Raw genomic sequence first — 56618 nt, 5'->3', positions numbered from 1 at the left:
TGAACACCCGCTTCAAGGGGGCGGAGGCGGCGGACGTACTGCGCCGCAGCGGGGCCCGGTTGCTGTTCGTGACGGGAACCTTCCTGGGCACGTCGTACGTGGCCTCCCTGCGCCGGGCGGCCGGCGAGGGCGTACCGGACGGCCGGGCCCCGCTGCCGGGCCTGCCGGAACTGGAGCAGGTGGTGGTCCTGTCGGAGGACGCGCCCACGGACTTCCGCACATGGAAGGACTTCCTGGCGGGCGGGGAGAGGCTGTCGGAGGCCGACGTACGCGGCCGCACACGGAAGCTGAACGGCACATCCCTCTCGGACATCACCTACACCTCGGGTACGACGGGCCGCCCCAAGGGGGCGATGATCACGCACGGCCAGACCCTGCGCGCCTACGAGATCTGGGCGGATCTGGCGGGCCTGGACCACACGGACCGCTACCTGATCGTCAACCCCTTCTTCCACACCTTCGGCTACAAGGCCGGGGTGATCGCCTGCCTGATGCGCGGGGCGACGATGATCCCGCAGCCGGTGTTCAACGTGGACACCGTCCTGGCGAACATGGCGGCGGAACGGATCTCGGTCCTGCCGGGGCCACCGACCCTGCACCAGCAGCTGCTGGACCATCCGGCGCGCGACGCCCACGACCTCTCGGCGTTGCGGCTGGTGGTGACGGGCGCGGCCGTGGTCCCGCTCCGCCTGGTGGAGCGCCTGCGCGGCGAACTGGGCGTGGCCACGGTTCTCACGGCCTACGGTCTCTCGGAGGCGTCCGGCATCGTCACGATGTGCCGACGCGGCGACGACCCCTCGGTGATCTCCTCCACCTCCGGCCGGCCGATCCCCGGCACGCAGGTGCGCGTGACGGACCCCTGCGGGGCACCGCTGCCCCCCGGCGCGCCGGGGGAGGTACGGGTGCGGGGCTTCAACGTCATGCGGGGCTACTACGAGGACCCCGGGGCGACCGCCGAGACGATCTCCCGCGACGGCTGGCTGAGCACGGGCGACGTGGGCGTACTGGACGAGGCGGGCAACCTCCGCATCACGGACCGCCTCAAGGACATGTTCATCGTCGGCGGCTTCAACGCCTACCCGGCGGAGATAGAGCAGCTCCTCCTCACCCACCCCGACGTCACGGACGCGGCGGTCATCGGCGTACCGGACCCCCGCCTGGGCGAGGTCGGCAAGGCGTTCGTGGTACGCAGGCCGGGCTCGGTCCTCACGGGAGACGACCTGATCGCCTGGTCCCGCCGGGAGATGGCGAACTACAAGGTGCCCAGAACGGTGAACTTCACGGACGAGCTACCCCGCAACGCGAGCGGCAAGGTGGTGAAGGGCGTTCTGCGGGAGACGGGGCAGGGACGAGGGTGAGGGACGGGGCGGTGGGTGCGTAGGAACGCATCGGCCGCGGCGGCTTCCCCTCCGCGCCGCCGCGGCCGATCCCCCGTCGTGGCTCTGGCTACTTGCCGTGCAGATCCAGGGCGGGCGGAGCGGGCGCGTGGTTCTCGAGCGTGATGATCTGCTCATCGCCCGAAAGCGCGGACGTCTGGGTGTCCTGCTTCGTGATCTCGCTCAGAGCCGGCGGCACGGGAGCGTGGTTCTCCATGGTGGTGACGTCAGTCGGCTGCTTCTCGCTGCTGCTCATGATGCTTCCCCTGGGAGTGGTGTTCAGGTGAGTCAGGTGCCTCTGTCCGGCGACTCCCCCGAGTATCGCCGGACAGAGGCGCATGCCAGGAGCCCACCCCCCGTGGGCTCGGTGCGGGGCTGACATTCCCCGATGCGTCAGCCCCTGGCATTGACTGTGCCAGGCGGTCATAAACGTTCGATGAACGCCGCCGACGGCCGGATCAGGGCGCCTTCCTCGGCGTCAACAGGCAACGTACCTCGGATGCTTCCGGAGCACCCGATTGTTCCAGCAGCAGGAGAGCCTCCTGCCAGCACGCCCGTGCTCGGTCGGACTGGCCGAGAGCGTCGAGGCTCTTGCCCAGCGTGTTCAGCACGCTGCCTCGGATCAGATCGCCACCGATGAATCCGATGGCCAGGGCCTGTTCGGCGTGCTGCGCCGCCTGAGCCTCGCGCCGGGCGGTCAGGTGCAGCTGGGCGATGCGGAAGTGGGTCGTCCCCTCCCACAGCCGTTGCCTGTTGCCCCGGAACATCTCCAGGGCGTCGGTCAGCTGGACCAGGCCCTCGGAGTGGCGTCCGGCGCGGATCAACGCGACACCCAGCGCGTAGCGGCCGTTCGCCAGGCGCAGCGTCATACCGAGCTGCTGGAAGATGGTGACACCCTGCTGGGCCAGACTGACCGCTTCCGAGGGGCGGTTCATACGTTCGTAGAGTCGCGACAGATTGCACAGCGAGTTGGCCTCACCGGGCATGTTGCCGTCCGCTCGGTATCCGTCCTTCGCCGTGGTGAGGAACTTCTCCGCCTCCTCGTAGCGGCCTTGGCTGAGGGCGATGATGCCCCGGTCGGTGGAGGCCCAGCTGATCGGGGCGGCGTCTCCCGCCGCGGAGGCGAGTGCGACGGCGCAGCGAGCTTCCTCGTCCGCCTCCGAGTAGCGTCCGGCGGCGAGGTGGACGTTGGAAAGCGCCGTCCGGGCACGGCTCTCCGCTCGGACGTCGCCGTCCGCCCGCGCGGCATCCCGCAGGGCCCTCGCCGCCGTCTCGTACTGCTTGGCGTTCGCTCCTGACTCCGCCAGGTCCTTCGCGGCCCACAGGAGATCGACGGCCCGGCCGAGCCCGCTGCCGGCGGTCTGCTGCCTGGCACAGGCCAGGAGACACTGCGCCTCCGCGAAGAGCCAGTCGAGGGCTTCCGTCCGCCCCGGGAAGGACAGGCCCTTGTACGACGTCGGCGCCAAGTGGACGACCGTGCGGTCTCCGGGCCGCTCGATGGCGTAGACGGCCGCCGCCGTAGCCAGATAGAAGTCCAGCAACCGGGACATCGCCGCGCCCCGCTCACCGGGCGGCTGCTCGTCCCGTTCCGCGCAGGCGCGGGCGTAGAGCCGTACCAGATCGTGGAACCGGTACCGGCCGGGCGCCGCCGACTCCAGCAGCGACGTGTCCACCAGGGACTCCAGCAGGTCCTCCGTCTCCTCCGCGGGGAGGTCCAGGACCGCGGCTGCCGCGGCCAGGGACATGTCGGGGCCGTCGGCCAGGCCCAGCAGGCGGAAGGCCCGGGCCTGGGACGGCTCCAGTTGGCCGTAGCCCAGTTCGAAGGTCGCCTTCACCGCCAGGTCCCCGGCCTGGAGTTCGTCCAGCCGGCGCCGCTCGTCGGCGAGCTTCACCGCCAGCACCGACACCGTCCAGGTGCGCCGGGCCGCCAGGCGGGACGCGGCGATGCGGATCGCCAGGGGGAGGAAGCCGCAGGCCGCGACGACGTCCAGGGCCGCCTCCCGTTCCGACGCCACCCGCTCCTCGCCCACGATCTTCGTGAACAGGGCGAGGGCCTCCTCCGGGGACATGACGTCCAGGTCGACCAGATGCGCCCCGGCCAGGTCGAGCATGCGCACCCGGGAGGTGACCAGGGCCGCGCAGCCCTCCGTGCCGGGCAGCAGCGGGCGTACCTGGGCCGCGTCCTTCGCGTTGTCCAGCAGGACCAGGACCCGGCGGCCGTCCAGGACCGAGCGGTACAGGGCCGCCCGCTCCTCCAGGGAGTCGGGGATCGCCGAGTCCGCCGTGCCCAGAGCGCGCAGGAACGAGCCCAGCACCGTCTCCGGTTCCGCCGGGCGCGGGCCCGTGCCCTGGAGGTCCACGTACAGCTGGCCGTCGGGGAACGCGGGGCGGGCCCGGTGGGCCACGTGGACCGCCAGGGTCGTCTTGCCCACGCCGCCGATCCCGGCCAGTGCCGACACCGCCATCACCCGGCCCTCCGCCTCGGACGCGGAGGACAGCACGTCGCTCAGCTCGGCCACGAAGGAGGAGCGGCCGGTGAAGTCCGGTACGGAGGCGGGGAGCTGCGCCGGGCGGACGGGGGCGATCGCCGGCTCCGCCACCGGTGCCGAGGGTTCCGCCAGGGCCGGGTCCGCCTGGAGGATGCGCTGCTGGAGTTCGCGGAGGCCCGGCCGGGGATCGACCCCCAGCTCCTCGGCCAGCAGACGGCGGGTGTCGGCGTACACCGCCAGTGCCTCCGCCTGCCGGCCGCTGCGGTACAGCGCCAGCATCAGGAGTTCGCGCAGCCGCTCCCGCAGCGGATGTGCCGCCGTCAGGGCCGTCAGTTCCGAGACCGCCTGCGCGTGGCAGCCCTGTTCCAGGTCCAGGTCGAGACGGGACTCCAGGAGGCCGAGGCGCCATTCCTCCAGGCGGGCCCGCTGGCCCTCGGCGTACGGGCCGGGGACGCCGGCCAGGGGCTCCCCGTCCCAGAGGGCGAGGGCCTCGTTGAGCAGCGAACGGGCCCGGCTCAGGTCGCCGGTGCCCCGCGCCTTCTCCGCGTCCGCCGCCAGGTCCTGCGCGACCGCCAGGTCCAGCGCGCCCTCACCCGGCGAGCGCACCGCGTAGCCACCGGACTCGCTGACCAGGACTCCGGAGTCGAGGATCTTCCGGAGCCGGGACGCGTACGTGCGGACCGCCGCCAGCGCCTGGGGCGGCGGCTCGGACCCCCACAGCGCGTCGATCAGCTCCGCCGCCGTGGCCGTACGGCCCTCCCGCAGCAGCAGGGCGGCCAGCAGGGCGCGCTGCTGGGGGGAGCCCGTGCTGAGCGTCTCCTCGCCGCGCCAGGCCCGTACCGGACCGAGCACGCCGAAGCGCAGCGGGCCGGACTCCGCGGTGGCCCCGGAGCCGGCACGCCGCTGCTCGGGTACTCGCGGCCCACCGTCCATGCGTTCGTCCCCCTCGGCATCACGAACAACCCCGTCAGTTTGCCTTGTTCGGGGCGGTTGCGTCAGCCGTGCGAGACGCCGATCACAGGGCGGGAGCCGTGGTCCACAAGGCTCTCACACGGTCTTCGCATCCCGGTTGCCCGTCAGCGGAGCTGACGGACCGTCAGATCGGCGCTACCGTGAACGGCATGGAGACCACACAGTTCCCGCGGATCATCTCCGTCGACGACCACACCGTTGAGCCCGCCGGGGTGTGGCAGGACCGGCTGCCGACGAAGTACCGGGACGTCGGGCCCCGGATCGTGCGCGCGCCGGTGCAGGAGATGACCTTCCTCGGCGGGCGGTTCAGGCCCGTCATGGGCGACCCGGGCGGCACGGACGGCCCGCTCGGCGACTGGTGGGTGTACGGGGACCTGCGCCGGCCGCTCACCCGCCTCGACACGGCCGTCGGCTGCGCCAGGGACGAGGTGAAGCTCGAAGTCATCACCTACGAGCAGATGCGGCCCGGGTCGTACGACGTGTCCGCCCGGCTCGCCGACATGGACGTCAACCACGTCCAGTCGGCCCTGTGCTTCCCGACCTTCCCCCGCTTCTGCGGGCAGACCTTCACCGAGGCCGCCGACAAGGACCTCGCCCTGCTCTGTGTCCGTGCCTACAACGACTGGATGGTCGAGGAGTGGTGCGGGCCCGAGGCGCACGGGCGGCTCATACCGCTCACCCTCATACCCCTGTGGGACGCCGAGCTCGCGGCGGCGGAGGTCCGGCGGAACGCCGCGCGAGGCGTCCGGGCCGTCGCCTTCTCCGAGATACCCCCGCACCTCGGGCTGCCGTCCGTGCACACCGACGACTGGGACCCCTTCCTCGCGGCCTGCCACGAGACCGGGACGGTCGTCGCCATGCACATCGGCTCCAGCAGCCGGATGCCCTCCACCTCCGCCGACGCCCCACCCGCCGTCGGCTCCACCATCACCTTCGCCAACTGCTGCTTCTCGATGGTCGACTGGCTGATGAGCGGCAAGTTCGAGCGCTTCCCGAACCTGAGGGTCATGTACGCGGAGGGGCAGATCGGGTGGATCCCGTACATCCTCGAGCGCGCGGACGTGGTGTGGGAGGAGAACCGCGGATGGGGCGGGGTCGCCGACAAGGTGAGCCGGCCACCGTCGGAACTGTTCGCCGGACACGTCTACGGCTGCTTCTTCGACGACGCCTTCGGGCTCAGGAACCTGGACGCCATCGGTGTCGGCAACGTCCTGTACGAGACCGACTACCCGCACTCCGACTCCACCTGGCCCAAGTCCCGCGAGGTCGGCGAGGCACAGATGGGGCACCTGCCGGCCGACGTGGTCGAGCGGATCGTCCGCGGCAACGCCATCGACCTGCTGGGGCTCACACCGCAAGGGCTGTGGCGGTGAGCTCCCTGGCGTACGGCATCCAGCTGCCCGTCCAGTCCCAGAGCACCCTCTACACCGAGCCGTGGGAGGCCGGGGCGGGGCCGGAGGACCTGGTCGCCGTCGCCAGGGCGGCGGACGCCGCGGGGTTCGCGTACCTCGCCTGCTGCGATCACATCGCCGTCCCGCGCCGCCTCGCCGCGGCCATGAGCACGGTCTGGTACGACCCCGTGGCCACCCTGGCCCACCTCGCCGCCGTCACCGGGCGGATACGGCTGCTCAGTCACGTGGCCGTCGTCGGGCTGCGCCATCCCCTGCTGACCGCCAAGCAGTACGCCACCGTCGACCACCTCTCCGGCGGGCGGCTGATCCTCGGGGTCGGGGCCGGGCACGTCCGGGAGGAGTTCGAGGCGCTCCGCGTGGACTTCGAGCGGCGCGGGGCCGTCCTCGACGAAGTGATCGACGCGCTGCGGGCCGCCCTCGGGCCCGAGGAGTTCCCCGAGCACCACGGGAAGCACTACGACTTCGCCGGGCTCGGCCAGCGGCCCCGTCCCGCCCAGCCGCACGTCCCCGTGTGGGTCGGCGGGTCCTCGCCCGCCGCCGTCCGCCGGGCCGCGCTGAAGGGCGAGGGCTGGCTGCCGCAGGGAGATCCCCGGGACCGGCTGGCGGAGAAGATCACCCGGATCCGGCGGCTGCGCGCGGAGGCCGGGCTCGACGGGCCGTACACCGTCGGCGCCATCGCCGAGCCGCTGTACGTCGGCCGGCCCGGCTGGGACGTCGGGCGGCGCACGGTCGCCGGGGCGCCGGAGGAGGTCGCCGAGTCGCTGCGCGCGTACCGGGCGCTGGGCGTGGACCAGATCCAGGTGCGGTTCCGCAGCCGGAGCCGGGCCGAACTGATCGACCAGATCGGTGTGTTCGGGGTGGAGGTCGCGCCCCGGCTGGACTGAGGAGGCGGTATGGGCAAGCTGGACGGGCGGGTCGTCGTCGTCACCGGGGCGGCGCGCGGGCAGGGCGAGCAGGAGGCGCGGCTGTTCCGGGCGGAGGGCGCACGGGTCGTCGTCGCCGATGTGCTGGACGACCAGGGGGAGGCGCTCGCGAAGGAGATCGGCGCCCTGTACGTCCATCTGGACGTGGGCACCGAGGACGGTTGGCGGGAGGCCGTCGGGATCGTCAAGGAGGCGTACGGGCGCATCGACGGGCTGGTCAACAACGCGGGCATCCTGCGCTTCAACTCCCTGGTGGACACCCCGCTGGACGAGTTCATGCGGGTCGTGCAGGTCAACCAGGTCGGCTGTTTCCTGGGCATGAGGACCGTCGCGCCGGAGCTGACGGACGGCGGCACGATCGTGAACACCGCCTCCTACACGGCGCTGACCGGCATGGCGGCCGTCGGGACGTACGCCGCCACCAAGCACGCGGTGCTCGGGCTGACCCGGGTGGCCGCGCTGGAGCTGGCGGGCCGCGGGATCCGGGTCAACGCCATCTGTCCGGGCGCCATCGACACCGCGATGTCGAACCCGGCCCGGCTGGACCCGGACGCCGACCCGGAGGAGATGGGCCGGGCCCTGGACGAGCTGTACCGCAAGCTCGTGCCGCTCGGCCGGGTCGGACAGCCGGAGGAGGTGGCGAGGCTCGCCCTCTTCCTCACCTCGGACGACTCCTCGTACATCACCGGGCAGCCGTTCGTGATCGACGGCGGGTGGCTGGCCGGGGTCAGCATTATCTGACGGACCGTCAGCTATTGACGGCCGCGATGGCCGGTGCCACAGTCGGCCGACAACTAGAACTGACGGATCGTCAGAAAAACTTGGGGACGGTGAACCGCCGTGGAATTCGGGCTCTTCGTACAGGGATACGTGGGAAAGCGTGCCGAGACCGACCCGCTGGCCGAGCACAAGGCGCTGATGGAGGAGACCGAGTACGTCATCCAGGCGGACGCGTCCGGCTTCAAGTACGCCTGGGCCTCCGAGCACCACTTCCTGGAGGAGTACTCGCACCTGTCCGCCAACGACGTCTTCCTCGGCTACCTCGCCCACGCGACCGGGCGGATCCACCTGGGTTCCGGGATCTTCAACCCGCTGGCCCAGGTCAACCACCCGGTGAAGGTGGCCGAGAAGGTCGCCATGCTGGACCACCTCAGCGAGGGGCGCTTCGAGTTCGGCAGCGGGCGCGGCGCCGGGTCGCACGAGATCCTCGGCTTCCTGCCCGGCATCACCGACATGAACCACACGAAGGAGATCTGGGAGGAGACGATCGCCGAGTTCCCGAAGATGTGGCTCCAGGACGAGTACGCCGGCTTCCAGGGCAAGCACTGGCAGCTGCCGCCCCGAAAGGTCCTGCCGAAGCCGTACGGGAAGTCGCATCCGGCGATGTGGTACGCGGCCGGGTCCCCCCCGTCCTACGCCATGGCCGCGAAGAAGGGGCTCGGCGTGCTCGGGTTCAGCGTCCAGAAGGTCTCCGACATGGAGTGGGTGCTGGAGCAGTACAAGACGGCGGTCGTGAACGCCGAGCCGGTGGGGGACTTCGTCAACGACAACGTGATGGTCACGACCACGGCCATCTGCGCGCCGACGCACGCCGAGGCCATCGACATCGCCGTGCACGGCGGGCTGCACTACCTGCCCTCGCTGGTCTTCCGGTACCACGACACCTTCCCGCGGCCCGAGGGCTTCCCGGTGTGGCCGGAGACGCTGCCCGAGTACACCCCGGAGTTCGTGGAGCTGCTGATCGAGGAGGAGCTGCTGATCTGCGGGGACCCGGACGAGGTGCTGCGGCAGTGCAAGCGGTGGGAGCAGGCCGGGGCGGACCAGCTGAGCTTCGGGCTGCCGGTGGGGGTCCCGAAGGAGCAGACCCTGCAGACCATCCGGCTCATCGGCGAGCACGTGATTCCGAAGATCGACACGGATCCGGTGCACCGGACCTCGCGGTTCCGGGCGGCTGTGTGAGCGCCGCCCGCTGGTGCGGGCGCGTGGTGGTCCCTCGCGCCCGCGCGGCTCAGCCGCGGGGCGGCACCGCCCGCGCCCCGTCACGTCGGACCTCTCGCCGGAGTTGAGAAGGGGGCCTCATGCTCGATCACCTCATCAAGGGCGCCACCGTCGTCGACGGCACGGGCGCACCCTCCCGCACCGCCGACGTCGGCATACGGGACGGCCGCATCGCCGCCATCGGGAAGATCACCGAAGCCGCTCGCGCCACCGAGGACGCGCACGGTCTCGTCCTCACCCCCGGCTTCGTCGACCCCCACACCCACTACGACGCCCAGCTCTTCTGGGACCCGTACGCCACCCCCTCCCTCAACCACGGGGTGACGACCGTCGCCGCCGGCAACTGCGGCTTCACCCTCGCGCCCCTCAACCCCGAGCGGCCCGAGGACGCCGACTACACCCGGCGGATGATGTCCAAGGTGGAGGGGATGTCCCTGGTGTCCCTGGAACAGGGGGCGCCCTGGAGCTGGAGCGGCTTCGGGGAGTACCTGGACGCCCTCGAAGGACGGATCGCCGTCAACGCGGGCTTCATGGTGGGGCACTGCGCGCTGCGGCGGTATGTGATGGGCCCCGGGGCCGTCGGCGGACAGCCCACCGAGGAGCAGCTCGCGGGCATGCTCCGGCTGCTGCACGAGGCCATGGACGCCGGTGCCTGGGGGCTGTCCACCACCCAGTCCCGTACGCACTCCGACGGAGACGGCCGGCCGGTCGCCTCCCGGCACGCGCGGCCGGCGGAGCTGGTGGCGCTGGCGCGGGCCGTCGGGGAGCACGAGGGGACACAGCTGGAGGCGATCGTCGCCGGCTGCCTCGACCAGTTCAGCGACGACGAGATCGATCTGCTGGTGGAGCTGAGCGCCGCCGCCGGGCGGCCGCTGAACTGGAACGTGCTCACCGTCGACGCGGCCGTACCGGAGCGGGTGCCCCGGCAGCTGAGCGCGAGCGAGCGGGCCCGTAAGGCCGGTGGCAGGGTCGTGGCGCTCACCATGCCGATCCTCACCCCGATGAACATGTCCCTGGGGACGTTCTGCGCCCTCAACCTGATACCGGGGTGGGGGCCGGTCCTCGGGCTGCCCGTGCCCGAGCGCATCGCCCGGCTGAGCGATCCGGCCGTCCGCCGGGAGATGCTGCGGCAGGCCCGGTCGAAGGAGGCCGGGGTGTTCCGGCGGCTCGCGGACTTCGGGCGGTACGTCGTCGGGGACACCTACAGCGAGGCCAACCGGGGACTCACCGGCCGGGTGGTGCGGGACATCGCCGCCGAGCGCGGACAGGACCCCTTCGCCTGCCTGGTGGAAATCTGCACGAACGACGAGCTGCGTACCGTGCTGTGGCCCATGCCGAGCGACAACGACCCGGCCTCCTGGGCGCTGCGCGCCGAGACCTGGCAGCACGAGGACGTCCTGCTCGGCGGCTCGGACGCGGGCGCCCACCTGGACCGGATGTGCGGGGCGCCGTACACCACCCGGTTCCTCGGGGACTGTCTGCGCGGCCGGCAGCTGGTCGGTCTGGAGCGGGCGGTGCGGATGCTGACCGACGATCCGGCCCGGCTCTTCGGGCTGCGGGAGCGGGGCCGGGTGACCGAGGGCTGGCATGCCGACCTGGTGCTGTTCGACCCGGAGCGGATCGACGCCGGCCGGGCCCGTCTGGTGCACGACCTGCCGGGGGACAGCCCGCGGCTGGACTCGCGGGCGATCGGGGTGCGGGCCGTGTGGGTCAACGGTGTGGCGGCGATCCGCGACGACGTGGTGACCGGGGCCGTGCCGGGCCGGGTGCTGCGGTCCGGGCGGGACACGCGGACGGTGAGCACGCGGTGAGCGAGGGGCAGCCGCTGTTCGTCGGCGGGGAGTGGGTGGCGCCGGAAGGGGGGTACTACCCGGTGACCGACCCGGCCACCGAGGAGACCGTCGGCTGGGCGCCGCAGGCCACGCCGGAACAGGCGCGGGCGGCCTGCGCGGCGGCCCGGGAGGCGTTCGGGGCCTGGTCGCGGACCGGGCCCGGGGAGCGGGCGGCGCTGCTGGGCCGGGCCGCCGGGATCATCCGGAACCGGCTGCCGCCGTACGCCGAACTGGCCCGGGCCGAGACCGGGGCGACCACCGGGACCGCCCGCGCGATGCAGGTCGGGGTGGCCGCCGCCCGCTTCCGCCGGTACGCGAGCGTGGAACCCGCCGAATGGGCCGTCGCCCCCCAGATCAACGAGGCCGGACCCATGGGCGGGGCCGGGGTGATCGGGGCGCTCGCGGTACGGCAGCCCGTCGGGGTCGTCACCTGTATCACCTCGTACAACAACCCGTGGGCCAACCCGGCCGGAAAGATCGCCCCGGCGCTGGCCATGGGCAACACGGTGGTGGTGAAACCCGCCCCGCAGGATCCGCTGTCCGTGTACCGGATGGCCGAGGCGCTGGCGGACGCCGGGGTGCCGCCCGGCGTGGTGAACGTCGTCTCCGGACGGGACGTCTCGGTGGGCGAGGCGGTGGTGGCGTCCGACGACGTCGACATGGTCAGCTTCACCGGGTCCACGGCCGTGGGACGGCGCATCGCCGAGGTGTGCGGGCGGGACATGAAACGCCAGCTGATGGAGCTGGGCGGGAAGGGCGCCGCGCTCGTCTTCGACGACGCGGACCTCGCCTCGGCCGTCGCCGGCATCGGCACCACCTTCTCCTTCTACAGCGGGCAGATCTGCACGGCACCGACACGGGTGCTGGCCCAGCGCGGGGTGTACGAACGACTGGTCGAACGACTCGGCGCGTACGCGGAGCGGCTGACGGTAGGAGACCCGCGGTCCGCGGACACCGTCGTGGGGCCGGTGATCTCGGCGGAGCACCGGGCACGAGTGGAGTCGTACGTCGAACTCGGGCGGAAGGAGGGAGCGGTCCTGGTGGCGGGCGGCGAACGGCCGTCGCTGGAACGGGGGTTCTACGTCGCGCCGACACTTCTCGCCGGGTGCACCAACGACATGCGGGTGGCGCGGGAGGAGATCTTCGGGCCGGTGGTGGTGGTGATCCCGTTCGACGACGAGGACGAAGGGGTGGCCCTCGCCAACGACTCCGACTACGGCCTCATCGACTACGTGTGGTCCGGTGACGTGGCCCGGGCCTTCCGGGTGGCGCGGCGGCTGCGGGCGGGGGGTGTGGGCATCAACACCGTCGCCCGCAACATGGAGGCCCCGTTCGGCGGCTTCAAGAACAGCGGGGTCGGCCGGGACGTCGGCGTGTACGCCCTGCACGCGTACAGCGAGGTGCAGGCCCTCGTGTGGCCGGGCTGACGGCCCGGGCTCGGCGGACGCCGGCGGCCCGCCGAGCCCGGCCCTCAGTCCACCAGGTCGACCCGTACCGTCAGCAGGTCCGTGCCGAACGCCCGTACCGCCGCGCTGTTGAAGCGGGGCAGGGCGCGCAGCCGGGCCACGGGGTCGTCCTCGGGCAGGAGATGGGCGGTGCCGTGGTGCCAGCGGCCGGCGAGGCGGACCCGGACCGCGGGTTCGGCCTGGATGTTGCGCACGTACTGCGACGTGAGGCCGAACTCGGAGACCAGCCAGAACGAGTTCCCGACCAGGCGCCCGCCGACCGGGGTCTGCCGGGCCAGTCCGGACTTCCGGCCAGTGGTCTCCAGCAGGGTCTGGAACGGCAGGCGCCGGTTGAGCGGGTTGGCGACGTGGCGCTGGAAGAGGGTGACGAGGCGGTGCTTGCGGCCTGCGCGGGCTGACATGTCCTCGGGTTCTCCTGCTCTCTCGGGGCCCCACGGACCTTCCCCGCGCACCGGCGGAGCGGGACGCGTGGCGGGCGTGGCGGCCCCGTGCACGGCGTGCGATGCGTCGACGGCCCGGCGGCCGCCGTGTGTCAGCCTCCCTCGCGGCCATGATCCAGCACAATGGGGAAGCCTGACGGGCGCGTCTTCGGACGGCTGCACGGTCAGGTCCCGGATGTCCGGGCAGGCGAAGGAGTTGGACCGGGCGGGACACGGAGCCGGCGCGATCGACCCCGCCCGCTGCCCCACCCCGGACGCGCCGGGGGACGCCAACGGACCGCGACCGCGCCGGAGGCCGAGAGCCGCGCCGCCCGCCGGCTGGACGCGGTCGCCGGTATCGTCGCGCTGCGCCGGGCCACCCGCCGGGAGACGGGCAGCCCGGACAGCGTGCGGCAGGCAGGCGCCGCACAACCCGGCTGCGGCCGCCGTCAGCGGCGTCCGAGGAAGATCGGGTTGGTGAACGCGGCCAGCGCCCCCGGCAGCGGTCCCGCCGCCGTCTCGTGCCGGAGTTCGGCGCGGACGTATGCCGCGTACGCCGGGGTCGTGCGCCACTCCACCACCCCCGAGCCGGACACCGGCAGCGGGTCGCTGGTGAACAGAACGCCCTGGTCGGTGACGAGACGGACCGAGCAGCGCGGGGCGCCGGTGGCCTCCAGACGGACCGTCACCGGGGTGTCGAGCGGCACGGCCAGCCGCTCGCCGATCCCCGCGTGTTCGCCCCGGCCGCCGGACGCGGTGAAGGCCAGCGAGACGTTCTTCGACTCGGCGACGTAACTGCGCCCCGCCCTGATGCCCTCCTGGATCGCCTCCCGGGTCAGGTCGTCGGCGAGGACCACCGTCTGCGGCGAGCCGACCGGGTCGGGGTCCCGGTGCGCGTCGCTGTTGCCCATCGCCGGGATCCAGGCCCGGCCGTCCCGCACGGACGCCACCAGCATGTTGTCCCAGTCGGCCAGCGCCACCTCGTCGTCGGGCGTGTAGGGGCCGTTCCACACCTCGATGGCGTCCGCCTCGCCGAAGCCGAACTTCCAGCCGCAACCGACGCAGGTGGCGTGCGGGTGGGCGGGCACGACCAGGCCGCCGGACCTGCGGATCCGGCGGGCGAACCGGCCGAAGCGGTTGTCGCGGGCCCGGTAGCGCCAGTCGACGAAGGTGCCGGGGTCCGTGCCGAGCGCCACGACGTGCCCGTTGCGGGTGGTGATTTCCTCGCCCAGCATCACCAGCAGGTCGTCGCCCGCGGTGTCCGCCCAGTGGGGGTGCGCGGAATGCGTGTTGTGGTCGGAGCTGTTGATGAAGTCCAGGCCGGCGGCGCGGGCGAGCGCGGCGATCTCGGCGGGGGTGCGGCGGCCGTCGGAGTGCCAGGAGTGCAGGTGGCAGTCACCGCGGTACCAGGCCCGGCCGCGGCCCTTGGCCCGCTGCGGGGGGTACGCGGGGTCGGGGACCGGGGCCTGCTCGCCGTAGGAGAGAGTGATCGTGAGCTCGTACGCCAGTCCCTGCGGGGCGACGGTGTAGGGCCCGAGGGCGATCTGCCAGGTGCCCGGGTTGATCGTCCCGGGGAGGTAGCCGGGGGTGGCGTCGTCGGCCCGGACGTAGAGCTCCGTCCGGGCCCCGCCGGACCACCCGCGGAAGCCGCTTCCGCCCAGCTCGGTCCCCCGCTCGTCGAAGAGGCCGATGTCCAGGGCGTTGCCGGGGGTGCCGGAGGGAACGGCCGGGCGGTCGTAGGTGTAGGAGGCTCTGATCTCCCTGGTCCCTTCGGGTACTTCGACCGGGACGTAGACGAAGTCGGGCGAGCCGGGCGGCAGGGTGCCGCGTACCGTACGGGTCTCGTCGTCGCGCATGTCGTCCGCCCCTCTCGCGAAGGTCACGCTTCTCAACGTAAGCGCGGCCGCGGTGCCCGTCACGATCAGTGCACGTCTTCCGAGCCTTGCGTCGTCATCGCACATGCCGGTGAGCGTTCCCCACGGGTGTGAACTCGTGTGGAAGGAAAGGAAATCGGCGGGTATCGAGCCCTGGGAAGGCGGACTTCGTGCGGTCGCGGCCGGAGGGCCGGCGCGAGGCGGTACGCCGGTGGTACCCACCGTCGTCTATGCCGACCGGTCGGTATGGACTTCAGGCCCGGATCCCGGTACAGATGGCCCATGCGTATCGCCGTCACGATCTTCCTCACGGACGAGACCATCACCCCCGTCCGCCTCGCCCGCGAACTCGAACAGCGTGGTTTCGCCGGGCTGTACCTGCCGGAACACACGCACATCCCGGCGGAGCGGACCACCCCGTACCCCGCCGGCGGTGACCTGCCCCCCGAGTACGGCCGCACCCTCGACCCCTTCGTCGCGCTCGGCCAGGCCGCCGCCGTGACCGAGCGCCTCGGCCTCGGCACCGGGATCACGCTGGTCGCCCAGCACGACCCGATCGACCTCGCCAAGCAGATCGCCACCCTGGACCATCTGTCCGGCGGCCGCTTCACCCTCGGCCTCGGCTACGGCTGGAACGTGGAGGAGGCCGCCGACCACGGCGTGACCTGGCGGACCCGGCGGGAGCTGGTGCGGGACCGGATGGCCCTCATGCGCGCGCTGTGGTCACCGGAGCCGACGGCCTACGCGGGGGAGTTCGGCAGCGTACGGGCCAGCCTCGCCCACCCCAAGCCGGCTCAGAAGCCGCGCGGACCGGTCGTCGGCCCCCGCACGCTCGTCGGCGGCACCGCCGGGCCGAGGCTGTTCGCGCACATCGCCGAGTACGCCGACGGCTGGCTGCCGATCGGCGGGCGCGGGCTCACCGAGTCACTGCCCGTGCTGCGCTCGGTGTGGGCGGACGCGGGACGCGACCCGGCCGCCCTCCAGGTCGTCCCGTACGCGGTCCAGGCCACCCCCGGCAAGCTCGCCCACTACGCGGACCTCGGCATCGAAGAGGTCGTGGTGCAACTGCCGCCCGGCGGGGAGACGGAGGTGCTGCGGGCGCTCGACGCCTACGGCGCCCTCCTGCCGGGCGGCACACCGCGGCCTTGATCAGCGCGATCGTATGCTCGGGGGATGACGACTTCCGCGACCTCCGGAACCGGCCCGACCGAGAACTCCATGCGTCGCGCCCTCAAACGTGCCCGGGACGGCGTCGCCCTCGACGTCACCGAGGCGGCGGTGCTCCTCCAGGCACGCGGTGAGGACCTGGCCGACCTCACCGCCTCCGCGGCCCGGGTGCGGGACGCGGGCCTGGAGGCGGCCGGCAGGCCCGGCGTCATCACGTACTCGAAGAGCGTCTTCATCCCCCTGACCCGGCTGTGCCGGGACAAGTGCCACTACTGCACGTTCGTCACCGTCCCCGGCAAGCTGCGCCGCGCCGGGCACGGGATGTTCATGTCCCCCGACGAGGTCCTGGACATCGCCCGCAAGGGCGCCGCCCTCGGCTGCAAGGAAGCCCTGATCACCCTCGGCGACAAGCCGGAGGACCGCTGGCCGGAGGCGCGCGAGTGGCTCGACGCGCACGGCTACGACGACACCATCGCCTACGTCCGCGCCGTCTCCATCCGCATCCTGGAGGAGACGGGCCTGCTGCCCCACCTCAACCCGGGCGTCATGACCTGGACGGACTTCCAGCGGCTGAAGCCGGTCGCGCCGAGCATGGGCATGATGCTGGAGACGACCGCCACCCGGCTCTGGTCCGAACCCGGCGGCCCGCACCACGGCTCCCCGGACAAGGAGCCGGCCGTCCGGCTGCGCGTCCTGGAGGACGCCGGCCGCTCCTCCGTGCCCTTCACCTCCGGCCTGCTCATCGGCATCGGCGAGACGTACGAGGAACGCGCGGAGTCGCTGTTCGCCCTGCGGAAGGTCTCCCGCGCCTACCACGGCATCCAGGAACTGATCATCCAGAACTTCCGCGCCAAGCCGGACACGGCGATGCGCGGCATGCCGGACGCCGAACTGGACGAGCTGGTCGCCACGGTGGCCGTCGCCCGGCACGTCATGGGCCCGAGCGCCTGCCTCCAGGCACCGCCGAACCTGGTCGACTCCGAGTACGAGCGGCTGATCGGCGCCGGTATCGACGACTGGGGCGGGGTGTCGCCCCTGACCATCGACCACGTCAACCCCGAGCGGCCCTGGCCGCAGATCGAGGAACTCACCGAGCGGTCCCGGACGGCCGGCTTCGAGCTGCGCGAACGCCTCTGCGTCTACCCGGAGTTCGTGCGGCGCGGCGAACCCTGGCTGGACCCGCGGCTGCGCCCGCACGTGTCCGCCCTCGCCGACCCGGTGACGGGCCTCGCCCTCCCGGACGCTCCGGTCGAGGGACGCCCCTGGCAGGAGCCGGATGAGGCGTTCGCCGCCTCGGGCCGCACCGATCTGCACGCCTCCATCGACACCGAGGGCCGCAGCGCCGACCGGCGCGCCGACTTCGACGAGGTGTACGGCGACTGGGAGGCCCTGCGCGAGGCGGCGGCCCCCGGCATGGCCCCGCAGCGCATCGACACCGACGTGCGCGAGGCGCTGCGCACGGCCGCCGACGACCCGACCCGGCTGACCGACGCCGAGGCCCTCGCCCTGCTGCACGCGGACGGTCCGGCGCTGGACGCGCTGTGCGGGGTGGCCGACGACGTGCGCAGGTCGGCGGTCGGCGACGACGTCACCTACATCGTCACCCGCAACATCAACTTCACCAACGTCTGTTACACCGGCTGCCGGTTCTGCGCCTTCGCGCAGCGCCGCACGGACGCCGACGCGTACACGCTCTCGCTGGAGCAGGTGGCGGACCGCGCCCGGCAGGCGTGGGACGTGGGCGCGGTCGAGGTGTGCATGCAGGGCGGCATCCACCCGGACCTGCCCGGGACGGCGTACTTCGACATCGCGAAGGCGGTGAAGGAGCGCGTCCCCGGCATGCACGTGCACGCCTTCTCCCCGATGGAGGTGGTGAACGGCGCGACCAGGACCGGGATGTCGATCAGGGAGTGGCTCTCCGCCGCCAAGGAAGCCGGTCTCGACTCCGTCCCCGGTACCGCGGCGGAGATCCTGGACGACGAGGTCCGCTGGGTGCTGACCAAGGGCAAGCTGCCCGCCGCCACCTGGATCGAGGTGATCAGGACCGCGCACGAGCTGGGCATCCGCTCGTCCTCCACGATGATGTACGGGCACGTGGACCAGCCCCGGCACTGGCTCGGCCATCTGCGCACGCTGGCCGGGATCCAGCGGGAGACGGGCGGCTTCACCGAGTTCGTGACCCTGCCCTTCATCCACACGAACGCGCCGGTGTACCTGGCCGGTATCGCGCGTCCCGGCCCGACCGTGCGGGACAACAGGGCGGTGACGGCGATGGCCCGCCTCCTCCTGCACCCCTGGATCCCCAACATTCAGACAAGCTGGGTCAAATTGGGCGCGGAGGGGGCCGCGGAGATGCTCCGCTCCGGCGCGAACGACCTCGGCGGGACGCTCATGGAGGAGACGATCTCCCGCATGGCGGGCTCCTCCTACGGCTCGTACAAGTCCATCCGCGACCTCGTCGCGGTGGCGGAGGCGGCCGGCCGCCCCGCGAAGCCGCGCACCACGCTGTACGGCGAGGTCCCCGAGGAGCGGCGCCGGGCGGCCGAGGCGTCCGACGGGCACCTGCCGGATCTGCTGCCGGTCCTGGACTGAGTACGATGATCCGACCCCCGATCCTGGACGGGGCCCCGTAGCGGAGGAGATGCGTCCCGTGGCTGCCCGACTGCCCTCGTGGGCCTGGGTCACCGGTCTGACGGTGGGGGCGACCGCGGTCGTCGTCGCCCTCGCCGTCCAGGCGGACCACGCGCCGCATCCCACGGCCGCCGTGACCAGGCCCGGCACGTCGGCGTCGGCGAGTCCGCACGTGTCCGCGTCAGCGGAGGCGCCGGCCGCGCCCGCCCTGCCGGACGCCTCCGGCGAGGGACGCCGGATCGTCTACTCACTGGCCGGGAAGCGGGTATGGCTCGTCGACGCGACCGGCAAGCCGGTCCGCACGTTCACGGTGTGGCCGGGCACGGTGGACCCGCAGCCCGGCCGCTACTCGATCACCCTGCGCACCCAGTCCCTCAAGGGCTCGGACGGCGTGGAGATCGAGCACGTCATGTACTTCACCAAGGTGTCCGGCGTGAACGTCGCCTTCTCCAACGCCCTGGACGGGTCCTCGCCGCCGCCGGCGAACGGCCAGAAGCTGGGCGGCATCCGCCTCCACAAGGAGGACGGAGCCGCGCTGTGGTCCTTCGGCGACCAGGGTACGAAGGTGGCGGTCGTCAACTAGCGTCCCGGCGGCCGGCGGGCAGCTGGTTGACGATCAACGCCACTCCGCTGAGCAGGAACACCCGGGTCGCCGCGTCCAGCCCGTTCCACGTCTTGGACTGCCACATGGCGAACCACTCCCCGCCGATCGCGATGAACCCGGCGCCGAAGAGGAGCAGGAGCATGAGCAGGCCGTAGGTGGCGAACCGCCGGGCCCGGTCGTGATCCCGCCGCGCCCACAGCCACGTACCCCAGATCAGTACGAGCGCCGCCGCCGTCTCCCAGGCGATGATCAGCACGTAGGCGGTGTCCTGGAGCGCGGTGCTGGTGATCGCGCGCCACATCAGGTCGTCGTCCTTGAACGTCGTGTCCATCGCCAGGACATGCCGGACGAACTGTTGGTTCGTCTCGAAGTCGGTGATGTTCCCCAGGGCGACGAGGGCGATGTAGAGGGCGAGTATGCCGGTGAGCACGCCGGCGGCAAGCCGGAGGCCGGTGGGGCGGGTGGGGGTGGTGGTCATGGCTGGATTCTCCCCTGTCGCAGACCGGGTTAGCGCGTGGCCATTGCGCCAGAATGAAGAAGCGGGCATTGGGGGAAGGACGGACGGATGGCGCAGGCACGACCGTCGATGCAGGAGCTGATCGGACGCCGCCGACGGGCGGGTTTTGCCGGCCGCGGCGGCGAACGGGCGGCGTTTCGCGTCAACTTGGCCCTTTCTCCCGAGGACGAACGCCACCGGTTCCTCTTCCACGTCCATGGCAACGCGGGTGTCGGAAAAACGTTCTTGATCAGAAAGCTGGAGCAGATCGCGCGCGAACGCGGGGCGCTGACGGCGTACGTCGACGAGAGCGTGGGGAGCGTGCCCGAGGCGATGGCGGCACTCGGCCGCCAACTCGCCCAGCAGGGCCACCGTATGAAGAAACTGGAGGAGGCGCTCGTCGCCCACCGGGAGCGGCGGCACGAGGCGGAGGCCGAGGTGGCGACCCTGGAGCCGGCGCCCGAGGGCCCGTCCCCCTGACGACGACGGCGGTACGGCTGGGCATGGCGGGCGTGGGCGCACTGGTCCCCGGCGCCGGCGCCTTCGTGGGAGCGGTGGACGCCGGCCAACTGGCGCAGGGAGCCGCCCGTTGAGGGCGCGCCTCAGTGCACGCTTCCGCGACCAGGAGGATGTGCAGCTGGTGCTGTCTCCCGAGCGGGTGCTGACTCCGAAGCTGCTGGACGAGTTGGCCGCGGTCACCTCCTCGGTTCCCTGGCTGGTCCTGCTGTTCGACACGTACGAGCGCACCGGTCCGCTGCTCGACGGCTGGCTGCACGAGCTGATGACCACCGACCGCTACGGCGTCATGCCCGTCAACGTCATCGTCGTCACCGCCGGTCAGCGCTCCTTCGACACCGCCCGCTGGGGCGGATTCGCGGACTTCATGACCGACCTGCCGCTCGGCCCGTTCACGGAGGCGGAGGCGCGGGGACTGCTGGCGGACCGGGGCGTGGTGGCGGAGCCGGTGGTGGAGGAGGTGCTCCGCCTCACCGGCGGCCTGCCCGTCCTCGTCTAGACCCTCGCCGAGGCCCGCCCGGCCGACCCGGACGACGTGGGCGACCCGAGCGCCACGGCGGTGGAACGCTTCCTGAAGTGGGAGCCCGATCCGGTACGGCGGTCGGTGGCCCTGGCGTGCGCGCTGCCCCGGCGACTGGACGCCGACGTGTTCCGGGCGGTGGTGGAGTGCGAGGAGGGCGAAGCCGACGCCCTGTACGACTGGCTGGGGGGGATGCCGTTCGTCAGTGAGCGGGGCGACCGGGTGCAGTACCACGAGGTCGTACGGGCGCCGATGCTGCGGTTGCAGCGCAGGCGGTCGCCTCGGGGGTGGGCGGAACGGCACGGGCGTCTGGCGGAGGTGTTCGGGCGGTGGCGGTCGGAACGCCGGGCGGGACTGAGCGACCCCTGGGCGGACGAGAGGTGGCGGGAGCTGCGGCTGGCGGAGGCGTATCACCGAGTGTGCGCGGGGGAGGGTGCCGCACTGCAGTTGGTTCTCGGGATCGTGGTGCGGGCCTGTCAGTGCGGCGGTGAGGAGGCCCGCCGCTGGGCCACCATGCTTGTGGAAGCGGGAGCGGACACCCAGGCGGAGGCTGTGTCCCGCTGGGGCCGGGACCTGTTGCACGCGCTCCAGACCTCGGCCGCCGCGAACGCCTTGGCGCTGCTGATCGAACGGGCCACGCTCGACACCGCCACGCGGGCCCTCGCGCACGCCCTCCGGGGAAACGTCTTCCGGGTCGCCGAGGAGCATGAGCGGGCGATCGCCGACTACGACGGGGCGATCGCCCTCGACGCCGGGCTGGCTCGTGCGCACCACGGCCGCGGTGTCGCACGAGCCGGGCTCGGCGACTACGAAGGGGCGGTCGCGGACTTGGATCGCGCTCTTGCCCTGGACCCCGACAATGCCGCCCGTCACCTGGCTGCCCGCGGCGACTACCACCGCTTGTGCAAGCGCTATGAAACCGCCCTGCGGGATCTGGCCCGCGCGATCGAACTCGACCCGACGCTGCGGAGCGCCTGGGCCTCCCGGGGAGCCGTCCACCGCACGACCGGCCACCATGACCTCGCGCTGGCGGACCTGAACCGGGCATTGGAGATCGACCCGGACTTCGTCTGGGCTCTGGTCGTCCGGGCCCGGATACGACGGTCACGTGGCGAACGCGAGCTCCAGCTCGCCGATCTGGACCGCGCCGTGACCCTCGCCCCAGAGGCACCCTGGGTGTTGTGTGAACGGGGCGACGCGCTCAGCGCCGCGGACCGTGAGGAAGAGGCGCTCGCCGACTACCGGAAGGCCATCGAGCTGAAACCTGGTTACGCCTCCGCGTACGCCAGCCGGGGTGCCCTGCACGGCAAGCACGGCCGCGACGAGGAGGCGCTCGCGGACCTCGATCACGCACTGGACCTCGTGCCGGACTACGCCTGGGCCCTGGTGCACCGCTCCAAGGCCCACCGCCACCGGCGCGCGTACAACAAGGCGCTCGCCGACGCCTACCGCGCGGCGGAGCTGGGCCCCGTTGGCGCCTGGGTCCTGGCGAACAAGATCGAGACGGACCTCGGCGTCGGCCGGCTGGAGCGGGCCCGCTCGGACCTGGAGCGGTACCACTCGCTGGACGGGGATACGGAATGGGCCCGTCGCCAGTCGGTCACCGTGCACCTCCTGAGCGGCCGGCTGGGGGAGGCACTCGCCGAGGCGGATACGGCTGCGACGCGATGCGCCGTACACCTGCGCATGCGGAACTGGCGCCTGGCCAAGACTGGCCGCGCCTGGACGCATGGCTCCACCGTGGGCTCACCGGATACGACGAGCTGGCGACCCTGGCCGACTGTCTCCGCATCCTCCTGCACAGCCCCGGCGCCGACCGGTCCAGGCTCGCACCCCGCCTGGCGAGGGCGATCGCGGCCCGTGACGAGATGCGGGCGCGCTACGCGGAGTGAGCGGCGAAGTCCAGGAACTCGGTCCAGGTGGTGCCGCTGACGGCGAGTTGGGCGCCGTTCATGTCTTTGGAGTCGCGGATGTGGATGGTGGCGGGGGTTATGGCTACTTCGACGCAGTCGGGGCCGTCAGCGCTGCTGTAGCTGCTCTTGAACCACGTCAGCCTGGAGGTGGTCATGCTTCGTCTCCCAGCACTTTCTCGATGAACGCCATCGACTCCCGGGGCGAGAGAGCCTGTGCTCGGATCATTCCATAGCGCATATCGAGGATCTGTACTTCCCGAGGGTCGCTGATCACACGGCTGTGCAACTGGACTTCCAAGTGTCCCAGGGTCTTGCCGTTCCGGAGTTTCAGCAGACGGATGGGCCCGCTCAGCCCGGCGTGATCCTGTCGGTCCGTAGGCATCACTTGGATCTCCACATGTGGCAATCGGCCGACCTCCAGGAGGTGTTCGAGCTGCCGACGCAGAACCTCTCTACCGCCGACGGGCCTTCGCAGGGTCACCTCCTCCTGAACGAACGTGATCAGCGGGCGCGGCACCCTGTCGAAGACGGACTTCCGTGCCATCCGTGCTGCGACGAGCCGTTCGACTTCGTCTTCTGTGTATGCCGGACGCCGCAGCGTGTACACGGCCTGGGCATACTCAGCCGTCTGCAACAAACCATGGATGTGAGAGCTGACGTAAGCCCCCATCTCAATGGCCTCGTCCTCCAGCTTCGCCAGATCCCGAACGTTCTTCGGATACCGGGCCTTCTCCACGTCCTCTTTCATTACGGCCAACTTGCCGCCTGCGCCCAGCACTTCATCGGCCTTGCCGAGAAAGTCGGGCTTGGGGAGCCGACGCCCGCGCTCCACCGAGGAGACCATCTCCTCGCTGTACCCGATCCGTGCCCCCAGCTCTCCCTGCTTCAGCCCGGCGGCCTCCCGCCATGCCTTGATCTGCCGCCCGACCGTCCTGAGTACGGCCTCGGCCTCCTCGTCCTCCACCTTCGTCCCTCCCGCCGTACGTGCCGTACGACCACGCAACACGCCCGGACAGTCACGCTCCGTACCGTGGTCGTCGCTGTTCAGAGTAGGGACGGACGGCCACGCTGGGTGACATGAATCAGAAATCCCGCCTCAGGATCCAGCTGTCGGCCACCCGCAGAGGCGCCCGGCTCGCCCGCCTCCTCACCGAGCGCCAACTGGACGAGTGGGGCGTGCCCTTCGAGGAGGCGGCGCAGGTGGTGGCGGAGCTGGCCGCCAACGCCGTACTGCACGGGCGGGTGCGCGGGAGGGACTTCCGGCTGGCGCTCGCGCTGCATGACGACGGCACGCTCCGTATCGAGGTGACCGACGCCCGGGGCGACCGGATCCCGGGTCTCCCCGACCCGGTGGCCGAGGACGCGGAGACGGGGCGGGGTCTGCGGATCGTGTCGGCGTATGCGGACCGCTGGGGTGTGACGGAGGCGGCGGCCGGCGCCAAGATCGTCTGGGTGGAACTCGTACCGGGTCGCGGTGGGCCATGACCCGGGGGCGCCCGACCCCAAAAGACCAAAGAACCGGGGAAAGAACCCAACCCACCCCCACCGCCCCCGTGGCTCACTCGCCGGAGTGAATATGCCGAACGCAACTGGCGCGGCAGGGCAGTTGTGGTGCAACGTCACCCAAGGCACACAAGTCCACACATGCATCGGCCCCCGCCGGGACTGCCATCCCAGTGCGAGGGCCTGATCACCAAGGAAACAGACCTTCCCGATGACTGACAAGAAGCGTAACGCGCCCGCGGGCCGGAAGACCCGGCATTCCTCAGGCGTCACCCACGTGAACGAACCTCACCACGACAACTTCACCGTGGTCGGCAACCACCTCGCCCAGCACCCCGAGCTGTCCCTGGTGGCCATCGGCCTGGCGCTGCACATCCAGTCGTTGCCGGAGGGCACACCGATCGGCATCAAGGCGCTGGCGGAGAAGTTCCCCGAGGGCGAGATCCGGATCGCGGCGGCCCTCCGCGAGCTGGAGGAACACGGATACCTCGCGCGCCCCAGGGAGCGTCTTCAATCGGGACAAGTGACGACCCGGACGATCTCGTACAACAAGCCGAGGCTCGCGGTGCGCGCGGCTGCCCCGGTACCGGAGCCCGCGTCTGCGGCGCGGCCGAAAACTCCCGCATCACCCCGGGGGGCCGCTGATCTGCTCGCCGGGCTGCGCGGTCATGACTCCCGGCTGCTCCTCACCGAACGGGACGTGCACCGTCTGGCCCCGCTTGTCACCCAGTGGCTGGAACGGGGCGTGCCCCCCACCGCCGTGGTCCGCAGCCTGACGACCGACCTGCCCCAGGACCCGATCAAGCACCCGGCCGCCTTCCTGGCTCACCGCCTGTCCGCGCAGCTGCCCCCGCCCCTGCCCGCCCCGCCTCCGAGCGTCGCCGCGCCCCGCCCGGCCCCCCTCCAGACCTGCGACGGCTGCGAACGCGCCTTCCGCGCCCCGCAGCCGGGCCGGTGCCGCGACTGCCGTTCGGCCCCGGTGGCGGCATAAGCCCGAACGCGGGTCTAGTCGAGGTTCACCGGGCCGTCGTTCGGCTTCTTGTCCCGGCTCGCGTGCAACTCGAGCAGACCGTTGCCCTTGTTCTCCTCGATGCGGTGGCCGTCGGAGTCCTGGCCGTTCAGGTTCTGCCGGACCGAGTCGAGGATCGTCAGACCCTGGGACACCAGTCCGGCGGCGATCTCGCCGAGGCCGTCCGCGCCGTTCAGGACGTTGACGTTGGCGCCGGCGAGGCCGCCGGCGGCCTCCTTCACGATCTGCGGGAGCTGGTCGATCAGCATCCGGTCGAGCGCCACCCGGTCGTACGAGGCCGCCGCCTCCGCCTGGATCTTCATTCGCTGAGCCTCGGCGGCGGCGAGGATCCTGACCCGCTCGGCCTCGGCCTCGGCGGGCTTCACGACCTCGGCGACCAACTGCTGCTGGCGCAGCTTCGCCTGGCGCTGGGCCAGTTCCGTCTGGACGGCGAGCACCTCCTGCTGGGCGTGCGCCTGCGCCAGCGGTCCGGCCTGCGCGGCCTGGGCCTGGGCGCGGTCCACCTCGGCCGAGTACTCGGCCTTGACGATGGCGGTCTGCCGGGCGTACTCGGCCTGCTTGCGGGCCGCCGCCTGCTCCGCCTCGGCCGAGGCCTGGGTGGCCTGCGCCTGGGCGATCTGCGCCTGCCGCTGGATCGCTGCCTTGTGCGGCGCGGACATCGCGTCGATGTAGCCGGTGTCGCCGTCGTCGATCGACTGGATCTGCAGCGAGTCCACGATCAGGCCGATCTTGGCCATCTCGGTCTTGGAGGTGTCCAGGACCTCCGCGGCGAGCTTCTGCCGCTCGGTGACGATCTCCTCGACCGTCATCGAGCCGATGATCGCCCGTAGGTGACCGGCGAAGATCCGGCCGGTGAGCACCGACATCTGCTCCTGGTCCGAGAGGAACCGCTGGCCCGCGTTGATGATGCTCTCGTGGTCGTTCCCGACCTTGAAGGCAATGACCGCGCGGACGTGCAGCGAGATGCCCTGGCGGGTCACACATGTCTCGGTGACCTCGGCCTCGCACATCGACAGGGTGAGGAACCGGACCTTTCTGAAGACCGGGAGCACGAACTTGCCGTGCCCCGTCACCACTCGGAACGGCGCGCCCCCCAGTCCCCGCCGGCCCCCTGAGATCAACATCGCCTCGTCGGGAGCGGGAACGCGGTATCCGAACATGCTTGTACTCCTCAGCCGGCGCCGGCGGAATCACCGCCGAGCGCGTCCAGTGGATCCACCCACTCGATGACGCCGACTTCGCGGCATCCCCGTGATTCGATCACGAGCACCGTCGCGCCCGTCGGCAGGGGCTCCTCCGACCATGCGAGGAAGGTTTCGGAACCGCCTCTGACCCGCACGAGAATCTCGCCGGGGCCCGCCGGACCGCGAGTTCCGATGAGTACCTTCCCCATGCAGCCGATCACGGCCTCGTCCTGCGGCATCACCGGCCGTCCTCCTCGTCCTGGCCCCAGAATTCAGACGATAGTCCCAGTCGGGCCGGGTACCCAACGGACCGAGGCGGTCGAACGGCGTACGACCCCGTCCCGCTCAGCGCCCCACCGCCTCCCCCGTCACCACCGGCCGCACCTTGGCCAGCATCAGGTCCAGAAACCGGTCCGGGTGCCGGAAGGACGCGAAGTGGCTCGCCCCCTGGATGAGGGCGAAGTCCTTGACGGGGGCCGTGACCTCCTCGTAGAAGCGGCGGGCCGGCTCCGGCGGGGTGAGGACGTCGCTGCCGCCCTGGAAGACGAAGAAGGGAAGACGGAAGGTGGTGCCCTCGGCCCGTTCGTCGATCGTCATCGCCTGGGGGCCCAGCCGCTCCGAGAAGGTCATGCCCTTCAGGTAACTCCGCAGACCGCGCAGGTCGTGCAGGGGGGAGAACCACAGGGAGCGGATGACGACGGTCTTCATCGTGTCGTAGGTCAGCGGGTCGGTCGTGACCACGGTCTTCGCGTACTCCGACCACTCGTGTGCCGACCAGGCGGCGCGGTCCGGCCCCATCGCGGCCACCTTCGCCCGCTCCTTGTTCTTGCCGGCCTTCTCCAGCCGGGCGAGCAGCGCCTCGTAGGAAGTGGTGTCCCGGCCGCCGTCGATGATGTTCTGGTCCGTGCCGACGTACGCCGAGTACAGCTCGGGGTGGTTGCGGGCCAGCCGCAGACCGGTGACGGTGCCGAAACTGTTGGCGACCAGGAGGAGCCGGGGGACGCCGAGGCGGGCGCGGACGTGGGCCGTCACCTCCAGGGCGTCCTGGTAGAGGCGGTCGAGGGTCATCTCGCCCTGGCCCTCCGGGCCGCCCGCGCCGAAGGTCCGGCCCGCGCCGCGCATGTCCCAGCGGACGATCGTGAAGTGCCGCTCCCAGGAGCGGGTGCGCGGGGTGAAGATGAGGTTGGAGGCGCCGGGGCCGCCGTGGATCTCCAGGATCACGGGGTTCGCCAGGTCCTCGCCGCGGATCGAGATCCACTGGTCGATGCCACCGATGCGGACGTACGAGGACTCGTCGATGCCGTTCGGGGTGGTGATGCGCAGGTTCTTCGCGTGGGTGCGGCGCTTGAGTGCCCGATAGGTGAGCAGCACGGTGTTCCCCCTAAACTGTTTATATCGTCAGCAGTTGTGCTTACGGTATATACAGTTGGTGGGCGGAGTCAACGGGCTTCGCCGAGGCGGAGTGGAGTGGAGGGGCGCCGCATGGCAGGGCGTGGCAGGGAACAGGACAAGAGCCGTGATCCGCGGGCGAGCCTCGCGCTGCTGTGGGGCGAGCAGGAGCAGCCCACCCGCGGCCCCAAGCCGAAGCTGACCCCGCGGCGCATCGCCGCGGCCGCCGCCGAACTGGCCGACACGGAGGGGCTGGACGCCGTGTCCATGAACAAGGTCGCCGGCGGGTTCGGGGTCTCGGCCATGGCGCTGTACCGGTACGTCCCCGGCAAGACCGAACTCGTCGAGCTGATGGTGGAGTCCGTGCTGGCCGAGGGCCCGGATCTGTCCGCGGTGCCGGACGGGGACTGGCGCGCGGCCGTGCGGGAGTGGACGCGGCAGTGCGCGCGTGTCTACGCCGCCCACCCGTGGCTGCTCGGCGCCACCGCCATGCGCCGGCAGATCATGGGTCCGTGTCAGCTGCGCTGGCTGGACGCGGCCCTCGCCGCACTGGAACCCACCGGTCTCGGCGGTGCCCAGCGCCACCAGGTCTTCCTGCTCCTGATCGGACTCGTCCGCAACCTCGCCCAGCAGTGCAGCGACCACGAGGAGGAGCGGGAGGCGGAGTGGGACCGGCTCGCCGGTGAACTGCTCGCCCGGCACGCCGACCGCTTCCCCGCCCTCGCCAAGGCTGTCGCCGAGGGTGCCTTCGAGCCGCACGGCACCGATCCGCTCGAGTTCGGGCTCGACCGGATCCTGGACGGGGTCGAAGCGCTCGTCGCCGCTCAGGAAGGCGCTGGGCGGGAATGACCCGAGGGGGCCGGTTTGCCCCACTGAACGGGCCGTTCCCGTTCGATTACAGTGCTGAGCGTCGTACTGGCGGGCGGTGCCGTAGGGAGGTCTGGTGGGTGCGACGTCCGGTGCCCTGTGGGGCCGTGCCGAGCAGCAGGACTTCCGTAGCCGGGTGCGCGGCACCCTGCTCGGGGCCGCCGTGGGTGACGCGCTGGGCGGGCCCGCCGACGCCCTGTCCCTGGAGGAGATCCGGGCCGCGTACGGCGGCGAGGGACTGCTGGACCTGGCCTTCGGCCACGGCCGGCGCGGCACGGTCACCCACCACACCCAGCTGACCCTGTTCACCGTGGACGGGCTGATACGCGCCCAGGTGCGCCGTGACACCGGCGCCTGGCATCCGCCGACCGATCTGCACCGGGCATATCTGCGCTGGGCGGCCACCCAGCGGGACTGGGGACCCGACGAGCGCCGCAAGGACGACGGGTGGCTGGCCCGTGAGGAGTGGCTGTACGCCCGCCGGGACCCGTCCCGGGCGCTGCTCATCGGGTTCGGCGACGAGACCATGGGCACGTTGGAGACGCCGAAGAACCCGGGGGAGCTGGGCCCGGAGGCGGTCGCCCGCTCGGCGCCCTTCGGCCTGCTGGTCGGCTGGGAGCCGCAGCTCGTGGTCCAGCTCGCGGTGGAGTGCGCGGCCCAGACCCACGGCCACCCCATCGCCTACCTGTCGGCGGGCGCGTACGCCGTGATCGTGCACGCCCTGGCCCGGGGCGACAGCCTGGACGGCGCCGTGCAGCGGGCGCTCGCCCTGCTCGCCGCCCGCCCCGGCCACCAGCCGGTCTCCGACGCCCTCCAGCACGCCCTCGGTGCCGTGCGGCAGGGGATGCCCACTCCGGCCCGGGTGGAGGAGCTGGCCGGCGACGGCACGGCGGACGGGCTGCTGGCCGCGTCCGTGTACTGCGCGCTGGTGGGTGAGGACGTTCGGCACGGACTGTGCCTGGCGGTGAACCAGAGCGGCCCCTCCGCCGCCGCGGGCGCCCTCACCGGCGGTCTGCTGGGCGCCCTGCACGGCGAGACGGCCCTCCCGCCGGCCTGGCTGGTCGAACTGGAGGGCCGTCCCACGGCGCTGGAACTCGCCGACGATTTCGCGATGGAGATGACCCAGGGGCCGGCGCTGCACGGTCCCGCCGGGTCGTCGCCGGGCTGGCTGGCGCGGTATCCGCGGGCGTGAGGGGGGCTTGCCCGCGCCGACGGCGTGCCGCTGCGCCCTGCCTCCGTGCCGCTGCGGTTCCCTGGTGGCGCGGGGAACCGCGCGACCGGCGACCGCGGGCCCGCGGGCGGACGACGGCCGTACACGCAACCGCGCCTGCCCGCACGCTCACTCCCGCACCGGGGCGCCGACGACATCGTCCCCGGCCCCCGCGGGCACCGGCACAGTCAGCGCAGCGCCCTCGTCCCCGTCCGTGTTGACCTTCTCGATGACGGCCAGGCGTTCCGGCGTGTCCTCCGGCCTCAGGTAGCCGATCAGGATGTACAGGACCAGGGAGACCACGAGCGGGATCGACACCTGGTACTGGAGCGGGACGCCACCGTCGACGTTCCAGTTGATGGGGTAGTTGACCAGCCAGAAGGCCAGCAGGCCCGCCGCCCAGCTGGTGAGCGCCGCCGTCGGGCCGGAGCGGCGGAACGGGCGGAGCAGGCCGAGCATCATCGGGATCGCGATCGGGCCCATCAGGCCGGCCACCCACTTGATGACGACCGTGATGATGTCCTTGAAGGCGGGGGAGTTGACCTGGGTCGCGACCGCCATCGACAGGCCGAGGAAGACGACCGTGGTGACCCGGGCCGCGATGAGACCCGAACGCTCGCCCCAGGCCCGTGCCCTGGCCGACAGCACCGGCGCCACATCCCGGGTGAACACCGCCGCGATGGCGTTCGCGTCGGAGGAGCACATGGCCATGGTGTGGGAGAAGAAGCCGACGATGACCAGGCCCAGCAGCCCGTGCGGCAGCAGCTGTTCGGTCATCAGGGCGTAGGAGTCGGAGCCGTCCGGCTTCTGCGCGTGGACCAGCAGCGGGGACATCCACATCGGGAAGAACAGGACGACCGGCCAGACCAGCCACAGGATCGCCGACAGCCGGGCCGAGCGCTCGGCCTGGTGGGCGCTGCCCGTGGCCATGTAACGCTGGGCCTGGTTGAGCATGCCGCCGTTGTACTCGAACAGCTTGATGAAGAGGAACGCCAGCAGGAACACCGTGCCGTACGGGCCGACCAGCGGCTTGCCGTGGCCGTGCAGCGCGGGCTCGTCCCAGGCGCCCAGGAAGCCGATGTGCTTGTCGCTCAGCTTCACCACGACCGCGACGAACATGGAGACGCCGGCCAGCAACTGGATGACGAACTGCCCGAGTTCGGTCAGTGCGTCCGCCCACAGGCCGCCGATCGTGCAGTAGACGGCGGTGATCGCGCCGGTGATGAGGATGCCCTGGTTCAGCGAGACCCCGGTGAACACCGACAACAGGGTGGAGATCGCGGCCCACTTGGCACCCACGTCCACGATCTTCAGCAGCATGCCGGACCAGGCGAGCGCCTGCTGGGTCGGCAGGTTGTAGCGGTTCTTCAGGTACTCCAGCGGGGAGGCCACGTGGAGCCGGGAGCGCAGCCGGTTGATGCGTGGCGCGAACAGCTTCGACCCGATGGCGATGCCGAGCGCGATGGGGAAGGACCAGGTGATGAAGGAGGTGACGCCGTAGGTGTAGGCGATGCCCGCGTACCCGGTGAACATCACCGCGCTGTAGCCCGACATGTGGTGCGAGATGCCGGAGAGCCACCAGGGCATCTTGCCCCCGGCCGTGAAGAAGTCGGAGACGTTGTCCACGCGCTTGTGCGACCAGACGCCGATCGCGACCATCACTCCGAAGTAGCCGATCAGCACGGCCCAGTCGAGACTGTTCATGTGCTCGATCGTGGGTGCGGCCATGTGAACACGACAAGCAGGCGTAAGGTCAAGCCACGGTAAAATCGTTCACCGTGGTGATCTGAGTTCACCTACATGAACAACCGGTAGGGCTCAGCGCATCAGCTCCCCGGCGTTCACGAGCAGCGACTGCCCGGTGATCGCCCGCGCCCGGTCCGAGGCGAGGAACACCGCCGCGTCCGCCACGTCCGCGTCGGTGGCCAGCTCCGGCAGCGCCATCCGCTCGCTCAGGCGGGCCAGCACCTCGTCCTCCGGCACCCCCTCCGTCTGCGCGCTGAACCGGACGTACGCCTGCACCGGCGGCCCCCACATCCAGCCCGGCAGCACGGTGTTGACCCGGATCCGGTACGGCCCGAGCTCCCGCGCCAGGGAGTACATCGCGCTGGTCAGCGCCCCCTTGGACGCGGCGTACGCCGCCTGCCTCACCTGCGAGGGCGCGGCCACGGCCGACTGCGTCCCGATGAACACCACCGACCCGCCCCCGGCCGCCTTCAGCGCCGGCAGACACGCCCGGGTCATCCGCAGCGTCCCCAGCAGGTTCACGTCCACGACCGACTGCCAGGTCGTGAAGTCGGCGTCCTCCAGCCCGCCGAAGTGCGAGTCCCGGGCGGCCACCTGCACCACGGCGTCGATCGCGCCGAACCGCTCCCGCGCCAGCGCCGCCAGCGCCTCGCACTGCCCCTCGTCGGTGATGTCGGTCGCCCGGTAGGCCGTGCGTGTGCCGCCCGGATCGATCCCGGCCGCGCTCTTGGCGAGGTTGGCCTCGGTGCGCGCCCCCAGCACCGCGTTCCCGCCGTCCCGTACGACGGCCGCGGCCACCTGGTGGCCGAGCCCGGCCCCGACGCCCGAGACGATGACGGTCTTGCCGGTGAGCAGGGGCATCGGGGCCTCCCGGGGTATGGCGTTCTATCTGACGGAGCGTCAGAGTATGGGCGTCCGCGGGAGGACGGAAGGGGAACCGCATGAGCGAGGACACCCGCAGCGAGCTGTACGCCGAGCTGGCCGCCGCCGGACCGTACGGTGTCCGACCCGGCCACGCCCTGATCACCATGGTCGAACCGCACCCCGGCCACGAGTACGCCTACAACCGCTGGTACGAGGACGACCACTACTACGCCGGCGCGATGGCCATGCCCTGGATGTACGCGGGCCGCCGCTGGGTCGCGACCCGCGAGCTGCAACTCCTGCGCCACCCGGAGAAGTCGGCTGTCGCCCAGCCGGTCACCGCGGGCTGCTACCTCTCCACCTACTGGATCACCGCCGGCCGCTACGCCGACCACATGAAATGGACGGTCGCCATCAACCGGCGGCTCAACCGGGACGCCCGCGTCCACCACGACCGCACCCACGTCTTCACGGCCTTCCAGGACCACGAGACGACCGTGTACCGGGACGGTGCGGCCGGACCGCGCGACTTCCATGCCCTCGACCACCCGTACCGGGGCCTGGTGCTGGAGGTGATCGACGCCGAGTCCCCGGAGCAGCGGGCGGAACTGCTGGAGTGGCTGCGCGCCCGGCACCTGCCGCACCGCCTCGCCGGCTCCCCGTCCGCCCTGGTCACGGTGTTCCGGCCGACACCGCTGCCGGGCGACCGCATGACCTACGTCAAGCAGGTCGAGGGCGTGGACACCCGCCTCACGCTGCTGTGGTTCCTGGAGCGGGACCCGCGGGAGTGCTGGGCGGACCACTTCACGGGTCTGGACGCGGACGTCGCCGGTTCGGGGCTGGGCAGGGTGGAACTGGTGGCGCCGTTCATCCCGACGATCCCGGGCACGGACACCTACGTGGCCGAGCTGCGCGGCACCGGGTAGCGCCGGCCGCTCGGGACCCGGCACGCCCGCCTCCCCTGCGGCCAGGGGGACGGGCGGCCGGGCGAACTCACTTCAGCTCGTCCGGGCACGGTGTGCCGCGCGGCAGCTGGTACGGCGCGGCCAGGTGATACGTCCCGGCCCGCGGAGCGAGCAGCAGTGTCCACTTGTCCCCGTTCCCGTCCTCCGGCGTCTGCATCAGACACCCGTTGACGTTCTGGTACGTCTTCGGCGGGCCGGGGGACGCCTGCGGCGGCTTCACGCTCTTGCCGTGCTCGTCGACGACGCTCAGCCACGGCGAGTACGGGATCCGGATCAGGATCCGCCCGGCCTTGCGCACCTGCAAGGTCATCTCGCCCTGTTCCGCCCGGTCCACCACCGCGTTCGGCTCGGCGAGCGGTGCCGGATCGGTCACCTGGAACAGCTGCCAGTTGGCGTCGCCCCAGACCTGCTTCAGATACGGCATCCCGCGCTGCAGCAGCTCGCGCTCGCCGCCGTCCCCGTCCACGTTGTCCTTGGGCAGCACCACGTAGTGCACCGCCCACCGCTGGAGCCACTCGTGGTAGGTCGCCGAGTTGAGCGTGTCGTCGTAGAAGAGCGGGTTGCGCTCCATGTCGGCCTGCCGGTTCCAGCCCCGGGCCAGGTTGACGTACGGCGCGAGCGCGGACGCCTCGCGGTGGGAGCGGGCCGGGACCACCTCGACGCGGCCCTTCTCGGCTCCGGCCTTCTGGAGCTTGTCGACGAGCGGGGCGAGTTCCCGCGCCCAGGAGGCGGCCGGCGTGGTGTGGATGATGTCGTCCACCGACTTGAAGCCGATCCAGCCGACGAAGCCGAGGAAGGCCAGCACGGTCACGTACCACTGGCGGGACTTCGGCACGGTGTAGGGCAGCGCGGCGATCAGGGTCGCGCCCGCGAAGAGCATCGGCAGCCGGGAGATGTTGGACCCGATCTGCGAGCTGATCAGCCACACCAGGACGACACCCACGCTGTACACGGCGGCCGTCAGCCGGACGGTCACCCACTCCTTCGGCACCAGGAACAGGCACAGCAGGCCGTACAGCAGCGGCAGGACCACCGAACCGATCCCCATCGGCTGGGTGCCGGAGAAGGGGAACAGCCAGGCCGACACGGCGACCACCGCCGACGGCGCGAGCCCCAGGGCCCACGCGCCCGGCCGCCGCTTCTGCAGGAACAGCGCGGCCGCGACCAGGCCCACGAACAGCCCGGCGACCGGGGAGGCCATCGTCGCGAGCGCGGCCAGCGGGGCGGCGACCAGGGCCTTCGCCCAGCGTTTGTACCGCCACCGGTACGGCCAGCAGAACACCGCCGCGACCGCGCCGAGCGCGAACATCATGCCGAGCCCGAAGGTCACCCGGCCGGAGATCGCGTTGCATATCAGCGCGAAGATCCCGGCGAGCGCGACCCACAGCGGGTTCTTCACCGCCCGGCTGCGGATGAGGATCATCGTCAGCAGGCCCGCCGAGAGCGTCCCGGCGATCATCATCGTCGTCCGGACACCGAGGACCGACATCAGGTACGGCGACACCACGCTGTACGACACCGGGTGCATGCCCCCGTACCAGGCGAGGTTGTACGCCGAGTCCGGGTGCCGCCCGACGAACTCCGCCCAGGCGTCCTGCGCGGCCAGATCGCCACCGCTGTTGGCGAACGTGAAGAACCAGATGATGTGCAGCACGCCCGAGAGCGCGGTCATGGACAGCGCGGGATGGCGCAGCAACCGCTGCCGGAGCGGTTCGAGGGCGGTCAGCAGGCGGGTGCGCCGCCCGGGGCGGCCCATCCCGCCGCCGTCACCGTGCGTACCGGATGCCGTACCGGTCGTGACGGCGACCGGTACGCCGGCAGCCGTCTTCGGCGCGACGTCGGTCATGGACAGACGTATTCGCGGGCCGGATCCCGGCCCCGGATCGGCGTCGTCGGCGCGTGTCGGCTCCGCAGTGGCCACCTGAAGGCACTCCCCGTGTCCCGTCTTCTGTTCTCGGCCGCTTCCCGCAGTGTTCCCGGCCGCTTCCCGTCCAGTTCGCGGCCTCGTCCCGAGACCGGCGACCTGCCCCGATTCGTGACGCTAGCACGCACCCCGCCACGGGGCCCCCGGGTGGGGCTCCGTGGACGGGGTGCGCGGGCGGGCTCGGGGCCCCGTGGTCAGCCCAGACGCGTGAGCTTGGCGCCGAAACCGGGCTCGGCGAGATCCTTCTGCAAGGCCACCGGGACCTTCACCGAGCGCGCCGTACCGTCACCCACGGTGAGTGACCCGACCTTGGTGCCGGCCTTCGCGCTGTGCGGCACGGTGCCGGAGACGAAGGACAGCTTCACCTTCAGGCCCGCCCAGCCGACCGCCGTGACGTCCTTGGTGATCACGACCGGGGTGTGACCGCCGAGCTGGTCGTCGACGTAGCCGACCACCTCACCCTTCTTCAGGATCTTCGCCGAGGTCAGCGCGGACTGGGCGGCGAGCAGCGCGGTCTGGCTGACCTCGTTGGCCGTCTTGAGGATGTCCGGCTTGTGCTGGCCGAGGATCGCGCCGACGATCGTGACCGTCTGCCCGCCGACCTGCTTGCGGGAGGCGAAGAGCAGGTTGCCGCCGGCCTTGGTGGTGCTGCCGGTCTTGATGCCGATCGCGCCGATGTGGAACGGCAGCTCGTTGTAGTTGGGCCAGAACTTGCCGGACGGGTCGGTCCAGCTGGCCGCGCTGCTTATGGCGACCAGGGCCGGGACCTTGACGAACGCGCGGCCGAGCTTCACCTGGTCCCCGGCGGTGGAGACGGTGGTCTCCTTCAGGCCCGAGGGATCGGTGTACGTGGTGTGGGTCATCCCGAGCTGCTTGGCGGTGGCGTTCATCTTCTTGACGAACGCGGCCTCCGAGCCCGCGTCCCAGCGCGCGAGGAGCCGCGCGATGTTGTTTGCGGAGGGGATGATCACGGCCGACAGCGCCTGCTTCTCGGTGAGGTGGTTGCCGGCCTTGACGGTGTTGAGCGTGGACTCGCCGTCCTTGTTGTAGCCGCCCTCCTTCTCCGCCGTCGGGTCGACCTCGATCTTCGGACCCTCCTGCCCCGGCTTGAGCGGGTGGTCCTTGAGAATGATGTACGCCGTCATGGTCTTGGCGACCGAGCCGATGGCCACGGGCGTCTGCTTGCCGAAGCTGCCCATCGTGCCGATGCCGTCACCGTCGATCCAGCCCTGACCCTCGCCGGGCCAGGGCAGGTTCGTCCTGCCGTCGAAGGTGTAGCTGTCCTCCGCGGTGAGCGCGAGGGTGGGGGACGGCAGCGGGCGGAACGTCTGCACGACCGCGAGGATGACCGCCAGGAGCAGGACCAGGGGGGTCCAGATCTTGACCCGGCGCACGATCGTGCGGACCGGGGTCTCCGGGGGCGGGGGCGTGTTCGTCAGCTCCGCCAGCAGGTCCAGCGGGGGCTTGGGCGGGAGCGGCTGCTGGGTGGTGCGTTCCGGGCCGACCTGGGGGACGGGGGTGGTGGCGTCCGGGGCCGGCGTCTTGCCCGTGGCCGGGGTTTTGGCCGGAGCGGGGGCCTTGGCCGGAGCCGGGGTCTTGGCCGGGGCGGTGGCCGGAGCCTTGGCCGGGGCGGTGGCCTTGCCGGCCGGGCGCATGTCGTCCTTCAGCGCGACGAACTTGCTGGTGCGCTCGGAGTCGGACTCGGGCTCGGGGGACTTGGGCTTGCCGCCGAGCTTGAGCATGGTGGTCGGCTGGTCGACGCCGGGCTTCTTGGGCGCCACGGCCTTGAAGACGGTGGTCGGCTGATCGACGGGGCCCGCCTGCGGCTCGGCCTGCGGCCTGGCCTTCGCCTCGGCTTCGCCTTCGGCGGCGCCGGACTTCCCACCCGCACCACCCGTGCGGCTCTCGTCGTCACCTGCGGGTGGCCCCTGTGGGGCGTCCGCGCCATCGGCGGCCACGGGCCCGTCACCGCCTACACCAGCCTCAGCCCCCGAGCCGCCCTTGGCGCCCGAGTCGGCCTTGGCGCCCGCGTCGCGCTTGGCGCCCGAGTCGGCCTTGGCGCCCGAGTCGGCCTTGGCGCCCGCGTCGGCCTCAGCACCCGAGTCGGCCTTGGCACCCGAGCCGCGCTTGGCTCCCGCGTCGGCCTTGGCTCCCGCGTCGCGCTCGGCGCCCGTCTCGGCCTCGGCCCCTGCCTCGGCCTTCACGCCTGCCGCGACCTCAGAGTCCGCGTCCGCCTTGCCCTTGACGTCCGAGTCGCCCTTGGCGCCTGCCTCGGCCTTGGCCGCCGCGTCGCTCTTGCCACCCGCGTCGGCCTTGCTCTTCGCGCTCGCGTCGGCCTTGCTCTTCGCGCTCGCGTCGGCCTTGCTCTTCGGGCCCGCGTCGGCCTCGGCGTCCGGACCGGTCTTGCTCGCGCCGTCCGCGTCGCCCTTGGCGTCCGCGCCGGCCTTTGCGTCAGCGTCGGTCTTCACGTCCGCTTCGGCCTTGCCGTTGGCGCCCGCGTTGTTCTTCGTCGCCGCGTCGGCCTCGGCGCTCGCGTCGGCTTCGGTCTTGGAGGTGGTGGTCTTGGCCTTCGTGCCCGCGCCGGCCTTCGTGCCCGTGGTCCCCTCCGTCTTGTCCTCGGCCTTCTCGGATTTTGCAGTCGCGTTGGTTCCCGGCTCGCGGACCCATGCCGATACCGCCGCGCGCAGGGCGGTGTCCTCGCCGGGCGTGGGGGAGTCCTCGGTGTCGGCCGACTTCTCCGGCTCCGCCGACTTCCTGGGCTCGGCCGGTTCCTTCGGCTCCGCCGACTTCCTCGGCTCGGCCGGTTCCTTCGGCTCGGCCGACTTCCTGGGCTCGGCCGACTTCCTCGGCTCGGCCGGGGTTTCGGGTCGTACCGTCAGGACTTTCGTCGCCGTGTCCGTGACCCCGCCCGAGGAATCCTTTTCGCGGGACACCGCGAGACGCGGATCGCGCGCCTCGGGAACCGAACCCGCGCTCCCCGACGTCGGTTCCGCCGACGACTCGCGCTGCTTCGACCTGTCGGGGGACTCGCCCGCCACCGATGCCTCCTCCATGCGCCGCACGCTCGCGCGCGCCCTGTCCGAACCATGTACCAGTGTCCTGTGTGAGGACTTGGCCCCTGCGGTAGACGAGAACGACATACCTACCGGTTCCCTCACGAACCGGTCACGCGCCCTCGACAGACCAATGTGAGAGGGGTCACCCTGTCATTCATCCACGCGGGGAGGCATGGATGGGCAGGAGCCGCAGAACACTTCCGGAGGAGCTTCTGCTGCTGGCATTGGACCCGGCCACGGGTACCACTGCACAGCCGCAGTCGCTCGACCTCGGTCTGGCCGGTGCACAGCTAGTGGAGCTGGCGCTGGCCGGACGGATAGCCCCAGACGGGGATCGTATCGCCGTGGTGGTGCCACGGCCGACAGGAGATCCGACTCTGGACTGCGCGTTGGAGTTGCTGCGAAGGCGTGGCGCTCCGGTGCGTGCCGTCCATTGGATCGGCGGGCCCCGGCTGGGGCTCAGGCAGACGTATCTCTCGCATCTGGAGCGGTGCGGCATGGTCGCCGCCGTAGCCGGCCAGATGTGCGGGGTGCTGCCGACGACGCGGTATCAGGCGACGGACACCGCCATCAGCCGGGAGATCCGTAACCGGCTGGATTCCGCGATCCGCACCGGCGTACCGCCGGACCCGCGGACCGCGGCGCTCGCCGCCCTGGCGCACGCCGTCGGGCTCGGCAAGCACCTGTATCCGGGGAACGAGGGACGCTCGTCCCGGTCCCGGCTGCGGGATCTGATCCGGCACGACCCCATGGGCGGGCTCGTCGCCCACGCCGTCATGGACGTGCAGAACGGTGCGGGCGCCCAGCCGCGCCGCGGCCCGGCCCCGGCCGGCCGCCAGGCCGCGCCCGCTGTCCGCACCGCGGAACCCGCACGGGGGGTTCCGATGCAGCCGCATCACGGCTCGATGGCACGCGCCGTGGCCCACTGAGCCGTAAACCCCGGTCCCCACGACCGGGTTCGGGAGCCGCTGGTCCGAGCGGGGCGGTGAGACGCTTGTGGTCTCACCGCCCCGCTCGACTGCGTGCGAGGTCCAGGAGTTCGGCGAGCGCCGCATATCCGTCGTTTCCCAGCGGTAGAAAGCACCTTGGTGGCAGTCTGCTCAACAGCAGATACGCAAAGTGTTAAGTAACAGGCAGGCAGCCGGAGGTGCACGTCCCGTGGCGTCCAATGTCAATCCCACCGTCAGGCGGCGCCGGCTGGGCCAGGAGTTGCGCAGACTCCGCGAGCTCAAGGGCATGACGGCCGAAGAGGTGGCGGAGCGGCTGCTCGTGTCGCAGTCGAAGATCAGCAGGCTGGAGAACGGCCGGAGGAGCATCAGTCAGCGCGACGTGCGCGACCTGTGCGGGGTGTACGAGGTCGAGGACCAGCGGATCGTGGACTCGCTGATGGAGATGGCCCGGGACTCGCGGCAGCAGGGGTGGTGGCACACCTTCGGGGACATCCCGTACTTCGGGGACATCCCGTACAGCGTGTACATCGGCCTGGAGACCGACGCCGAGTCGCTGCGGGTGTACGAACCCCAGCTGGTGACCGGTCTGTTGCAGACCCGCGCCTACGCCGAGGCGCTGGTGCAGGGTGCGCTGCCGGAGACGTCGACGGCCGAGATCGAGAAGCGTGTGCAGGTGCGGATGCGCCGACAGGAACGTATCACCGCCGAGCACAACCCGCTCCGGCTGTGGGTGGTGCTGGACGAGGCCGCGCTGCGCCGGGTCGTGGGCAGCAAACTGGTGATGCGGGAACAGCTGGAGCACCTGATCGAGATGTCCCAGATGCCGCACGTCACCGTGCAGGTGCTGCCCTTCGAGGTGGGCGCGCACCCGGGGCTCAACGGTCAGTACGCGATCCTGGAGTTCGCCGACGCGGCCGACTCCAGCGTGGTGTACCTGGAGGGCGTCACCAGCGACCTGTACCTGGAGAAGGCGCAGGACGTGCAGAAGTACGCCGTGATGTACGAACATCTGCGGGCACAGTCCCTCAATGTGGAGGCATCCCGGCAATTCATCGCGGATGTGGCCAAAGCGTACGCCGACTGAGTCGCGGTCACAGAAGGCGCCGGATCGTACACTGCCGGTCCGCTCCAGTGGAAGGCTCACCTGGAATATGCCATCCGGTCGAGTGAACGGCTACTCCACCGGCGGCAGTTGCCCGGTAGCGTCGATCACGCCAATCAGACGACATGGTTGGCGTGAACCGCACTACCGCAACTCGCAACAGGAGTGGACATGGCACTGATTCAGGGCGCTTCGGAGACGTGGATGAAGTCCTCCTATTCCGCGGGCAACGGGGCCTGCGTCGAGGTCAAGTCGCCCACCGCCGCCGAGCTCGCCGTCCGCGACTCCAAGACCCCCGAGGGCCCGATCCTGGCCTTCCCCGCCGGCGCGTGGAACGCCTTCGTGACCTCGGTCAAGGCGTGAGGGGTTCCCTCTGACCCTGGCAGAGACAAGCGCACAAGCATCACCAGAAGAGCCCTCTCGACCGGTCGCCGTCCTTGCCGAGAGGGCTCTCCGCTTTCCGTGGCTCGCTCAGCCGAGCTGGCCCTCGATCGCGGCCACGACCTCGGCCGACTCCGGCTCGGTCTGCGGCGAGAACCGGGCCACGACCCGGCCGTCCCGGCCGATCAGGAACTTCTCGAAGTTCCAGCGGATGTCCCCGGTGTGCCCCTCGGCGTCGGCGAAGCCGACGAGCCGCTCGTACAGCGGGTGCCGGTCCTCGCCGTTCACCTCCACCTTCTCGGTCAGCGGGAAACTCACGCCATAGGTCGCCGAGCAGAACTCGGCGATCTCCTCGGCGGAGCCGGGCTCCTGCCCGAGGAACTGGTTGCAGGGCACGCCCAGCACGGTGAAGCCCTGCTCGGCGTAACGCTCCTGGAGCTTCTCCAGCCCGGAGTACTGCGGGGTCAGGCCGCACTTGGAGGCCACGTTCACGATGAGCACGGCCTTGCCCGCGAACTGCGGCAGATTCGCGGGACCGCCCTGGAGGGCCCCGATCTCGATGTCCAGCGGAGAACCGTTGTGTTCAGTAGTCGTCATGCCCGGATGCTAGTCCCGCCCGCTGCCGGCCCCGCTGCCCGGCCTCGACCAGGACGTCGCCGGCCGCCGTCCGCGCGTACAGCACGGAACGCCCGGCCCGTCGCCGCTCCACCAGCCCCGCGTCCCGCAGCACCTTCAGATGACGCCCCACCGAGCCGAGTCCCTGGCCGGTCACGGCGGTCAGGTGGCTGGTGCTCATGGGCGAGCCGAGCAGGACCAGCACCCCGGCCCGGGCGGCCCCGAGCAATGCGCCGAGGCTCGCCGGGACGGCCCGGCCGGCGACGTCGGCGAGGACGCCGGCGCACGGATAGACCACCGCGTACCGCTCGCCCTCCTCCCAGGCCACCCAGCCGTGCCGCTGCGGGGTCACCGGCACGAAGAGCAGCTCGGCCCCGGAGATCTCGCGGGGCGGAAGCTCGCGCGGGTTGATCTGGAGCCGGCTCTCGCCGAGCCATCGCGTGCGCCCCGGCCGCAGCGAGTCCAGCGCGCTCACCCAGCCGCCCCGGCTCACCTGCGCGGTCCGCGCCATGACGTCCGCCTCCAGCACCCGCCGGCGCCGCCCCCAGTAGGGCCGTACGGTCTCCTCCCACACCCGCTCCAGCAGCACGGCCGCCCGCTCGGGCAGGTCGTCCCGGTCCAGCCCGGCGGGGAGCGGACCGGCGAGGGAGGTGCGCAGATGTGCGCGGGCCGCCTCGGGCGCCACCGAGCGGACCCGGGCGACCTCGTCAGCGAACGCCTCGCCGTCGCGGGGAGCCGGGGTCAGGAAGTCGGCGATCCACTCCCGGCCGAGCCCGGCCCGTACCAGCTGTGCCGTCACCGGCTCGGCCGCCAGCCATGCCCGGTAGGCAGGCAGATGGGCCCGCAGCCACTCCTGTTCCCCGGGATGGGCGCCTTCGCCCGCGTGCAACAGCTTCAGACAGGCGAAGGTCTCGGCGAGCGGGGAGACGACGAACCGGCTGCGGGCGAGTGTGTCCGCGTTGAGCTGCCACCATCCCACCGGAACCCTCCCCAGGGCATGACGACCTTTCGCGCTACCGCGAAACAATAACGACCCCGCGCCGGGCCGCCCAGACTCTCGGACATGGCCGACTACCGAACCCTCCTCCGCACCCCCGAGTTCACCCCCCTCTTCCTTGGCTCGGCCGCACAGACCGCCGCGCAGACCGTCGGCGGACTCGCCCTCGGCACGCTCGTGTTCCGGGCGACCGGCTCCCCGCTGCTGTCGGCGGTGAGCATGTTCGGACCGTCGCTCGCCCAGGTGCTGGGCGCGACCTTCCTGCTCTCCGGCGCCGACCGGCTGCCCCCGCGTACGGCCCTGCCGGCGATCGCGCTGGCCTTCGCGGCCGGTACGGCCCTGCAGGCGTTGCCCGGGCTGCCGGTCGGCGCGGTCTTCGCCGTCGTCCTCACCCTGGGCCTGGTCGCCTCCCTCGGCGGCGGGGTCCGCTGGGGGCTGCTGAACGAGATCCTCGCCAAGGAGGGCTATCTGACGGGGCGCTCACTGTTCAACATGATGGGCGGCCTGATGCAGATCACCGGGTTCGCCACCGGCGGCGCCCTGCTGACCGCCCTCTCCCCGCACACCTGCCTGCTCCTCGCGGCGGCCCTGTACCTGACCGCCGCGCTGGTCCTGCGCCTGGGGCTGACCACGCGCCCGCCCCGGGCCGCGGGCCGCACCTCCCCGTCGGTGACCTGGCGCACCAACGCCCTGCTGTGGTCGTCCCGGCCGCGCCGTCTCACCTACCTGGGCCTGTGGCTGCCCAACGGCATGGTCGTGGGCTGCGAGTCCCTCTACGTGTCGTACGCCCCCCACGCGGCCGGCACCCTGTTCGCCTGCGGGGCGCTCGGCATGTTCGCCGGGGACGTGACGGTCGGCCGGCTGCTTCCCGCCGCCGTACGCGCGCGTCTGGCCACCCCGCTGCTGCTCCTGCTGGCGACGCCGTTCCTGGCGTTCTGCGCCCACCCGCCGGTGACCGTCGCCGCGGCCTGTGTGACGGTCGCCTCCGTCGGCTTCGGGGCGAGCCTCGTCCAGCAGGAACGCCTGATGGAACTGACCCCCGACGAACTCGCCGGACACGCCCTGGGGTTGCATGCGTGCGGCATGATGAGCCTGCAGGGCGTGAGCGCGGCGGTGGCCGGTGCGGTGGCCCAGTTCACCTCGCCCGCCGCGGCGATGACCGCGATGGCGGCGGGCTCGGTGTGCGTCACGCTGGCGCTGGCTACGGCTGCCCGTCGGCCGCCGACGCGACCTTCTGCTGAGCGGGCTGATCCGGTAGAGCCTGCTCACTTTGCTGAGCCTGGTCACTCCGCTGACCCTGCTCGCCCTGCTGAGCCTGCTCACTCCGCTGAGGCTGCTCACTCTGCTGAGCGCGCTGTGGCTGCTGATCTTGCTGAGCCTGCTGATCTGCTCGAGCCTGCGCCGGAACGCTCCCCGTCCTGATCTCGCCGTCGATCTTCTGCACCGCCCGGTCGAAGTACCGCAGCAGTTCGACGGGGAACGGCATCACCAGGGTGGAGTTCTTCTCGGCGGCCACCTCGACGACGGTCTGGAGCAGGCGCAGCTGCATGGCCTCCGGCGTGTCCGACATGATCCGCGAGGCGTTGGCGAGCTGCTGGGCGGCCTGGAACTCACCGTCGGCGGTGATCACCCGGGCCCGCCGCTCACGCTCCGCCTCGGCCTGCCGCGACATGGACCGCTTCAGCGACTCGGGCAGCTGTACGTCCTTGATCTCCACCCGGTCGATGTGGATGCCCCATCCCGCGGCCGGGCTGTCGATCATCAGCGCCAGCCCCTCGTGCAGCCGCTCCCGGTCACTCAGCAGATCGTCCAGATCGCTCTTGCCGATGATGGAGCGCAGGGAGGACTGGGCGACCTGCCCGACGGCGAAGACGTAGTCCTGCACCTCGATGGCCGCGCGCACCGGATCGGTGACCCGGAAGTAGACGACGGCGTCGACCTTCACCGACACGTTGTCCCGGGTGATGCCCTCCTGGGTGGGCACCGGCATGGTCACGACCTGCACGTTCACCTTGCGCATCCGGTCGGCGAACGGGATGAGGAAGGTGATGCCCGGCTGTCGGTGTCTGGGCAGCGCCCTGCCCAACCGGAACACCACCCCGCGCTCCACCTGATTGACGACCCGCATCCCGCTCCTCAGCACGAGCAACAGAAGGCCGACGATCACCACTGCCACGACAGTGCCTTCCATGGCACTCCCCTCTCCGACGCGAACCGGACACCGGGGAGGACACCGGGAGGAGACCCGGCGGATCCGGCCGACGCATCAGGGAAACGTAAAGAAACCGGCGGCCGTTGGCATCACGGGCCCCGAACGGCATCCGCCGCCCCTTTGGGCACGAACGCGACCAGGGCACGCCGCTCTCCTCCTGCTCGGCAGGCGCGTTCGCTGAGGGGACGGGAAGATGGATGCGTCCCGGCCACTGGATGGCCGCTCGCGCCAGAGCGCAGGTCCAACCAGCTGGAGGTGCCCTGAAGGGCGGTGAGTTCGTCCTCGGCTGCCGTGACGAGGTCGGAGGCGTCCAGACACCGCAGCCGACCGTGCCGGGGCGCAGGGCAGTTACGCGGTCTTCCGCAAACTCCACCAGAACGTGGGCCGAGTTCAGGCGCTACCTGCGGGACGACTCCACCGGGGCCGAGGACGAGGAACTGATCGCGGCGAAGATGACGGGCCGCTGGCGCATACGGTTCGCTGCTGCCCGAGGGGTCGTTGGAGGACGACGGAGCGGACCGCGGTCTGATGTTCGCGTTCATCGGCGCCCACCTGGGACGGCAGTTCGAGTTCGTCCAGTCGGAGTGGATGAACGACGGCGTCTTCTTCGGGTCGAGCGACACCAGGGACCCCGTCGTCGGGTCCGCTGACGGGGAGGTCGGCTTCACCATTCCCCGGCGGCCTTGCGGAGACGCCTTGCCCCGCTGCCCCGGTCCGTCGTCACCCGAGGGGGTGAGTACTGCTTCCTGCCGAGCCTGAGCGCTCTGCGCCGGCTGGGAGACCTGCGCGACTGACAGCGCGACTGACGAGGTGGTGGCGCGCGGGTGGCACGCCCGCGCGGGGTGGCACGCCCGTGACGTGATCCGCCGTCCGAGGGCAGGCACCACGGACACCGTGCGCCTCGCCCTCACCGCGGCCACGGTCATCTTCCACGAGGCCACGGTCATCTTCGTCGTGGCCACCATGTCCGCCGCCGTACCCGGCCGCTGTCGGCCTCACCTCCGCCGACCAGCCCGCCGTCCTGGGCATGCTCGCCGGGGTCCCTTCACGGACGCGGCGGACCCGGCGGACACGGTGGGCAGAGACGACCTGCGGCCGGCTGCCGAAACCACCGCACACGCGGAGTGGAGCGGCCGTGGATCACGCCGCCTGCGTGCCCGAGGCGGCCTCTTGCGCATCCTCGATCAGGTACGTCTCGTCTTCCCCGAAGTCCGGGGCCTGGAAGGGGTTTGTCGCCGGAGGGGGCGATGCCGCGGTGGAACAGCGGGTTTGCCCTTCCGGAGCGGAGAACAACGACGTCGGTTCGATGGCAGGTCTCTCTTTCGTTACAGGTCCCCGAAGGGCCCTGGTGTGCCGTGACCGGGCACGACGGTTCTACAGCTTGGTCATCTTGGCGTACGGGCTCAAGATCCGCATCTGCGCTGAGCCGAAATCGACGAGCACGGCGATTCCTTCTTCGATGCCGATCACCCGGCCGAGGCCGTGCGTGTCGTGTGTGACCTGGTCGCCCACGGCAAAATGCTTGGGAGTCGGAGTGACCGGGGCCTTGAAGGGGCTGGTGGGCAAATGACGCTTCGGTGCAGCAGGCTTTGTCATCCTCCTCAGTATGAGCCCACGGGGAACCCGTTCGCTGTGGCCGTCGGCACAGATCCTGACGGCACCCACCACCCCACGCCCCTGACCTGCGGTTTCGAGACGCGCTGGGCCGAAACTCGACCGTAAGGTCTTTTTCACCGACCACGGCGAACGACTGCATCGGGCACGTCTGGCATACGAGCGTGGGCCGCCGACAGCAAAAGACGGCCGGCGCCACCCGGGCTACGACGGCAAGCGCGCCCCGATCAGACCCACATCCGCCCCCGCAACCCCACCAACCTCAGTCCCCCCACCAGCTACAGCCACCCCACCCCGTCGCGTCGCCGGCGGTGGTCATTCCGGTGGCTTCGCGGCTCCGGCGGGACGGCACCGACGGGGGATTGCTGTGGTCGCGGTACGGGGCTGCTGCACACGAGCGGGTTACGGTCACCGGCATCCGGCCCGCCATCACCAGACGGCGGGCAGCGCGGCGAGAGCGGAAGCCGCCATTGCAGTGATGATCCGCGGCTTCCGCCATCCCGGTCGAACCGGCCACCACCCCGTCCGTGTCACCAGGACTCGGCTTCCCGGAACAGCGTGATCGCCTCCGCGAAGAACCAGGTCAAGAAACAGACGGAGAACACCAGACACGCAACCCACAGCCCCCACAAGACCCAACGGACCTCTCGTCGCACGCGCATGAGCGGATCATCCATCCTTACCGCGGCCGGAGTCGCGCCCCGCGTCGTGATGGAGACCCTCGGGCACTCCCGGATCAGCATCACCATGGACGTCCGCACCCCCGTCGTCCAGGACACCCGGCGCGAGGCCATGAGCCACATGGACCGCCTGCTCAGGAGGCGTCGTGCTGCAGTCAGGTCCCCGTCCCGTATGTGGTCGTGAACGGTGTGCGCAAGTGGGGTGATGTCAGTGAGGGCGACCGTCCACTCATCCGCGTAGCGGCGCGCGGCTTCTCCTGTGAGACCGAGCTGCAGCGAGCGGTGAGGAAGCGGTTGCAGGTGTAGGTCACGTTCCGGGTCCCACTGGACTCGAGCTGGAGGCCGCTCAACTGGCGTTTCCAGGTGGCGTGGAGCTCTCGGGGAACAAGGGCAGAGCGGTTCGCCGGGGCCCGGGGCGGATGCAGGGGCTGTCCAGCGGTGATCTCCGCACAGCGGGCGGTGAGGTGTTCGAGGGCGCCTTGAACCTGCCCGGTTTGCGGCGAGTTGTCTTGCTCACCCAGTAGGCCGTTGCTATGCCTTGGGCACTCAACTCTAGGGAGCACGCTGTGTACCAAGAGCCCCCTCTTCCCGCTCCTGCGCGTTCACGTGTCCGGGGATTCATCTGTGCCGTCGCGGCGATCGCCCTCGTGACGCTCACCGCCGCGAAAAGTCCCCCCGACGCCCACACCCGGACCGCGGCGGACCCGGCAGCCGTGGTCCGCGAGTGGAACGCCATCGCCACCGACACGATCAAGACCAGCCTCGGCCCACGCCCCTCCGGGCAGACAGCGATCTGGGAGGGATTCGTCTCCGTCGCCGTGTACAACGCCGTGGTGGGGATCGAAGGCGGCTACGCCCTGTACAAATGGCACGAGCGCGGTCCGGCCAAGGCATCCTCCGCGGCGGCCGCCGCCACCGCGGCCCACGACATGCTGCTCACCTACTTCCCCGCCTTCAAGGAGCGGCTCGACACCGCCTACGCGGACTCGCTCGCCGCTCTTCCGGCCGGTCATACCAGAGACCAGGGCGTGGACTACGGGAAGCGCGCCGCCGCCCGCATCATCGAACTCCGGGAAGGGGACGGAAGGTTCGCGGACGTTCCGTTCACCGCTTCCCCGGCGCCGGGGGTCTGGCGGCCCACCCCGCCCGCGTTCCAGCCCTTCATCGACACCTGGCTCGCCAGGCTCCGCCCCCTCCTGCTCACCTCCCCGCAGCAGTTCCGGCCCGGCGGACCACCCGCCCTCTCCTCGGCCGCCTACGCCGAGGATGTCCAGGAGCTGAAGACCATGGGCGTGAAGACCGGCTCGGGCAGGAGCGCGCAGCAGACCGAGACCGCCCTCTTCTTCAGCGGCAACCTGGTCGAACAGGTCCAGGTCGCCGTACGGGACCACGCCGCCCGGCACCGGCTCGGCATCGCCGAGACGGCCCGGCTGTTCGCCGCGGTGAACGCGTCGGCGACCGACGCCGTCGTCACGGCATGGGACGCCAAGCTCCACTACGGCACCTGGCGGCCGATCACCGCCATCCGCCTCGCCGACACCGACGGCAACCCCGCGACGACGGCGGACCCGGCCTGGGAGCCGCTGCTCCTCACCCCGCCACACCCGGACTACATCGCCGGCCATACGACCGTCGCCGCCGCCGTGGCACGCGCCCTGACCGGCGTCCTCCGCACCTCGCACATCGACCTCTACGTCCCCTCCGAGGTCACCGGCACCACGCGGTTCTACGGGTCCGCCGACGACCTCAACCGGGCGTCGTCGACGCGCGTGTGTGGGGCGGCGTCCACTCCCGCACGGCGGACGTAGTCGGCTGCCGGGCCGGCACCCGCGTGGCCGCCTGGGCGCTGGACCACTACTTCCAGCCGGTCGCCAAGGACGGCACCCAGCCGTCCCTGCCGACCCGAGCGGCTCGGCAGGACAGTCTCGCCGAGCCGGAGTGCGGCGACGACACCGCCTGAGACGTCGTCTCATTTGGTGAATCTGCGGTAGCAGATGAGGCTGCAGCCGATGGCCGTGAAGGCCAGGAAGTGTTCGGCCTTGCGTTCGTAGCGGCGGTGCAAACGGCGGCAGCCGCCCAGCCAGGACATCGTGCGCTCGATCGTCCAGCGATGCCGGCCCAGCCGGGTGGAGGACTGGATGCCCTTGCGGGCGATGCGGTGCCGGATACTTCGCTTTCGCAGCCATCGGCGCAGGTGGTCATAGTCGTAGCCTTTGTCCGCGTGCAGCTTGGCCGGCCGTCGTCTGCGCGGGCCGCGGCGGGAGCGGATCGTCGGGATGCCGCGCACCAGTGGCTCGAGCGCCTGACTGTCGTGCAGGTTCGCGCCGGAGATCCCGATCGAGAGGGGTACACCGGTTCGCTCGGTGATCGAAATGGATCTTCGAGCCCTTCTTGCCCCGGTCCACAGGATTCGGACCTGTCAGGCCCCCCTTTCAAGGCCCGCATGTTGTCCGAGTCGATCGCGCAACGCGACCAGTCCAGATCTCCCCTCACGATCCCCGTGCCGGCGCCGGACGCCGCCCTGCGGCCGTGATGGACCCCTCTCTGCCAGGCAGTGTTCAGAACGAGGGCTGCCTCTTCGGGAGTGGGCAGGTCGGGGTTCGGTTTGGGTTGGGATGGCGGCTCGGCGAGGGCCGCCACGTTCGTCGTCACGTAGCCCCGGCGCAGGCCCCGGTTGAGCGCCGGGCGCAGGATGAAGTGAATCTTGCGGACGGAGTTCGCGGCGAGTGGCTCGCAGACGTGCTTCTGCTTCGTCTTGGGGTCGGTCTTGCCGTTGCGTCGGCCTTCGCACCGCTCTTGGCACTGGCGGAGGCGGGCGTAGAAGAGCTCCGGCATCTCCGCGGTCAGCTTGCCCGCCTTGAGGTCGCCGAACGTGGACTTGAGCTAATTGCGGATGATGCCCTCGGCCCGTTCGTACGACGTCTCGTCGAGCTCCGCGACGCCTGGCCACCGGTCGAGCAGAAACGACATAGTCACCTGCGTCTCGGGGTGGCGCTTCTCGTCGACCTGGTGCAGGAGTCTGGTGCGGGCCTTCTCCGCCTCGGTCTCCGTCTCGGCCTGCTCGTGGAGGTAGATGTCCTTCTTCGTGAGCGGGTCACGCCCGGCGTCGACCCGGACCTGGAAGCCGGCCCCGTTGGGACGGATGCTGCCGCGCTGACGTCGCTTGTTCTTGGTGTTCGCCATGGCCCTGGAACCTATTCATGGATGATGCCATGGCTACGGCGAACAGCGCGCCTACCTCAGAGAGGTAAACGCGCTGGTCAGACCTGGTGCCCCCGGCAGGATTCGAACCTGCGACACCCGCTTTCGGAGTTCGATCGCTTCTCGACACTGGAGGGGAAGCCCCCGGCCGCAGTCGCCACGCCGGACCGCCCAGGAGCGCTGACGTCCGGCGTTGTTGATGTCACTCGTGGATGTCAGAACGTGTAGCCGCGTGCTCGCTGGCACCAGGGGCCCTGATTGACCCGGAGGGCATCAATGCGGGGAGCATGGCGTACCTCTGAGCATGCCTGTTGGCCCTATCACAGGACGTTCTGGTGATCCCAGTACTCGGTTTGGAGTAGGCGTGAGCTTTTGTAGCGCTGGACAAGCCGCTCGAAATGTCGACCTTCAAGGGGAGAGGCGTGATTGCGCCGCTCCACGATGTATGGCTCGATGGCGGCCCAGACCTGCGGCGGAGAACGATGGAAACAAGCCAGTATGAGATCAAAGGCCAGTAGTCTTTGCTCGACCAGAACCCCCAGCAATTCGAGCTGATCATGAAGTTGCCAGAAAGCATGGAAATCTTCACTGCTCATACGAGAGGGGTCAAACGTTTCAGGTGATCCGAACTCGCCACTTATGAGACGGTGCCGAAAGTGGCGAGCGGCGGGTGCGTGATATTTCTCCTGGAATGAGAGGAGGAGTTGCACATGGCGTGAAAGACGTGCCTCCTTGATCTGCGAGTAGGCGAAGAAGGAGGCGGCGATCACGAATAAGGTCCCGACCCCGGCACTCACGGCACTGACAGCTTCCCAGACGTCCCCCATGCCTCGCAGTACAGCACTTCATCGAGCTGTGGGGTAGGTGGCGTGTGCTGGCGGAACTTCAGGCATGGGGCTCCGTGCCCCCCCAGCTGCCCGAACCGCCCTGCCCGCCTGTGGTGAAGGGCTGTCCGGGTGGTCCATGCCGGGACCCTCCTTGGGAGGCACATCCGCAAGGACCTCTTCGTCCCGAAGCAACTGGCAGGGGTGTGCTGTCTTGGGCTGCTGCGCGTCTCACCTGCGCTGATGGTCCACAGACGTTCGCGCTCGTCCGCCGATGTTCGTCGGCGTTGTCACGCAATTAGACACTCACCCCGCGGCTGCAGCTCACTTCTTGCGGCGCTTGCTCGCCCTCTTCTTCAGCTCGGCCTGGCCGCGCTTCGTCCAGTCACCTTGGTGGAGGTAGCAGCGCGATGTGCCCTTCACTGTCTTGTTCTGGCAACGAGTGCCGATTGCCGTTGGCCAACCGCACTTCCCTTGCTTCCACTCGCCCACCGTCCACCCCCCCCGGTAGTCCGGCTCACCTGTCGACGCCCAGCGTGCGTGACCGTGCAGACGTAGGGGAGGGCGCATGGCTGGCGGCACCCGGCCCTCAGGCGTACGCGGTCAGTACATCCGGCGCATCTCCTTGTTGTGCACGCTTTCCAACTGTGGTGGCGGGACGGGGGGCTGCGTGCGGGGGCGTTCACCTGGGTTCATGTGCGGCTGGCCTCCGGTGTCGGCACGGCTTCGGGCCTGGTCTGAACGGCCGTGAACGGGGCTGAATGAGACGGGAACTGAGACGGACGTCGATCACAGGCCGTCCTGGCAAGGCGCCATCGCATCGAGTGCAGACCTACTCGAAGCTAGCTCCTAGTGAGTCCCGCATGGCGGCGCGGAGATGCCGCAAGGCGGTGTCGTACGGGTGGTGGAGCGCCTGCCACTCGGCGGAATCATCACCTACCTCGAGGTTAGTCGTGGCGATCGCGACTCGCACCGCTCTCAGGAGGTCGTAGGCGTCGCGTGCGGCGTCGTAGACGCCAGGAGGTGCCACGAGAAACAGTTCGTACCTGGCCGCTATCACGCCGGTCGAGCGAAATGCCTCCACCACATCGCTACTAGCGATCGGCGTGGGGCGGCTCAACGCGAGTGTTTGTAATGCGGTTTCAGCCTCGGTCAGTGCAGTGAGGTACCGGACGTACGCAGTCCGCCGCAGTTCTGCGTGCCGGAGCCGTTGGTCTCGTTTCGTTCGCACTGCTTCTACGACCAGCGTTGAGCCAACGCCAAGCACGCCGCCGCTCAACGTGCTGATCAGCGTCAACCATCCCATGCTGCCAAGCTATGAGGCCGCGACTCCGCATGGTAGGGCGCGTACCCGACGGGGTACTCACCTTCTAGTCCGTCTCGTGCGCCGGCAGACGAGGCAGTGCGGGGCGAGCCCGCTGGTACAACACCGCTTTAGGAGCGAGGTGGGGCGGCTGCTGCTCTGACCTGCGAACTGTCCACATGGGCGGATCAAGGGGCAGTCACCCGCCGGCCACTGCCGTTCCCCGTGGCTCCCCGCTAGATCTGGCACGGGTGTGGCACGGGACCTTCTGATCCGTAGCTCTACAGAGATCGGTCGGAGAGCGTCATACAGGTCGCGCTTCGGCCTCAATGGGACGCTACGGGTTGCGGCTGGTTGCTGAGGTTGCTGTACTCGGCTGCTGTACAGCAGGATCCTGGCGGCCCAGGAGGACCCTTGGATGCAGGTCTAGCGGCCGTCCTCGGGGCCGTCACAGGGGCTGTCAGCACCCTGCTCGCATCCGTTGTCACCGGTTGGTCGCAGCGCGCGGGAACTCGGATCACCGTACGTGCTGAACATCGCCGGGACGTGCGTGAGGTACGCCGGACCGCCTACCGCGGTTTCCTCGCAGCGGCCGGGCCGGTGGAGGAGATGGTGGTCAACTTCCATCGTCTATCGGGCGTACCGCTACATCTGTTCACGCCTGGGCTAGTCAGCCGCAGCGAAGAGTTGTACCGATCTCTCGATAGCGCATGGCGCGAGGTTGTACTGAATAGCCCAGTTGAGGTTCTTCAGCATGCAACGGCCGTCAAAGAGAAGGCGCTCGATCTTTTGACCTTCGTCAAGGACGGAGCCAGTCACCTCGAACGGTCAGCGCCATCCGTCGAATTCGACGCTGAAACGGTAGGTACTTTCTTGGAGTCGACTCGGACGATCGAAGACGACATGAGCGGCTTCCGTCGTCAAGCTGCAGAAGCGCTACTAGACGACGGCACAGGGTGAGCATGGCCGCACTCAACTTTGTAGTTGCTCGAGCAGCGTGCTGTAACCGCCGAGGACCAGCACGCCGTCGTGATGCCGTGGCCTCAGGGACCGACCTTTCGTCTCGAAGTAACTCAGGATGATCGCTGCCCTTGGGCTGTTGCGCCTGTCATCTGCCCTGATGGTCCGCTAATGTTCGCGGCCGTTCGCGGTTGTGCGTCGTGGTTCTCAGGAAGTCAGACACTCAGCGCGGCCTCGCACGCGGAGCAGGCTCCTAGACGAGTCATTCCGATGTGATCAGTGGTCGTAGGCGATGAGGGAGCGTGTGACCGGCTGGCCGGTCTTGTGGTTGTGCCAGATCGCGGCGGCCATCGCGAGGACGCGCTGGGCGACGCGGGCTGCGACGCCTTCGAAGGTCCGGCCGCCGTGCTGTTCCAGGTCGAGCTGGCCCTTGAGGGTGTCGTTGACCGACTCGATCAACTGTCGCACTGATTTCAGGAGGCTCTCGCCCTTGCGTTTGTTCTCGCGCTTGAACGACGGCCGCAACAACTCGACACCCCGCAAGGCCAGATCGGCCTCGAACTCCGTGGAGGCGAAACCCTTGTCGGAGATCACCAGCAGCCCCGGCCGGTCCGTGACCGTCTCCGGTTCGCGGTCGAGCATCGCGGTCAGTACCTCGCGTTCGTCGATCTTCGGGTTGGCAAGAGCCCACAGGATGGGCATCCCGGTCGGGGTGCATACCAGGAACAGGCGAAGGCCCCAGAAGAACCGGCTGTGGCTGGCGCAGTACCCGTACCCGGCCCAGCCGGCCATGTCCGACCGCTTCACGGTCGGACGCGAGCGACCGCATTCCACCGGCGTGGAGTCGACGATCCAATGGTTGTCGAACCAGAAGTCCGTGTCGGCGGCCAAGAGCCGTATGGTCTTCTTGACCAGCGGCAACGCGTCCCTCAGCCGCTTGTTCCAGCCAGGCTGCCTGGGCACGTACGGGAACATTGCACCCAAGCGGGAGTCTACGAACCGCAGCCACCGCGACTCCGAAGTGAAGCCCAGCAGCGCCTGCGCGACGGCGAGGCAGACGAGCTCGGAGTCCGTCAGCCGCGGCGGTCGGCCCAGCCATCGGGTGCCTCCGATCTCGTCGTCGATCGTCACGTACAGTGCGGTCAGCAGGGCGTCCAGGTTGCTCGTCACACAACGATCTTGGATGCCCTGTCTGCGTTCCCGGACACCATCAGCATGCGAATGTCAACGAGAGCTGCACCGCCAGTTCGGTCGGCGACCGTTCCAGCATTCGTGACAGGGTGAACGAATGGCGACGAACCGCGGGCACTCACCCGATCTCCACCCCACCGGATTCGAACCGTGGTCGGACACCACCCCGGCCCACAGAGATCTCCTCGCGGCGAAAGCGCTCGTCTACGACCCCTGCGGGTTCACCTGCTCGCAGCCGGCCCCAGAAACCGAGAGTGCCGCATACGCCGCCCACGCCTTCACCGTTGACGGACTCGCCATCCGATTCCGCGCAGCCAAGACGACCCCGACCAAGGTCGGACAGTTCGTCACCGTATGGAAGAGGTCCCCGGGCGGGCCCATCCAGCCTTTCGACGCCACCGACCCCGTCGACCTCTTCGTCGTCAGCACCCGCGACCATCATCACTTCGGCCAGTTCATCTTTCCTATGGACGCGCTCTGCCAACACGGTGTCGCATCAGCAGACGGCTCCGGTGGGAAACGAGCCTTCCGCGTCTACCCGCCCTGGGTGACCACCACCAACCGCCAAGCCGGCACTGCGCAGGCGTGGCAACTGGACTACTTCCTACACCTGCCCCAGGACCGACCCATCGATTCCGCCCGCGCCCAAGAGCTGTACCACCCATAGGACGCACGCCCGGCCGGGGTGACACGATCGCCTACGACCTCTGATCATTCGGAATGACTCGTCTAGGGGGCCACGTAGCGCCTCGTACAGGTCGCCGCCGTAGGTGGTCCAGCAGTCGATGCTGCCGTCGTCGTACCCGGGTGGCCCGCATCGCCGAGGCGGCGGAGGCCCCAGGCAGCATGGGCGACTACATCAGCACGCACATCGTGGAGGGGCCGCGCGGCCTCCAGGGAATCGTGCGCTGTGACCACCTCAAGGTGCGCCTGATGCTGGACGGCACCCGTCCCCACCTGATTCGGCCCTGTAACAGGAGGTACCTGCGGTTCGAGGTAGGCGGCGACGTGGTGTTCACCAAGTTGGTCCGTCATCCCGGCATGCAGGCCAGCGACTTCATGGGCAGAGCGCTGCGTCTAGGCCGATGAATGGGGGCGCACGGCATCGTCGTGCGCCCCCTGAGCGGAAGATCAAATACATCAACGCAGGTCATTGATACCGAAGTTCCATTACGTCACCCGCTTCACAAAATGGGTGCCGCACATCACAGCTCTCCAAGGCCCCCGGGATTTGCGTTCGGTTGGCGTTCTGGCAATCTGGATGCAGTGGAGATCCCACAGCGCCGCACCTAGTGCGGTGTCGGCCCAACCCACGTGTTCCCGGTGAGCGCCAGATCCTATCGGTGCAAGATCACTGAAAGGAAATGACAGAAGTCCCTGTCGACTGACGAAAGGAGAGCTGACGAACAGACACCACTGCACCCCGTGACGGAGCCTCCGTCGTACGGGGTGTGCCGGAAGACCCGGTCGTAGCGCAAGGCCGCACAGCGCGGACCTGTGCTGAGCCGCACAGCGGAACACAGACGACCGAAGGTCTACCGCCGAGAGGTCTCGACCTCTACGTGCAACAGCAATCGAAACGATCCATCGACCGCGAGGTCCTCGGATCGGAAGTTTGCTTCCGGTTATCCGTATCGCACAAGGCGATGCGGTGCGTGGTGCTGAAAGGGACATCGTGGAGTTGCTGCAAATGGTGGCATTCGTGCTGCTGCATTACTGTCACCCGCTCATTGTAGGTACTGAGATGATGCGGCTGATCAAGGGATGGATTATCTTTTTCCGCCCTGAACCCCTGCGGGAGCCCGAGCTTCGGCCGGCGCTTCAGCCCCAACGTCGTGAGGTGCAGCCGGAGACCCCGGACGGCGTCGTTATTCACGCACCACGGGGCGCCGCGAAGAAAATCAAGATCACCATCGAGTGGGGCGGCGACGATCCAGATGATCCAGCCGACAGCCAAACGGATGATTGATCCGTAGGCGCCACGCTTTGTGAGCCAGTAGGGCCCGGAAGTTCGCTGTTCTCGTCAGCGAGCGCCCGGGCCCTAGTGGTGCGATACCACAACTCGGCAGATGGTAGTCCGGCTACCCTGATCTGCACCTACGGGTGGGGAGGTCGCAGAGGTCCGTCGGGTTGGTGGCCGGGGGTGTCGGGTCTGGTGCAGGTTCAGGTGACAGGTTCGGTCACGCGGCCTGGAGGGCCGGTGTGGTCATGACGGTCTCGAATTCGACGGGTGTCAGCCGGC

49 protein-coding genes and 4 pseudogenes (1 of these 53 running past the window's edge) are annotated in these 56618 nt (G+C 70.4%); 29 read left to right on the top strand and 24 right to left on the bottom strand.

Features of this window, described 5'->3' with window-relative positions; genetic code table 11:
- Nucleotides 1–1358, top strand: the 3' portion of a protein-coding gene (locus ACIGYR_RS31085; protein ID WP_399606376.1) for a FadD3 family acyl-CoA ligase. It extends 250 nt beyond the left edge of the window; 1358 of the gene's 1608 nt are visible here — the last part of the coding sequence; its start codon lies off the left edge, out of view; its stop codon occupies nt 1356–1358.
- Between the two features lie 88 nt (nt 1359–1446).
- Here ACIGYR_RS31085 and ACIGYR_RS31080 read toward each other — a convergent pair whose 3' ends face one another.
- Nucleotides 1447–1632, bottom strand: coding sequence for a hypothetical protein (locus ACIGYR_RS31080; RefSeq protein ID WP_391846770.1), 186 nt, complete (start codon nt 1630–1632; stop codon nt 1447–1449).
- Between the two features lie 202 nt (nt 1633–1834).
- Complete coding sequence (locus ACIGYR_RS31075; RefSeq protein ID WP_399606257.1) at nt 1835–4798, bottom strand: AfsR/SARP family transcriptional regulator; 2964 nt, start codon at nt 4796–4798, stop codon at nt 1835–1837.
- Between the two features lie 179 nt (nt 4799–4977).
- Here ACIGYR_RS31075 and ACIGYR_RS31070 point away from each other — a divergent pair, with 179 nt between their 5' ends.
- The 6 genes from ACIGYR_RS31070 to ACIGYR_RS31045 all read left to right on the top strand — a co-directional run bounded on the left by ACIGYR_RS31070 (nt 4978) and on the right by ACIGYR_RS31045 (nt 12429).
- Entirely contained in the window at nt 4978–6210 is a 1233-nt protein-coding gene (locus ACIGYR_RS31070; RefSeq protein ID WP_399606260.1) for an amidohydrolase family protein, read from the top strand.
- A 5-nt stretch (nt 6211–6215) separates the two neighbouring features.
- Nucleotides 6216–7133, top strand: coding sequence for a TIGR03619 family F420-dependent LLM class oxidoreductase (locus ACIGYR_RS31065; protein ID WP_399606379.1), 918 nt, complete (start codon nt 6216–6218; stop codon nt 7131–7133).
- A gap of 9 nt (nt 7134–7142) precedes the next feature.
- On the top strand, nt 7143–7913 hold the full coding sequence (locus tag ACIGYR_RS31060; protein WP_391846776.1) for an SDR family NAD(P)-dependent oxidoreductase: 771 nt from the start codon (nt 7143–7145) through the stop codon (nt 7911–7913).
- A 99-nt stretch (nt 7914–8012) separates the two neighbouring features.
- On the top strand, nt 8013–9131 hold the full coding sequence (locus tag ACIGYR_RS31055; protein WP_391846778.1) for an LLM class flavin-dependent oxidoreductase: 1119 nt from the start codon (nt 8013–8015) through the stop codon (nt 9129–9131).
- Nucleotides 9132–9250: 119 nt separating this feature from the next.
- Nucleotides 9251–10981 (top strand): amidohydrolase family protein, encoded by a 1731-nt coding sequence (locus ACIGYR_RS31050; protein ID WP_399606263.1) that lies wholly within the window; start codon nt 9251–9253, stop codon nt 10979–10981.
- On the top strand, nt 10978–12429 hold the full coding sequence (locus tag ACIGYR_RS31045) for an aldehyde dehydrogenase family protein (protein ID WP_399606266.1): 1452 nt from the start codon (nt 10978–10980) through the stop codon (nt 12427–12429). Before ACIGYR_RS31050 ends, ACIGYR_RS31045 begins: the two co-directional genes overlap by 4 nt.
- Nucleotides 12430–12473: 44 nt before the next feature.
- Here the strand turns inward: ACIGYR_RS31045 and ACIGYR_RS31040 are convergent, their stop codons facing one another.
- Nucleotides 12474–12869: a nitroreductase/quinone reductase family protein gene (locus tag ACIGYR_RS31040; protein ID WP_399606270.1), complete on the bottom strand. Its 396-nt coding sequence runs from the start codon at nt 12867–12869 to the stop codon at nt 12474–12476.
- Between the two features lie 467 nt (nt 12870–13336).
- On the bottom strand, nt 13337–14848 hold the full coding sequence (locus ACIGYR_RS31035) for a CehA/McbA family metallohydrolase (protein WP_399606272.1): 1512 nt from the start codon (nt 14846–14848) through the stop codon (nt 13337–13339).
- A 195-nt stretch (nt 14849–15043) separates the two neighbouring features.
- Between ACIGYR_RS31035 and ACIGYR_RS31030 the strand changes: the two genes are divergently transcribed.
- From ACIGYR_RS31030 to ACIGYR_RS31020, 3 genes are read left to right on the top strand one after another with little or no spacing between them, the layout of a single operon-like run.
- Entirely contained in the window at nt 15044–15910 is an 867-nt protein-coding gene (locus ACIGYR_RS31030) for an LLM class F420-dependent oxidoreductase (RefSeq protein ID WP_399606275.1), read from the top strand.
- A 24-nt stretch (nt 15911–15934) separates the two neighbouring features.
- Nucleotides 15935–18520, top strand: a complete 2586-nt coding sequence (locus ACIGYR_RS31025; protein ID WP_399606278.1) for a bifunctional FO biosynthesis protein CofGH — start codon at nt 15935–15937, stop codon at nt 18518–18520.
- Nucleotides 18521–18578: 58 nt separating this feature from the next.
- Nucleotides 18579–19142, top strand: coding sequence for a hypothetical protein (locus tag ACIGYR_RS31020; protein WP_391846791.1), 564 nt, complete (start codon nt 18579–18581; stop codon nt 19140–19142).
- Here the strand turns inward: ACIGYR_RS31020 and ACIGYR_RS31015 are convergent.
- Nucleotides 19135–19641 (bottom strand): DUF2165 domain-containing protein, encoded by a 507-nt coding sequence (locus ACIGYR_RS31015; RefSeq protein ID WP_391846793.1) that lies wholly within the window; start codon nt 19639–19641, stop codon nt 19135–19137. The two genes, ACIGYR_RS31020 and ACIGYR_RS31015, sit on opposite strands and share 8 nt — an antisense overlap.
- Before the next feature lie 87 nt (nt 19642–19728).
- Here ACIGYR_RS31015 and ACIGYR_RS31010 point away from each other — a divergent pair, with 87 nt between their 5' ends.
- From ACIGYR_RS31010 to ACIGYR_RS31000, 3 genes are all read left to right on the top strand, one after another.
- Nucleotides 19729–20139 (top strand): hypothetical protein, encoded by a 411-nt coding sequence (locus ACIGYR_RS31010; RefSeq protein ID WP_399606280.1) that lies wholly within the window; start codon nt 19729–19731, stop codon nt 20137–20139.
- Between the two features lie 109 nt (nt 20140–20248).
- On the top strand, nt 20249–20674 hold the full coding sequence (locus tag ACIGYR_RS31005; protein WP_399606282.1) for a hypothetical protein: 426 nt from the start codon (nt 20249–20251) through the stop codon (nt 20672–20674).
- 36 nt (nt 20675–20710) lie between these two features.
- Nucleotides 20711–22627 (top strand): tetratricopeptide repeat protein, encoded by a 1917-nt coding sequence (locus ACIGYR_RS31000; RefSeq protein WP_399606284.1) that lies wholly within the window; start codon nt 20711–20713, stop codon nt 22625–22627.
- Here ACIGYR_RS31000 and ACIGYR_RS30995 read toward each other — a convergent pair.
- Nucleotides 22575–22763 carry a DUF397 domain-containing protein gene (locus tag ACIGYR_RS30995; protein ID WP_399606286.1) on the bottom strand — a complete coding sequence of 63 codons (189 nt, stop codon included), beginning with the start codon at nt 22761–22763 and terminating at the stop codon, nt 22575–22577. The genes ACIGYR_RS31000 and ACIGYR_RS30995 overlap by 53 nt on opposite strands.
- On the bottom strand, nt 22760–23572 hold the full coding sequence (locus ACIGYR_RS30990; protein ID WP_399606288.1) for a Scr1 family TA system antitoxin-like transcriptional regulator: 813 nt from the start codon (nt 23570–23572) through the stop codon (nt 22760–22762). The genes ACIGYR_RS30995 and ACIGYR_RS30990 overlap by 4 nt, the downstream gene beginning before the upstream one ends.
- Before the next feature lie 113 nt (nt 23573–23685).
- On the opposite strand from ACIGYR_RS30990, the gene ACIGYR_RS30985 reads away from it, so the two are divergent.
- Both ACIGYR_RS30985 and ACIGYR_RS30980 read left to right on the top strand, forming a co-directional pair.
- Nucleotides 23686–24093 carry an ATP-binding protein gene (locus tag ACIGYR_RS30985; RefSeq protein ID WP_399606290.1) on the top strand — a complete coding sequence of 136 codons (408 nt, stop codon included), beginning with the start codon at nt 23686–23688 and terminating at the stop codon, nt 24091–24093.
- A gap of 229 nt (nt 24094–24322) precedes the next feature.
- Nucleotides 24323–25102: a helix-turn-helix domain-containing protein gene (locus ACIGYR_RS30980; RefSeq protein ID WP_399606293.1), complete on the top strand. Its 780-nt coding sequence runs from the start codon at nt 24323–24325 to the stop codon at nt 25100–25102.
- A gap of 14 nt (nt 25103–25116) precedes the next feature.
- Here the strand turns inward: ACIGYR_RS30980 and ACIGYR_RS30975 are convergent, their stop codons facing one another.
- The 3 genes from ACIGYR_RS30975 to ACIGYR_RS30965 all read right to left on the bottom strand — a co-directional run bounded on the left by ACIGYR_RS30975 (nt 25117) and on the right by ACIGYR_RS30965 (nt 27696).
- Nucleotides 25117–26301 (bottom strand): SPFH domain-containing protein, encoded by a 1185-nt coding sequence (locus ACIGYR_RS30975; RefSeq protein WP_399606296.1) that lies wholly within the window; start codon nt 26299–26301, stop codon nt 25117–25119.
- An 11-nt stretch (nt 26302–26312) separates the two neighbouring features.
- Nucleotides 26313–26564, bottom strand: coding sequence for a hypothetical protein (locus ACIGYR_RS30970; protein WP_391846805.1), 252 nt, complete (start codon nt 26562–26564; stop codon nt 26313–26315).
- 106 nt (nt 26565–26670) lie between these two features.
- Nucleotides 26671–27696: an alpha/beta fold hydrolase gene (locus ACIGYR_RS30965; protein WP_399606299.1), complete on the bottom strand. Its 1026-nt coding sequence runs from the start codon at nt 27694–27696 to the stop codon at nt 26671–26673.
- Nucleotides 27697–27807: 111 nt separating this feature from the next.
- Here ACIGYR_RS30965 and ACIGYR_RS30960 point away from each other — a divergent pair, with 111 nt between their 5' ends.
- Together ACIGYR_RS30960 and ACIGYR_RS30955 are read left to right on the top strand one after the other, a co-directional pair.
- Nucleotides 27808–28563: a TetR/AcrR family transcriptional regulator gene (locus ACIGYR_RS30960; protein WP_399606302.1), complete on the top strand. Its 756-nt coding sequence runs from the start codon at nt 27808–27810 to the stop codon at nt 28561–28563.
- 94 nt (nt 28564–28657) lie between these two features.
- Nucleotides 28658–29773, top strand: coding sequence for an ADP-ribosylglycohydrolase family protein (locus ACIGYR_RS30955; protein WP_399606305.1), 1116 nt, complete (start codon nt 28658–28660; stop codon nt 29771–29773).
- Between the two features lie 147 nt (nt 29774–29920).
- Here ACIGYR_RS30955 and ACIGYR_RS30950 read toward each other — a convergent pair whose 3' ends face one another.
- Both ACIGYR_RS30950 and ACIGYR_RS30945 read right to left on the bottom strand, forming a co-directional pair.
- A complete protein-coding gene (locus tag ACIGYR_RS30950) occupies nt 29921–31495 on the bottom strand; it encodes a sodium:solute symporter family protein (protein WP_399606381.1) in 1575 nt (524 codons plus the stop codon).
- 114 nt (nt 31496–31609) lie between these two features.
- A complete protein-coding gene (locus ACIGYR_RS30945; RefSeq protein ID WP_399606307.1) occupies nt 31610–32398 on the bottom strand; it encodes an SDR family oxidoreductase in 789 nt (262 codons plus the stop codon).
- Nucleotides 32399–32478: 80 nt separating this feature from the next.
- Here ACIGYR_RS30945 and ACIGYR_RS30940 point away from each other — a divergent pair, with 80 nt between their 5' ends.
- Complete coding sequence (locus tag ACIGYR_RS30940) at nt 32479–33327, top strand: hypothetical protein (protein WP_399606310.1); 849 nt, start codon at nt 32479–32481, stop codon at nt 33325–33327.
- Nucleotides 33328–33394: 67 nt separating this feature from the next.
- Here the strand turns inward: ACIGYR_RS30940 and ACIGYR_RS30935 are convergent, their stop codons facing one another.
- Nucleotides 33395–35287 carry an MFS transporter gene (locus ACIGYR_RS30935; protein ID WP_391846817.1) on the bottom strand — a complete coding sequence of 631 codons (1893 nt, stop codon included), beginning with the start codon at nt 35285–35287 and terminating at the stop codon, nt 33395–33397.
- Nucleotides 35288–35484: 197 nt separating this feature from the next.
- The gene (locus tag ACIGYR_RS30930) at nt 35485–38343 is read right to left on the bottom strand and encodes a D-alanyl-D-alanine carboxypeptidase (RefSeq protein WP_399606313.1); all 2859 of its coding nucleotides are present in this window, start codon (nt 38341–38343) and stop codon (nt 35485–35487) included.
- Nucleotides 38344–38522: 179 nt separating this feature from the next.
- Here ACIGYR_RS30930 and ACIGYR_RS30925 point away from each other — a divergent pair, with 179 nt between their 5' ends.
- From ACIGYR_RS30925 to ACIGYR_RS30915, 3 genes are all read left to right on the top strand, one after another.
- Nucleotides 38523–39275, top strand: coding sequence for a GPP34 family phosphoprotein (locus ACIGYR_RS30925; protein ID WP_391846821.1), 753 nt, complete (start codon nt 38523–38525; stop codon nt 39273–39275).
- Nucleotides 39276–39504: 229 nt separating this feature from the next.
- On the top strand, nt 39505–40380 hold the full coding sequence (locus tag ACIGYR_RS30920; protein WP_399606315.1) for a helix-turn-helix domain-containing protein: 876 nt from the start codon (nt 39505–39507) through the stop codon (nt 40378–40380).
- A 189-nt stretch (nt 40381–40569) separates the two neighbouring features.
- Nucleotides 40570–40761, top strand: a complete 192-nt coding sequence (locus ACIGYR_RS30915) for a DUF397 domain-containing protein (RefSeq protein WP_391846825.1) — start codon at nt 40570–40572, stop codon at nt 40759–40761.
- A gap of 108 nt (nt 40762–40869) precedes the next feature.
- On the opposite strand, the gene ACIGYR_RS30910 is transcribed toward ACIGYR_RS30915, so the two are convergent.
- Entirely contained in the window at nt 40870–41376 is a 507-nt protein-coding gene (locus tag ACIGYR_RS30910; protein ID WP_399606317.1) for a glutathione peroxidase, read from the bottom strand.
- On the bottom strand, nt 41363–42373 hold the full coding sequence (locus ACIGYR_RS30905; protein ID WP_399606319.1) for an ArsR family transcriptional regulator: 1011 nt from the start codon (nt 42371–42373) through the stop codon (nt 41363–41365). Before ACIGYR_RS30905 ends, ACIGYR_RS30910 begins: the two co-directional genes overlap by 14 nt.
- Before the next feature lie 84 nt (nt 42374–42457).
- Here ACIGYR_RS30905 and ACIGYR_RS30900 point away from each other — a divergent pair, with 84 nt between their 5' ends.
- Nucleotides 42458–43813 (top strand): MFS transporter, encoded by a 1356-nt coding sequence (locus ACIGYR_RS30900; RefSeq protein WP_399606321.1) that lies wholly within the window; start codon nt 42458–42460, stop codon nt 43811–43813.
- Nucleotides 43814–43825: 12 nt separating this feature from the next.
- Here the strand turns inward: ACIGYR_RS30900 and ACIGYR_RS30895 are convergent.
- Both ACIGYR_RS30895 and ACIGYR_RS30890 read right to left on the bottom strand, forming a co-directional pair.
- A pseudogene (locus ACIGYR_RS30895) lies at nt 43826–44582 on the bottom strand (slipin family protein); the annotation flags it as partial.
- A gap of 1395 nt (nt 44583–45977) precedes the next feature.
- Nucleotides 45978–46199 carry a CarD family transcriptional regulator gene (locus tag ACIGYR_RS30890; protein ID WP_391846835.1) on the bottom strand — a complete coding sequence of 74 codons (222 nt, stop codon included), beginning with the start codon at nt 46197–46199 and terminating at the stop codon, nt 45978–45980.
- Nucleotides 46200–46892: 693 nt separating this feature from the next.
- On the opposite strand from ACIGYR_RS30890, the pseudogene ACIGYR_RS30885 reads away from it, so the two are divergent.
- Nucleotides 46893–47081, top strand: a pseudogene (locus tag ACIGYR_RS30885) (oxidoreductase); the annotation flags it as partial.
- Here the strand turns inward: ACIGYR_RS30885 and ACIGYR_RS30880 are convergent.
- Nucleotides 47021–47265 (bottom strand): annotated as a pseudogene (locus ACIGYR_RS30880) (DUF4291 family protein); the annotation flags it as partial. The pseudogenes ACIGYR_RS30885 and ACIGYR_RS30880 overlap by 61 nt on opposite strands.
- A gap of 279 nt (nt 47266–47544) precedes the next feature.
- On the opposite strand from ACIGYR_RS30880, the gene ACIGYR_RS30875 reads away from it, so the two are divergent.
- Nucleotides 47545–48705: a vanadium-dependent haloperoxidase gene (locus ACIGYR_RS30875; protein ID WP_399606324.1), complete on the top strand. Its 1161-nt coding sequence runs from the start codon at nt 47545–47547 to the stop codon at nt 48703–48705.
- Between the two features lie 23 nt (nt 48706–48728).
- Nucleotides 48729–48857 carry a hypothetical protein gene (locus ACIGYR_RS30870; RefSeq protein ID WP_399606326.1) on the top strand — a complete coding sequence of 43 codons (129 nt, stop codon included), beginning with the start codon at nt 48729–48731 and terminating at the stop codon, nt 48855–48857.
- Between the two features lie 9 nt (nt 48858–48866).
- Here the strand turns inward: ACIGYR_RS30870 and ACIGYR_RS30865 are convergent.
- The 4 genes and pseudogenes from ACIGYR_RS30865 to ACIGYR_RS30850 form a co-directional block, all read right to left on the bottom strand.
- Nucleotides 48867–49387: pseudogene (locus tag ACIGYR_RS30865) on the bottom strand (IS5 family transposase); the annotation flags it as partial.
- Nucleotides 49388–49780: 393 nt separating this feature from the next.
- Nucleotides 49781–50080, bottom strand: a complete 300-nt coding sequence (locus ACIGYR_RS30860) for a hypothetical protein (protein ID WP_399606327.1) — start codon at nt 50078–50080, stop codon at nt 49781–49783.
- Between the two features lie 338 nt (nt 50081–50418).
- Nucleotides 50419–50925: a hypothetical protein gene (locus tag ACIGYR_RS30855; protein ID WP_399606329.1), complete on the bottom strand. Its 507-nt coding sequence runs from the start codon at nt 50923–50925 to the stop codon at nt 50419–50421.
- Nucleotides 50926–51754: 829 nt separating this feature from the next.
- On the bottom strand, nt 51755–52219 hold the full coding sequence (locus tag ACIGYR_RS30850) for a hypothetical protein (RefSeq protein WP_400014360.1): 465 nt from the start codon (nt 52217–52219) through the stop codon (nt 51755–51757).
- Between the two features lie 420 nt (nt 52220–52639).
- On the opposite strand from ACIGYR_RS30850, the gene ACIGYR_RS30845 reads away from it, so the two are divergent.
- A complete protein-coding gene (locus tag ACIGYR_RS30845) occupies nt 52640–53185 on the top strand; it encodes a hypothetical protein (RefSeq protein WP_399606335.1) in 546 nt (181 codons plus the stop codon).
- A gap of 276 nt (nt 53186–53461) precedes the next feature.
- On the opposite strand, the gene ACIGYR_RS30840 is transcribed toward ACIGYR_RS30845, so the two are convergent.
- Entirely contained in the window at nt 53462–54355 is an 894-nt protein-coding gene (locus tag ACIGYR_RS30840) for an IS982 family transposase (protein WP_399606337.1), read from the bottom strand.
- A gap of 118 nt (nt 54356–54473) precedes the next feature.
- Here ACIGYR_RS30840 and ACIGYR_RS30835 point away from each other — a divergent pair, with 118 nt between their 5' ends.
- The 3 genes from ACIGYR_RS30835 (at nt 54474) to ACIGYR_RS30825 (ending at nt 56345) form a co-directional block, all read left to right on the top strand.
- Nucleotides 54474–55043 (top strand): MepB family protein, encoded by a 570-nt coding sequence (locus tag ACIGYR_RS30835; protein WP_399606338.1) that lies wholly within the window; start codon nt 54474–54476, stop codon nt 55041–55043.
- Between the two features lie 140 nt (nt 55044–55183).
- Nucleotides 55184–55465 carry a hypothetical protein gene (locus ACIGYR_RS30830; RefSeq protein ID WP_399606341.1) on the top strand — a complete coding sequence of 94 codons (282 nt, stop codon included), beginning with the start codon at nt 55184–55186 and terminating at the stop codon, nt 55463–55465.
- Nucleotides 55466–56051: 586 nt separating this feature from the next.
- Nucleotides 56052–56345, top strand: a complete 294-nt coding sequence (locus ACIGYR_RS30825) for a hypothetical protein (RefSeq protein WP_399606344.1) — start codon at nt 56052–56054, stop codon at nt 56343–56345.
- Nucleotides 56346–56618 lie beyond the last annotated feature (273 nt).

It is taken from the genome of Streptomyces sp. NPDC053076 (assembly GCF_044546845.1).
Classification (GTDB): domain Bacteria; phylum Actinomycetota; class Actinomycetes; order Streptomycetales; family Streptomycetaceae; genus Streptomyces.
The sequence above is the reverse complement of the archived record's forward strand: the minus strand, read 5'-3'. Positions and strand labels throughout refer to the sequence as shown.

Excerpts from the sequence above, each read along its gene's own strand:
- ACIGYR_RS31080 (WP_391846770.1), bottom strand. The coding sequence starts at position 1,632 with ATGAGCAGCAGCGAGAAGCAGCCGACTGACGTCACCACCATGGAGAAC.
- ACIGYR_RS31075 (WP_399606257.1), bottom strand. The coding sequence starts at position 4,798 with ATGGACGGTGGGCCGCGAGTACCCGAGCAGCGGCGTGCCGGCTCCGGG.
- ACIGYR_RS31060 (WP_391846776.1), top strand. The coding sequence starts at position 7,143 with ATGGGCAAGCTGGACGGGCGGGTCGTCGTCGTCACCGGGGCGGCGCGC.
- ACIGYR_RS31050 (WP_399606263.1), top strand. The coding sequence starts at position 9,251 with ATGCTCGATCACCTCATCAAGGGCGCCACCGTCGTCGACGGCACGGGC.
- ACIGYR_RS31040 (WP_399606270.1), bottom strand. The coding sequence starts at position 12,869 with ATGTCAGCCCGCGCAGGCCGCAAGCACCGCCTCGTCACCCTCTTCCAG.
- ACIGYR_RS31035 (WP_399606272.1), bottom strand. The coding sequence starts at position 14,848 with ATGTGCGATGACGACGCAAGGCTCGGAAGACGTGCACTGATCGTGACG.
- ACIGYR_RS31030 (WP_399606275.1), top strand. The coding sequence starts at position 15,044 with ATGCGTATCGCCGTCACGATCTTCCTCACGGACGAGACCATCACCCCC.
- ACIGYR_RS31025 (WP_399606278.1), top strand. The coding sequence starts at position 15,935 with ATGACGACTTCCGCGACCTCCGGAACCGGCCCGACCGAGAACTCCATG.
- ACIGYR_RS31015 (WP_391846793.1), bottom strand. The coding sequence starts at position 19,641 with ATGACCACCACCCCCACCCGCCCCACCGGCCTCCGGCTTGCCGCCGGC.
- ACIGYR_RS31010 (WP_399606280.1), top strand. The coding sequence starts at position 19,729 with ATGGCGCAGGCACGACCGTCGATGCAGGAGCTGATCGGACGCCGCCGA.
- ACIGYR_RS30995 (WP_399606286.1), bottom strand. The coding sequence starts at position 22,763 with ATGACCACCTCCAGGCTGACGTGGTTCAAGAGCAGCTACAGCAGCGCT.
- ACIGYR_RS30985 (WP_399606290.1), top strand. The coding sequence starts at position 23,686 with ATGAATCAGAAATCCCGCCTCAGGATCCAGCTGTCGGCCACCCGCAGA.
- ACIGYR_RS30980 (WP_399606293.1), top strand. The coding sequence starts at position 24,323 with ATGACTGACAAGAAGCGTAACGCGCCCGCGGGCCGGAAGACCCGGCAT.
- ACIGYR_RS30975 (WP_399606296.1), bottom strand. The coding sequence starts at position 26,301 with ATGTTCGGATACCGCGTTCCCGCTCCCGACGAGGCGATGTTGATCTCA.
- ACIGYR_RS30970 (WP_391846805.1), bottom strand. The coding sequence starts at position 26,564 with ATGCCGCAGGACGAGGCCGTGATCGGCTGCATGGGGAAGGTACTCATC.
- ACIGYR_RS30960 (WP_399606302.1), top strand. The coding sequence starts at position 27,808 with ATGGCAGGGCGTGGCAGGGAACAGGACAAGAGCCGTGATCCGCGGGCG.
- ACIGYR_RS30950 (WP_399606381.1), bottom strand. The coding sequence starts at position 31,495 with ATGAACAGTCTCGACTGGGCCGTGCTGATCGGCTACTTCGGAGTGATG.
- ACIGYR_RS30945 (WP_399606307.1), bottom strand. The coding sequence starts at position 32,398 with ATGCCCCTGCTCACCGGCAAGACCGTCATCGTCTCGGGCGTCGGGGCC.
- ACIGYR_RS30940 (WP_399606310.1), top strand. The coding sequence starts at position 32,479 with ATGAGCGAGGACACCCGCAGCGAGCTGTACGCCGAGCTGGCCGCCGCC.
- ACIGYR_RS30930 (WP_399606313.1), bottom strand. The coding sequence starts at position 38,343 with ATGGAGGAGGCATCGGTGGCGGGCGAGTCCCCCGACAGGTCGAAGCAG.
- ACIGYR_RS30925 (WP_391846821.1), top strand. The coding sequence starts at position 38,523 with ATGGGCAGGAGCCGCAGAACACTTCCGGAGGAGCTTCTGCTGCTGGCA.
- ACIGYR_RS30915 (WP_391846825.1), top strand. The coding sequence starts at position 40,570 with ATGGCACTGATTCAGGGCGCTTCGGAGACGTGGATGAAGTCCTCCTAT.
- ACIGYR_RS30910 (WP_399606317.1), bottom strand. The coding sequence starts at position 41,376 with ATGACGACTACTGAACACAACGGTTCTCCGCTGGACATCGAGATCGGG.
- ACIGYR_RS30900 (WP_399606321.1), top strand. The coding sequence starts at position 42,458 with ATGGCCGACTACCGAACCCTCCTCCGCACCCCCGAGTTCACCCCCCTC.
- ACIGYR_RS30890 (WP_391846835.1), bottom strand. The coding sequence starts at position 46,199 with ATGACAAAGCCTGCTGCACCGAAGCGTCATTTGCCCACCAGCCCCTTC.
- ACIGYR_RS30860 (WP_399606327.1), bottom strand. The coding sequence starts at position 50,080 with ATGGCGAACACCAAGAACAAGCGACGTCAGCGCGGCAGCATCCGTCCC.
- ACIGYR_RS30855 (WP_399606329.1), bottom strand. The coding sequence starts at position 50,925 with ATGGGGGACGTCTGGGAAGCTGTCAGTGCCGTGAGTGCCGGGGTCGGG.
- ACIGYR_RS30835 (WP_399606338.1), top strand. The coding sequence starts at position 54,474 with ATGGCGACGAACCGCGGGCACTCACCCGATCTCCACCCCACCGGATTC.